Genomic DNA, 57,671 nt, shown 5'->3' with positions numbered 1-57,671 from the left:
GCTCGGGGTGGCAGGACTCGAATTCTTCGTGCCCGCTCAGCACCTCTCCCTCTTCCAACGCGTTCTGGACACACTGCCATAAGCATGCCTCCACACCTGCCGCTGTATGCGGAGTGAACCCAGTGTTCCCCCGGCCCATATGGGCCGGGGGAACACTGGGTTCACTCGCGGGTGACCAGAAACCCCAATCCTGGGGGGCTCTGGCTTCTGGCAGGGCGGGTTCATCGTCTTGTCTCACGGCATGTCACCGATGAGGAAGTGCGCTGCCAGCTCCAGCTGGGTGCACTTCGATGGAGCCGTCGGCGTTGCACAGCGCCCGTCGGCCCGGTAGGTCCGTTCGACCGCGACGACGTCTCGTTCATCGAACTCTCCGCTGACGACGAGGACACTGTTGGCTAACTCGGCCTTGAAGTTGCTGCTGCCCGCCGAGTAGGGGATCTCAACCTCGTTGGGCGACAGCGAGGTTCACGGAACGGCCGCGGGACGTCCGGCGCCTTGGAAGACTTTTCGGCATGCGTCAGACGACTACCCAAGCCAGCGTGCAGCCGTACCCGGCGGGCACCTTGTGGACCTTCCGCTCTCTGAAGTCCAGGCACGAACAGACCGAGGAACTAGCCCTGTCGTGGCTTCCCGGGAGGAGCAGTCATCTCACCGACAGCCACCTCCCGGAGGAGACGCCGGCGACTGCCCTGTGGCAGAAGTGGCTGAAGGAGGCCAACCACTACCACGAGCAGTGGCCGGACCTGTTTCGGCCTGGCGAGGTGCACCTAGCCTGGAAAGTGATCACGGCGCCGCCCGCGACCCACGGGATCATCGAGGGGGCGCCGTACACTCGCGACGAGCGCAGGATGCGGGCCGAAACCCACACGGACGATCTGCGGGAGACCTTCCTAACCTGGTACACGCACCCGGTGCATGCCGAAAGCGGGGAGCGCCTGAACTGGCTCCGGCTGCCCGTGGCGGACCGGGGATGGAACGACGACCGGGCAGACCCGGGCGGTTTCGTCCAGGAGGCGACCGGGTGGAAGCCGTCACCGCTGCAGCTGGCCATGGACGTCGTGCAGGTGGCGCGGGGCTCCGGGCTGTGGACGGTCGACCTGGCCCTGATGAGCGGGGAACTGGACCCGGGTGAGCAGTACGACGTCGTCGGGAAGCTGACCACGGACATCGGATCAGTCGACGACGAAGAGTTCGAAGCCCTGTACGCCAAGCTCGACGCTCATCACCAGAGCGAAGTTGACGAGTCCATCGACGATTTCGCCGACAACGCCGTGGGCGACCCGAGCTGGAGGGGGTGACCAGACGGTAGGTCGCGAGCTGACCTGCGCTGAGGAAGTTTGTCTTCGCCACGCGGGTCGGCTGGCGGCGATGGCGATGCGGAGCCCGCGTACTCCGGCGGTGAGCGGCTGCTGGTCGACGAAGGCGCAGTTGGTGGGCTGGTCGAGGACTTCGCCGGGGCAGGCCCGACGGGCGTCGAGGACAGCGCGCCCGCCGTCGCCCACGCCAGCTGAGGAACCGTCACGCGCCGCCGTACGGGTGCTGCGCACACCGGTCGCCATATGAAGACGTCGCATGTTCCACGCGCTGGGCGGACAGCGCCTGCCCAGCCTCGACACCGTACCTACTGTTGTGAGCACGTGCAGGTGCGCCCGCGCCGAGCCCGACTTCGGGGTTCGTGACTCCGACGGGTCGCTGACCGTCATGGAGGCCAAGAGCGAGGCAATCGACCCCGAAACCCGGGACAAATGGAAGGCCCTCGTGGGAGCAGGCATGGCACCCTCAGTCACTGGTGCATGTCCTGTCCCAACCCGGCGCCGGCAAGACCTCCAGCTCCAGCTCAATGACGAGGAGGTGCTGGCTGCCGAAGTCATCGCCTACTCGGCGAGTTCCCCGTGCAGGTCGCGCTCGTTTCAGCTGGTGCCGACACTGCCGAGCAGCGCGACGAGGCCCGGCAACCGCCACAGGTTGCCGGGCCTCCGTGCACTCGTCAGTCAACGAGGTAGTGGGCTTCGATGTAGGCGACAGTAGAGTCGTACGGCTCCCCCACCGGCTTCAACGTGTACCGGCGGAAGACCGAGGCGGTGGCGCGGCGGACGCCGCGGTTGCGGGCGTCGGCGTTGTCCCATGACTGGGCGAGGGTGCGGGTGACCACCTGGTCGATCTCCTCGGCCAGGTTTCTCTCCGTGATGGTGAGGCCGGGTGGTGCGTGGTCGTGGATGATCCGGGACAGGACGCCCACGTGGTCGTCGTCCAGCACGACGACGGCTTCGGCGGGGTGCTTCTGGGCGTCCACGATGGCGCGGGCGACCCGGAGTGCTTCGGACAGGAACTCGAGGGCGTCCTGGGCGTTCTGGATGATCTGGTCCCGCAGTTGCTTGATCCGCTCGGCGAGGGCGGTGTACTTCGCGGACCCCGGTTCGACGCCCTTGTCGAGGGCGGCCTTGATGTGGTCCAGGATCTCGGCCGCGGACGGCGGTGTCTTATTCTGGTCGTCGTCCTTGTCGGGCTTGGGGTGGACGAGGGCCAGCAGCTCCTTGAGTATGGCGATGCCCTGGGCGTCCAGAACGAGGGGCTCCTCCTGGGAGGCGACCACGGAGAAGGAGTGGACGTGGGCGTTGATGATCTCCAAGACCATCGGCCCCAGCTCGTTGAGGCGTTCCTTGCGCTCCTCGTCGGAGGACTTCTTGAACAGGGTCGTGTACACGGACCCGAACAGGGCGAAGCCGTCGCGGTACTTGGCGATCCGCTTATCGGTGTTGATCAGCGAGTACAGGCGGGCCAGCAGCCGGTAGTCCCTGCTGAACACCTCGGCGGCGCCGGGGTGGGCGTCCAGGAAGACGTTGATGGCGCGCACGGACTCGTATCCGTGGACCGTGAGGTCCAAGCCGTCCACGTCCGCGAGGAGGTCTTCGATGCGGGCGAAGGCGGTGCGGAACTCGGCGACCAGCTCGGTCACGTCGTTGACGAACCCGCCCCCCTTGCCGGCCCCCTTTGACGTGGTGGGGTCGACGACGGCCCGCTGGACCTCCTCGGCCAGGCCGATGTAGTCCACAACCACGCCGGAGGTCTTCACGAACCCGGTCGGGGAGATCCAGGTGCGGTTCGGGCGGGTGATCGTCTGGAACAGGGTGTGGGCCTTCAGCGGCTTATCCAGGTAGAGGACGCCCTCGTTGGGGGCGTCGAACCCGGTCATCAGCTTCGCGGTCACCACCAGGAAGCACAGCGGGTCGTCCGGGCTGAGGAACCGCCGCTTCTGCTCCTCCTCCTGGACTTCCGAGAGCCGGTACGGCCGCATGGCCGGGTCTTCGTCCTTGGAGTCCGAGACTGAGATGTTCACCTCGGCGGTGATCCGCTCGTGTCTGCCGACCTCGGCCAGCACCTGGGGGGCCTCGAAGCCGGCCAGCAGCTCGTTGATCTTGTCCGTGTACGCCACGGCCAGCTCACGGTTGTAGGCGACGACCTGGGCCTTGAGGCCATTGCGGTAGGCGCCAGCCAGGTAGTGGTCCACGATGTGCTGGCACACCGCATGAATACGGTCGGGGTTGGCGAACACGCTGGTGAGGCGCCCGAACTTACGGGACAGAACCTCACGGTCGGGGTCGTCGAGATCGAAGTCGTCGGCGAACTGGTCGAACTCGGCCTGCAACGCCTGGTCATCTATCTCGAAGGCAACCGGGTGCGGGTCCAGCATCACCGGGACGGTCGCCTCGTCCAGCAGGGACCGAGACACCGAGTACCGGTGCAGCACCCTATCCGGGTCACTCTCCTCACCGAAGAGGGCGAAGGTGTCGGTGGCCAGGTTACGCACGGGGGTGCCGGTCATGCCGAAGAACTTCGCATGCGGTAACGCCGCGCGCATCTGCCCGGCCAACGACTGCGTCCGGGCGGACTGGGTGCGGTGCGCCTCGTCGACCAGCACGATGATGTTGCCCCGCATCGACAGGTCCTTGCCGGCGTCGGCGAACTTGTGGACGGTCGTGGAGATGACGCCGCGCACGTCGTCGGCCAGCAGGGAGCGCAGCTCGGCGCTGGTGGCGGGTTGGTGGAAGTAGGTGTCACCCATCGCGGAGGTGAACACCCCGGAGGTCTGCCGGACGAGCTGGGTCCGGTCGGAGAGCAGGATTATCGTGGGCGAGTCGGTGCGGGTGTCGGCCAGCAGCAGCGAGGCGGCGAACACCATCAGCAGCGTCTTCCCCGACCCCTGGTGGTGCCAGATCAGGCCCTTCGACCCGCCCGCCAGCACCCGCTGGTGGATCAGGTGCGCGGCCTCCATCTGCGGATAGCGGGGCAGGTACTTCTTGTCCACCCCGCCCCCGGAGGTGTCGAACAGGACGAAGTTGGCGAGCACGTCCAGGACCGTGGCCGGGTTCAGCAGCAGCTCGACGGAGCGCTGCACGTCGGCCTGCCCGGACAGGTTCTCGTCATCCGCGGTGGACCTGAACGGCTGCCACAGGTTCGTGGGCGCGCCGGCGGCACCGAACCGCAGCTTCAGCCCGTCGGAGGCGACGGCGAAGACATTGGGGGTGAAGAACCACGGGTACTCGGTGACGTACACATCGTTGATCTCGCGGGCGGCATCGGCCCACCCGGACTTCGCGGTCGGCGACTTCACCTCCACCACGACCAGCGGCAGGCCGTTGACCCAGTACACCAGGTCGAATCGGCGGGAGGTCTTGCCGGGAACGGTGATGGTCACCTCGTCCGACACCACCAGCGTGTTGGCGGCCGGGTGCTCGAGGTCGATGACCTTCAGGGCGTGCCACACGCCGTCAGCGTCCCGGAACTCCTTACGGCCCCGCAGCAGGCGCAGTACCTGCTCGTTGGCCCGCACCAGCCCACCCTCGACGGCGTTGACCGCGGCGACGATCTCCTCGGCCACCGCGTCAACGTCGAACCGATCGATCACGTCCGGGTTGAGTCGGACGAGGGCGTCTCGCAAATGGCCGGCAAGCACCGTCTGCGTCGTCTCACGCGGCAGCGCCCTGCCCGCCGTAAAGCCCCAGCCCATCGGGAGGGACCACCGGATCATCAGGTTCTGGAACTCACGCTCCCGAATGCCCCTTGCCACGACTCAGACCCCCAGCTCAGCCGACTAAATCTCGATGGTGCGATCCAGCAGCCCGGACAACAGCCGTGCTCGGACTTCACGAAGATGGGCGGCTTCCGCACGGATCGCCTCCAACGCAGACGCCGTTGCGTCAAGTTCCACAGCCATCTCGCGTTGGCGGGCGAGTGACGGTAGACGCACGGCCATGCCCTTTGCCCGCTTGGCACTGATGTGCTTGATGTTGGTGCCACCCGCGACGTCAAGGAAGGCCCTGGACTCGTAGGCCCACATGCACCAGTGGAAGACGAATTCAGGGATGCAGATCCCTTCCCGCGCCCGGAGACGGAGCAGGGTCATCTGGGTGCAAACGGGCCCTGGCAGTTCATCTCGCCACATAGCGGGCATCCCGACCGCGTTCGCGCTTGCGCTGCCCTCGGACACCACGACGTCGCCGTACTGAAGGCCAAATTTCTTGCGCTCCGCCGGGTCGTAGTTCATCTCGAGCACGTCGGATAGGTCGAGCATTCCGTAGCCGACGTTCGCGGAACGGAGGTAGGGCGTCATGTATGGGCCGGTCGCCCGGTCGGGTGTCCGGCGCACGCCGGTGGAAAAGTCGAAGGCGTGCTCGGCCCTCACGGCTTCAACCGAGTCGTCGGTGATGAGGACAGCTCGTCGGAGACGCAAAACCGCTGCCAGCGCCTCCGCCTCTGTATCGAGTGCGGTGATCTGGTCGTCTACCGCTCCGATGACCTCGACGATCCGCTCTTGCACGGGTGCGGGCGGCAGGGTGACGGTGGCAGCGTAGAACTCTTTCAGACGGACGTTCAGCAGGCCGTGGGCACGCGCACCCTCCCGGAGCATGCCAGCGAGCGAGCCGAAGAACTGGTCCGAGTTGAGGGCAAGTTCCAGGTACTCGGGAAGCGCAGCCCCGTCCTTAGCCTCGAACACGAAGTACAGCGGGGAGACGATGCCCGGCTCGTTGCTGAGGTTGCGAGCCACCGTGCCGTAGGCGGCCGACTTCGACGTGCTCTTGTTGTAGACGAACTGCCCCGGCTCGACAACGTAGTAGCCCGAGGTGTCCTTGCTGGCGACCTTCTTCGTGAAGAACGATTCCTGCGCGATCAGTCCGTGCTCGGCGGAGACGGTCAGAACGTTCTCGTTGGTCCCGTTCACGTTCTTGGTCGTGACGCGCGTGACAACTTCCGACAGCGAGACCTGCCGCCAGTCACTCATCGAAGCCCTCGATCCCGGCGGCAGCGAGAACGGCGAGCATGCGCTGCTCGGTCTTCTGGCGCTCACCTCGGGCGATGTTGTAGGCGTCGATGAGGGTGCTGAGGTCTTCCTGCTCGGCGGCGGCCTGCTTGATGTACCTGCCGATGTTGAGGTCGTACCCGTTCGCCACGATCTCCGTGGTGGGGACGAAACGTGCCGCCAGTCCGCCTTCTCCGTCGGGGTCCACCGGGTTGCCGTCGGCGTCGAATTTTGAGTGGTAGGCGGTCACGACGTCGGCGATGTCGGCGTCGGTGAGGATGTTGCGATTCTTGGCCTTAGCGAACCGCTTGGAGGCGTCGATGAACAGCACTCCCTCCTGCCGTTCCAAGGTCTTGGTGCCAGGGGCACGGAAAACCAGGATCGCCGTGGGAATGCTGGTGCTGTAGAAGAGGTTGGCCGGCAGGCCGACGACGGCTTCGAGCAGGTTGTCGTCCAGGACGCGCCGGCGGATGGCTGCTTCCTGGCCGCCGCGGAAGAGAACGCCGTGGGGCAGGACGACGCCGGCGCGGCCCTTCTTCGGGTCCATCGACGCGATCATGTGCTGGACGAACGCCCAATCCGCCGACGACTGCGGGGCGACCCCGCCGAGGGCTCGCGGGTCGTTGGTCCAGGGCTTCCACTTCAGGCTGTAGGGCGGGTTGGCGAGGATCACGTCGAAGGTCGCGACGGACCCGTCCGGCTTCTTGAAGCGCGGGTCCTTCAGGGTGTCGCCGACCTCGACCTGGAACTGGGTGAGGTTGTGCATGAAGAGGTTCATGCGGGCCACACCGGCGGTGTCCGGTACGGCTTCCTGCCCGTACAGCTTGAGGGTGTAGCCGCGGCCGCCGTGGGCCTTCAGGAGGTTCGCGGAGGCGATGAGCATGCCGCCCGACCCGCAGGTCGGGTCGTACACCGACTCGTGCCCCTTGGGGTCGAGGATCTCGACGAGCAGCTCGACGACCTCGCGCGGGGTGAAGAACTGGCCGGCGCGGGTACCCGACCCGTCAGAGAACCGCTTCAACAGGTACTCGTACGCCCCGCCGAGCACGTCATGGGACATGTTGCCCTCGTGCATCTTCGGAGTGCGGTCCATCGCCTGCATGACCGCCGCCAACACCTCCCCCGACAGCACCTCCTCGGAGGTCCAGGTCATGGACCCGAACAGGCGGGAGAACTTGTCGGGGTTGGCCGTCTCGATGGCCTGCAGGGAGGCGCGGACCCGCTGGCCGAGGCCGGGCTGGGTGATGGTGACCAGAATGGACGACCAGGAGGCCCGACGCTCGGCAACGGTACCGGAGTAGATCAACGGGATCTCGAACGACTGGTAGTCGCGGTACTCGATCTCGCGGGCTTCCTCAGCGGAGAGACTGTCCGGGTCGTTCTCGTCCAGGAACTCCTGATGGTGGTGCTCCCAGGTGTCCGACAAGTACTTCCAGAACATCAGCGGGAAGACGACCGAGGAGTACTGCGCTTCGGGCATCGCCACGCGCAGCTCGTCGGCGGCGTCCCACAGCCGGTTCTCGATCTCCTGCTGGGTCACTGCCATCAGTCGGGGATGTCCTTGCTCGTCAAAGGTTGCGGCCCGAAGGCCGTGGCGTCTCGGCTGGTCACCCTATTTCGAGCGTGCCCGACATGCACATGCCGAGCGTGTCCTGCGGGGTGAACCCACACGGAGCGTCGTATTCCTATGCGGGCGACTCACCAACAATATCCCTCTCCAAGACTACGAAGTACGGCAAACGGGCCAACCAAGCGACGAGGCCAGCAGTGGCCGGACACCCCGTTCCGAGCGCTTCGAGCACCGAGCCAGGCACCATATCAATCTGAACTTGGCTAACTCGGACATCTCATATCCAGGGCACGACTTGCTCTGACCAGCTTTGAGCGCGGATCCACGAACTCATCGCGCACCTGCCCGCGCGAGTGGGGTCACCAGATGCGGCCAAGAGCAAGCTTGAAGGCCAACGTTGGGACCTTGTGGTGCCCCGAATGGGAGCCAGCACGCGGACAGTGACGAAGGGCTGTCCCGCAACTCGGACTCCGGCCTCGCCGGTGTCCATATCGGCCGTTACAGGCTTTCGTTCTTGGTGGGCAAAGCGGCCCAAACGGAGGCTAGTCGACCACCGCCACGGACGCCCGGGGTGGCCGGCCGGATTGCGGGACAGCCCTGAGTCACGGAGGACAGCGGCCCGCAAGAGACCTGGGGAGCTTCGATCGGTCGAGAGCCCATCGCCTCAATCTTGCGTCGGGCTGCTGGCTTCCGGAAACGTCCACTGCTCGGCATCGAAGACGGCCAGTAGACGGGAGGGCTGGACGTGCAGGCCGCGGGCAAGGTTGATCAAGGTTGTCAAGCTTGGGTTGCGCTGACCGTGCTCGATGTAGACCACCCCTCGGAAGCTTAGGCCGCTATGGGCCGCTAGCTCCTCCAATGTCATGCCGCGAGCCTCGCGCATGCGCCGGAGATGCATTCCGAACGCATGAAGCACAGGGTCGGGCGGAGGGGCAGACACGGCACCGACTTGAACACTCGCGCCTCTTTGACCACCATGAACAGCTGTGCATAATTTCTCCTGGAATGCGCAGAGCCCGCTCAGTGGGCAACTGTCCGTGCAGCCTGTCCGGCCGAGTCGAACGGCTTGGAGGTGACGACTCGTGCCCGCTCAGCGCAGGTATCCACCCGACGTCATGGAACGCGCCGTGCGCATGGTGCTCGACATTCGCGCTCAGGATCCGGGCCGCGCCGGCGTGGTCGGTGCTGTCGGCGACCTCATGAAAATTCACCCTGAGGTACTGCGACATTGGGTCAAGAAGGCTGAGGCGATCCGCCCCGAGCCCACAGCCGAAGTCCCAGGGGACGATCAGCTGCGCAACCTGGAGCGCGAAGTCCGGGACCTACGCCGTGCCAATGCAGTTCTTAGGGCCGCCGCGCTGATGTTCGCTTCAGAGCTCGAGCTTGCCCAACCCCGCTGAGTGGTGCCAGTCGCTCGTACTGGGCCCGGCTGCCCTACCGCCGGGCCGAGGTGATATACGGTACGAGGCCAGGCCGGGTCGAGGACCACCTCGCCCAATCCGACGAAAGCCCGGCAGAAGAGACGCACCAAGGTCCGCTGTGTGCCCTTGGTAGAGCGAATCATCCGAATGTGCAGCGCGAGCCCCATCGTGTCCGGCAGGGACTCCGAGGCTCCCTGCCGGAGAATCCCGGGCCATGGATGCGCCGGTTGCACGATGAGGCCCCCTGTGCCTGGCCTCCATCTCGCCCTCATCGACGCTGGCCGCATTGCCCGCACTGCGGTACCCACTCACGGTCACGACGGAGCGGAACGAGCCTTCTCCGCGTACGTGGAGAGAATCAACCCCCGGTCAGCTTTGCCCTCTGCAACTCAGAGGAAACGGCCTGTTCTTCGCAGCTGGACCTGGACTGTTTGGGCTTCAACGAAACATCGGAGTGGGGTGGGGCTGGCTCGGCAGGGCCCTGATCCTCGATTCTTGTTCCATGGCCTGCTGACGAAGTTGACGAATTTCCATCTGCGCCTGATGAAGTGCTCGCACGAGGATCTCGTTGGCGGCCTTGAGCTCCTTGATCCTTTTAACATCATCGGCATGTTGTTCCTTGAGTTTCACCACCTGGACACGAAGTCGTTTTTCGCTGTCGGGCGCTTCTCCACGAGCGCGGATACGTTCGTAGAACTCGTTCTTCAGATCGAGGTGTCGTTGGGTCAGGGCATTGCGGGGAACACCAGCTTCCAGCGCCAGGGCGACGATGGTCAGGGCTCCGTTGGAATGGATGGGTGAGCCACTGAGGATGCGGTCCATGGCTGCACGGATGCGGTCGCGTTCGTCGTTGGCGGGGGTCATGTGGATGTCTCCAGCAGGGTGATGCGGCCGCGCTGGTGGTTCTCAGCAAGGTCTCGGAGTCGCTGTGCTCGGGCTTGTAGCCGTTGAGCCAGCGGGGCGGGAACAAGCTCGACGGACTGTTTCTCCAGAACCTCGGCCTGGGCAATGAGTTGGTCGGCGTGATGGTCGGTCCGGACAACGTTCACGCAGGTCGGCTGGCAGCGGTCCAGGCTGGGAGCGTCACGCCGGTCAGTACGCCGGTGACAGAGGGCCTTCTCCCGGTTGTAGACACACATCAGGTAGGAGTGCGGGTTGTCGTGGACGGCAAGGGAGGGGTTCTTCAGGACCGCGCGTGCGGCGCGGTCGGTGAAGACGGTGCCGGCGAAGGCTGGGGCCTGGCTGGCGGCGTGGATAGCGCGTCGGGCGGCAGGGCCGGAGATGCCGACGCCGTTAGTGAGGTCGGCGTTGAGGGTGGTGAGGGTGTCCGCGGTGGCGCGGGCGGTCTCGATGTCTAGGAGTTGGTGGATACCGTCGCGGCTGCGAGATGCATATCCGGCCGAGACGGCGGTGCGCAGGTGGCCATACTGAATCGCGAGGGCGACCAGGCCGCCGGGTCGGCGGGCGATGTGCCAGGCCAGGGTTCTTCTGAAGCGCTCCGTTCCGATCGCCCCGTTCGGGTCCGCGGGAACAACTTCATGGGGGCGCTCGAGGGTTTGGGCCAGCTCGGATACCCAGACGGCGAAGTCCTCAACCCGGCTGCGCCAGGAGCTGAGCGTCACTGCGCCGACGAAGCTGCGTCTGTTGATGAAGTCGTGGGTGGCGCCATCGAAGAGCAGGGCGCCGTCAGGGACGATGCGTTCAAGAACGCGGATGGCGCTGACTGCCGGGGCGACGGCGACCCAGGGGACGTCGCGGAGCTCACCCTCGGATCGGTAGTTGCCGTTCTCGTCGGTAGCCGTCTTGTAGACGTGTCCGTAGATGAGGTGACGCCCGGATTCGGGATCCGGGCAGCATCCAGTTCTCAGACCGAGAACCTCTTGAGGGCGCATTCCTGTCAAGTACGACAGGACAATGAAAGCCGCGGTTCCCAGATGCCGCATCAGCGCTGTGGCCTCGGTGAAGTCCAACGACAATTTCCATGGCTTTCCCGCGACGAGGCCGGTGACGGGTATGTCCAGCGGACATCCGCCGGCGTTGTTGAGCATGTACTCCTTCAGCCCCAGCCCTCGGCTGCCAACGACGTTGTTAGTCTGGCCGTAGGGAGCGCCGTTGAGACCAGCGATGTAGGTGAGGGCGAATCGTCTGCCGCCACGGTAGTTGTGAGAGGGGATGGGCTGGCCCTGCTCGACCAGGTCGTTGAAGTAGGCCTTGAGGGCAGCCCGTGATGCGGGGGTCGCCTCGGCCTGGGCGACTTGCGCGGTCAGCCGCCGTTTCTCGGCCCAGGCCGCAAGGATATCGTCGGCGAAGTCCTCGACCACCCGCAGGGCCCAGATGAGCAGGGGGCCCATGGTGGCGGGTGCAAGCGGCTCCGTGGCGTTCTCCCCGCCGGACGATGTCGCCGCCGGGAGGTAGTCGTCGCGGCCCTCCCGGTTCCAGGGAGGTTCGGCAATTCCGCGGGGGAGCGCACTGCCTTCGTCGAACGCCCAGAGTCGGGTCAGCGCGGTCAGACGGCTTCCCACTGTCGAGCGGCTGACTTTCTTTTTTCGGCTGAGGTGAAGTCCGTAGTCGTGGAAGACCTCTTCGGTGCAGGCGTCCAGGCTAGTGATGCCCCGCTTGTCGAGCCAGTGGGCGAAGGCCCGCCAGATCAGGACGGCTTGGTAGATCGAGGGCCCGCTCTGCCGGGTCCGCCAAGAAGGTACCTTGCCGGTCAGGAACGTGTCGGGCAGCGCCCGGTTGACCATGTGCCAGGCGACGAGCCGGAACTCCTCCCGAGTGGTGTCCGGGAACTTCGACCAGTGGATCGTCTCGCGGGGAGCACTGGGGTTGTCGATCAGTGGCGCCATGGGCCAGGTGGGGGCGCTGTAGGGGTTGACTGTGCCTTGGTAGCTGGCCACCACCAGCAAGGGTTCGATCGAAGGGCTTTCTGGGCCCGGGATGATCAGGGGCAGTTCGGTGTACGCGCTCGTCACAGGTCGTAGTGTCCGTTCAGGAGATGGTCGATCGCCTCGCGGTCTTCAGAGGTGACCTCGGCGAGCTTCGCCGTCCAAAGGGCCACTCCTAGACGGCTCTTGAGGTCTTCCAACCGGGCGTGGGCATCGGACCAGTCCGTTTCCCAGTGGCCGGGCTCCAAGGCCGTGCGCAGACTCTCCAGCGCATGGTGCAGATAAGCGAGGCGGGCGTGATGGCCAGGGTGGACCCGAGCGTTCGGGCAGGCGGTGCAGAGCAGGAAAGACGCCCCGCAGCCCGAGCCTGGTGGAGTGAACGGGCTGTTGTCGTAGTCCGTGCAGCCAGCTGTCGCGGTCTGCTGTTCGCTGTCCTCAGGGCCATCGCTGAGCTGGGCCCGGAACACCGTGCGGCGGGCAGCGTCCAGTGCCGCGGTCGCGCCGTCTGCAATCACCGGGACAGCTGCCTCCTGGGCCTGCGGTTCGTTCATGACGTAGACGCGGTCGTGGGTGTCCTGGGTGTTCTGTCCCGGCTCGCGCCGGTGCAGGACGTTGACCGTCTTACGGGTGCGCCGCAGCGGTGACCCCGCCAATCCGACCTCGATGGCCCAGTGAGTGCCGGCGGACCTCGCCAGCCCGAGGACGAATGGCCCCACCCGGGGCGATTCTGGGTCAGCGCGTCCACTGTTGGCGTATGTCTCGTGCCATATCAGCAGGCGGTCCAGGTCGGATCCGGAGGCGGCGATGAACGCGCGGGCGTGAGCGGTCGCTTCCAGGGCCTCGGTAATCAGCCGACCCGGGGAATCGGCGCCGAAGTCCGTGAGGTTGCGTGTCTCGAAGTGCCGACCGCCGCCACGACGGCGCTTTTCCAGCTCCAGGCGATAGACGGGAAACCCGCCGTTCTGCCCGGAATCCGGAGTCGCCCGGGGTACTGGCATCTCGGAGACCGTAGTGGCGTTCAACCCCTGCTCGGTCACCAGCAGCACCGCCAGCGAGGTGCTCTCGATCCGGCTCAGATAGAGCCGCTGCCAGGTCACCTCCGGCCGCGCGCCGCCCATCGCCAGCCGGTAACGGTTGACCATCACCATCTTGCCTCTGGCCTGCTGGTATCGGGGAACGTGCCCGGTCCGCGCGAGGCAGTCCAACCCCTCCCCGATCAGCCAGTCCCGACTGCCGGGCTCGAAGGCCCCCTTCCGCCAGGCATCCAGGTGCCGGGTGTTCTCCCGGATCCGCAACAGCGCGGCCCGGAACATCCGCCGTGCCGTGACACGGATCTCAGCGAACTCCTCGGGCTGGTATGCCCTCTCCTGGGCCTTTACCTTCAGTACCCGCTTGGCCATCACCTCCCGGACCGGCTCAGGGAGCCGCTCGTCACGCAACAGGAAGTTCGCCAGCACCTTGACCTGCCGGTATCCGGTGTCGGTGGCCGGCCTGCTGAGCCGCCAGGACGACCACAACGCCGCGGTGAACTCGTCGACGTCTCCCGGCGGGCTCTCCTGCTCGGACAGGAACTTCGCGAAGGCCCGCAGCAGAACCCAGATGTTGAAGCCGGTGATAGCGGAGTCCCAGCCACCACCGGGGGCGCACCGCGCGGCGAACACAGCAGCAAAAGACCGCTGCAGGGCTGGGGCCACCGGCAGGGCCCCGAAGTCGTAATTGCGGATGACGCCCCGCTTGTCGCGGTGACACACTCGCAGGCCATCCTCTGCCAGAACCACCGGGCGGTGGTGAGGAACAGTGGGCAAAGACGCCTTGCGCCCGCGTCGGCTCATGGCCGCACAACTAGTTTCTCGTCCAGATCCTGGATGCCTTCGCTCTCCTGCGCGAGGCGCGACAGCAGCGCGGTCACCCGATGCTGTGTCACCGCGGCATCCCCCTGCTCATCCACTGGATCCGGATCAGCCAGCAGAGATCGAAGTTGCAGGTCAGATACGGGCGCGAGGTAAATCGCCCGGGTTGTCTCCAGCTCTGAATGACCCAACAGGTCCTGCACCATCCGCCATGGATCCCCGTAGAGGAGACGGAAATCCCGACGCTCCTCCGGCGTCAGGCCCATCCGCAGGTCAACGACGTGGTGCAGCACGACCAGCATGTAGAGGGCCATCGAGTGCCGGCACATATGCGGCGTGCAGAACGGCGGCTCCGCCACCACACCCGCCAGGACGTCCTGGCACCGCTTCGACGCGGTCCGGAAGACGTTCTCCCAGGACTGCGGACGGAACGGCAAACCCGACTCGTTCAACCACAGCCACAACGGTTCCGGCCCGGCCGGGCCCTCAGTGAATAGCGTCATTCGCTCTTCGACCGTGGCGTCGTTCAGCGCGGTCTCGCCAGTGACTCCGTCCTGGTTGACCCAGTGCAGCACCTGCTTGCGCAGCCCGGTTATTCGAGTCACCAGCTTCCGCTCGGGCAGGCTGTCGTACCGGCCCTTGGCCTGCGCCTGCCGCACCGCCGCTGCCCGCGTCGACTCCTGATACCCCTCGACCAGGCCTACCACCGGAGCCGCGGCGTAGTACGTCCTCGCCTTCTTCGACTTCGTCACCGCCTTCGCCAGCCGACCCGAGTAGTAGCGGCGGCCCTGCAAGGCCGAGCGCGGTATCTCGATCGTCAGCAGCGATCCGCCCTCCGTCAGCCGCATCCCAGAGGAGAACAGCAACTCGACGAAGGCCACATTGCGATCCTCCGTTCTCCCCACCCAGCCCAGCGCGGGCAGGCCTTCGGCGGTGTAACCCCGCAGGCCTACCTCCACCCACAGCCGGAAAGCCCGCGGGGTCAGCCAATGCACGTTGCTTGATCTGGTGTTCTTCGAGCGGGCTTCCGGCACCTCGACCAGCTGACCATGGCGATCAACTATCGTCCGCATCACAATCGGATTGACCGCCATCAGCTCACTGCGTACCGCCCACGCGTACAGCCGAGTGAACGCCGCGAGCCCACGATCCCACCGCGATCCCCCGACCTTCCGGGGATTACGCGGTGACCGCGTCCGCCAGTCCTCGAAGTCCCAAAGATCATCTGCGGTCGCTTCATTCCACGCTTTTCCGCGAGCCCACAGGAAATCGAAGAGAAGACAGTAGTCATCCGTGTAGTTCCGCTTGGTCTCCGGCGCGAGCCGTGCGAAAGACGAACGACACAGATACAAGCTCAACCATTCATCGATCCGGTAATCCGGGGAAAGCAGAATGGGATCTCCCGCATGGATCCCGACCCGCTCTTCCCGCTCAGCCAGGTCTCCGTACCCCGCCAGTACCGGCACCTGCTCAGGTACCGCAACCAGATGCCTCGGCACCCAGTACACCTGCCAACTCGCCACTACTCAGCCCTTGCTCGGTCCGCTTCAACATGTAGATCAAACAGGGAAGTCGGTGCACATCACCATCCGCCAGCCCGGCGGCGGCCAACCGGTGATGACCCGGGTCAGCGGTGGCGGCTGCACCACCACCAGCACCAGGAGCAGGGCGCAGGCACCGCACCACCAGGGATGCCGCAGCAACCGCCGGCCCACGAGCAGCACCACAGCGGTGACGGCACCGAGGGCCGCCGCTCCGGCCCAGCTGCCGGGCCAGTCCACGCCCGCACCGGGCATCGCCGCTCCGGTCCTGGCGACCTGCGCGATCCATTCCGCGGGCCAGCCCGCGCACCAGGCGAGTGCCTTCGCCACCGGCATCGCCACCGGTGCCGCGGCCAGCGCCAGGAAACCCAGCACCGTGGCCGGCGCGAGGGCGAACTCGGCGAGCAGATTGCACGGGATCGCCACCAGGCTGACCCGCGCGGCGAGCACCGCGACCACCGGCGCGCACACGGCCTGCGCGGCACCCGCTGTGGCCAGCGCCTCCGCGAGTCGCGGCGGCACCCCGCGCCGTCGCAGCGCCGCGCTCCAGCGTGGAGCGAGCGTGAGCAGCGCGCCGGTGGCCAGCACCGAGAGCAGGAAACCGTAACTGCGGGCCAGCCAAGGGTCGTACAGCACCAGGAGCAGCACGGCCGTCGCCAGTGCGGGAACGAGCGATCTGCGGCGGCCGGTGGCGAGTGCGAGCAGGGCGACGGAGCCGCAGGCGGCGGCCCGCAGCACGCTGGGGTCCGGCCGGCACACGACGACGAAGGCGAGGGAGAGCGTCGCGCCCAGCACCGCCGTGGTCCGCAGGGAGATGCCGAGACGGGGTGCGAGTCCGCGGCGCTCGACGCGCTGCGCGAGGCCGGGCGGGCCGAGGAGCAGGGCGAGGAGGATGGTGAAGTTGGCGCCGGAGACGGCCAGCGTGTGGGTGAGGTCGGTCTCCCGGAACGCCTCGTCGAGGTCCGGCGTGACCCTCGCCGTGTCGCCCACGACCAGGCCGGGCAGCAGCGCACGCGCGTCCGCCGGCAGGTGGTCGGTGGCCTCGCGGAGCCCGGCCCGCAGCCGTCCCGCCAGCCGCTGCGGTGCCGACGGCTCCCCCACCACCTCCGGACCGCCCCGGCCCCGTACCCGCAGCACCGCCGCGAACCGGTCGCCACCCGTCATCGCCGGTGCCGACCGCGCCTCGACGCGCAGGCGCGTGGAAGGGAGGAGAGCGAGCCAGGGCGAGCCCTCGTGGCCGACGGGCGGTGTCCGCCCGGCCGCACGCGCGTCGACGATCAGCAGCACGGGCGCCCGGGTCCGTTCCGCCGTGCCACCGGCCCCGCGCACCCACCGCAGGTCGGCCTCGATCAGCACCGACGTCGGGGCCATGTGGTTCCCGCTGACCCTGGGGCGGGTCAGCCGGGGGTCGGCGGTGATCTCCACCTCGGCGGTGACCGCGGCGTACTCCCGTGCCAGCGCGGGCACGGGGCCCCGCCGCAGGTCGGCGCCGTGCAGAGCCGCCGATCCACCGGCAGCGGCGACGCACAGCAGCACGGCGGCACCGGCGTGGGCGACGGCGCGGCCCCGCCACCCCGGCGGGCGGACGCACGCCACCGCCAGGAGCGCCGCGGCCGTCAGCAGGGCGGTGAGCACGGCGCCCACCGCCAGGCCGGACGGGGCATGCAGCATGGCCGCCGCGGTGCCCCAGGCGGCCAGCGCGGGCGGGACCAGCCGGAGATCCGTCGGGCCCTCCTGCCTCGGGTGGGCGGCACCCAGGCGCTTCCCGGAGGCGGCGTGGACACGGCGCCGGGTGACGGGACGGTCCGGGTGCGGTGGCGTCGCAGTGTCTGGAGCCGGTGACGTCGCGGTGTCCGGGGTCGATGGCGGTGGCGGTGGCGGCGTCACTGTGTTCGGTGGTGGCGGCACCGAGGTGTCCGGGGACGGCGGCAGCGCGGTGTCCGGGGTCTCGTTGCTCATGGCCGTACGAGGTTGCGCAGGTCCGCGAAGCGGCGGTCGCCGATGCCGTTGACCTCGCGCAGTTCGTCCACCGAGCGGAAACCGCCGTTCCTGACGCGGTGGTCGATGATGTGCTGGGCCAGCACGGGCCCGACGCCCGGCAGGGTGTCGAGCTGCTCCAGGGTGGCGGTGTTCAGGGACACCGGTACGGGCGGTCCGGCTGCCGTTCCCGCGCTGCCGCCGGCCGCCGTTCCGGCGGCGCCTCCCGGTCCCGCGGGCGGTGCCGGGCCGCCGACGACCACCTGTTCGCCGTCGACCAGGAAGCGGGCCCGGTTGAGGGTGTCGGTCCGGGTGCCGGGCCGCACTCCGCCCGCTGCGCGCAGCGCGTCCTCGACCCGTGAACCGGCCGGCAGACGATGGATGCCCGGATCGCGCACCTTGCCGCTGACATCGACCACGATGTCGGGTCCCACCGAGGCACCGGCGTCCACGGCCCCGCCGGCTGCACCCGCCCGGGACGCCCCTGCCCCGTCCTTCCCCGCCGGTTCCCCGTGGGACGCCGCCGCCCGCACCACGTCCGGTGCGCGCACCGACTGGGTCCGCCCCGACCAGAAGTGCTGCACGGCGAATCCCACGGCGACCACGAGCAGCACCGACAGCGCGACCACGCTCCGCCGTTCCAGTCCGCACCGCGTCTGCGCCCACAACGGAAGCCGCTCCCGCAGCGCGAGCGACCAGCGCTCCCGGCGGCCAGGCCCCGGGCCGCCGCCTGCCGCGGGCGCTCCCGGGCCCGCCGACTCCACCTCGCCGTCCGCGACGTCCCGACGCCGTGAGGTCCTCCGCGAACGGTTCGCGTCCGCCGACGCCTCCACCCGCGCCACGCGGCGCGCCCCGTGCACGGCCCAACTCGGCACCGGCCGCGCCCCACTGCCGTCGTCCCCACCCCTCGCGGCCCGGACGTCACCGCTGTCGTTGCCGCCGCCTCCGCCACCACCGGCAGCAGCACCGCGGCCACCAGCACGGGCGTCACCCCCACCGCTCCCGGCACCACCGCCACCGCCACCACCGCCGAACAACACCTCCGCCCGCTGCCGGAGTTCGTCCGCCGATGCCGGGCGGTCCCGGGGTCGCAGGGCCTGGCGGGGCCGCCTCCGCAGCCGGGTGGTGGTGGGACGGCGGTGGCGGGCGCGGCCGTCGGAGCCGGGGCCACGGCCCGGTCCACTGGTCGGTGTCACTGTGTGTGAGCCTGATCGAAGTGCCATGCGAGGAGCATCCGCCACCTCGCCCCACCCGCGATGATCTTGCTCAATTCCCGGGGACTACCGCCCGGTTGTGGAAAACTCCGTCACCCGTACGAGTGCAAACGCCCAGCCGCCACCGCCCGCACCCGCCTCACCGACGTGCCCGCCCACGTCCCCGCCCCGCACCCGCCTCACCGACGTGCGCCCGCATCCCCACCCGGCACCCGCCTCACCGACGTGCCCGCCCGCATCCCCGCCCCGCACCCGCCGCACGAACGTGCGCCCTCTCACCGGCCGTGCACGACTCGCACCGACCCGCGCCGCAGACTCACCGGCTCGAGACCACGACCCCCAGCAACCCCGGCCCCGTGTGCGCGCCGATCACCGCACCGACCTCGCTGACATGCAGGTCCGCCAGGCCCGGCAGCCGGGCCCGCAGCCGCTCCGCGAGGGCGGCGGCGCGGTCCGGGGCGGCGAGGTGGTGGACGGCGACGTCGACCGGCCCGCCGCCGGCCTGCTCGGCCGCGATCTCCTCCAGCCGGGCGATCGCCTTCGACGCCGTACGGACCTTCTCCAGCGGTTCGATGCGGCCGCCCGCCAGCTGGAGCAGCGGTTTCACCGCGAGGGCCGAGCCCAGCAGGGCCTGCGCGGCGCCGATGCGTCCGCCGCGGCGCAGGTAGTCGAGGGTGTCGACGTAGAAGTAGGCAGAGGTGCCCGCCGCGCGTTTCTCCGCGGCGGTGACCGCCTCGTCCACCGTGCCGCCCGTCTCCGCGGTCTGCGCCGCGGCGAGCGCGCAGAAGCCGAGCGCCATCGCGATCATGCCGGTGTCCACCACCCGCACCGGCACCGGAGCCTCGCGGGCGGCGACGACCGCCGCGTCATGGGTGCCGGAGAGTTCGGCGGAGAGGTGGAGGGAGACGATGCCGGTCGCACCGGACTCGGCGACCTTGCGGTAGGTCTCGGCGAAGACCTCCGGGCCGGGCCGTGAGGTCGTCACCGGGCGCCGCTTCTGCAAAGCCTGGGCGAGCGAGCGGGTGGAGATCTCGGTGCCCTCTTCGAGGGCGCGGTCGCCGAGAACCACGGTCAGGGGTACCGCCGTGATGCGATGCCGCTCCATCGTCCGGGCCGGCAGGTAGGCCGTGGAATCGGTGACGATCGCGACATGGCGGGACATGAGCTGGAGGTTACCTGCCGTAGTGCCCGTACGGCAGCCCGGCCCCGCGGGCCGCGTCCGGCCGTGTCCGGATCAAGTGGTGTTCTCGGGGCGGGGCTTCTTCTGCCAGGGGTAGGTGGGCCGCGGCGCGGGCGGGCTGATGGCGGGCGGCGCGGGCTCCGGGCCCGGTTCGCGCGCGGAGGCCCGCTGCGAGCCCTCCGGCCAGGTCTGACCGGACGTCGCGGTGTCGGCGGCGGGCGCCTCGGGCCAGGGCGGCGGCGCGGGGTGCGGTTCCGTGGTGGTCCAGTGCCGCAGGGCACCGGCCTCCATGTCGATCTGCTCGCTCAGGGAGTCGAGGTCGTCGGAGGCGAAACGCCCGGCGCGGTCCCGGGCGGCCCAGCGCAGCGAGTCCGCGGAACTCGTCACGCGCTCGGTACGCTCGCGCAGCTCCGGCAGGCGCGCGGCCAGCGTGGCGCGGTCCGGCTCGGACTCCAGCCGCCTCAGCTCGCCGTCCAGTTCGTGGCCGTGTGCACTGAGCCGCTGGAAGAGGCCGAGGGACTCCTTGAGGGAGGCGTCCTCGGCGACGGCGGCCTCCAGGGCTTCCTGGGTGGCCCGCATCGAGGTGCGCAGCTTCAGCCGGAGCTGGGCGATCTCGCCGGCCGGGCCGGGCTGGGCGAAGGCCTTGGCCCTGAGAGTGTGGTCCTCCACCGTGCGGCGGGCCTGGGTGAGATGGCGGTCGGCGGTGCGCTTGGCGGCGCCGACGACCTTCACCGTGGCGTACACGCCGAGCACGACGAAGAGCACGAACAGCAGGGCGACCACTGCGAACACCGCTTCCACGAAGCTCCTCCTCCGGGCCTTCCCGCATGTCCCGGCGCACTCCGCGCCGCTCTTCAACGGTAAACGCAGCGGGCAGGTCCGGAGTTCCTGACGAACCCCGAACCTGCCCGTAGGGGACCACCCGGACCGCCTGGACCACTTGGACTTCCCCGGGGACCCGTCCGGCGGCCCCCGGGGCCCGTCCGGCGGATCATGCCGAACACCGGACGAGCCCCGGCGCTCACCTCACGCGGAGACGGCGTTCCCCGTCGTCCACCTCACCCGGAACGATGTTCACCGTCGTCCCGCTCACCCGGAACGAGGTTCACCGTCCGCCGCCTCATGCCGGACGGTGCTCACCGGCCTCACCTCACCCCGGACGGTGCTCACCGGCCGCCTCACCTCACGCCGGAACGATGTTCACCAGCTTCGGCGCCCGCACGATGACCTTGCGGATGCCCGCGCCGTCCAGCGCCGCGACGACCCGCTCGTCGGCCAGCGCGACCTTCTCCAACTCCTCCTGCGAGATGCCCGGGGAGACCTCCAGCCGCGCCTTGACCTTGCCCTTGATCTGCACGACGCAGGTCACGGTCTCGTCGACCACGTACGCCGGGTCGGCCACCGGGAAGTCCTGGTGGACGACGGAGTCCGTGTGGCCCAGCTTGCGCCACAGCTCCTCGGCGATGTGCGGGGCCAGCGGGGCGACCATCAGCACCAGGGCCTCCGCCACGGACCGCGGCAACGGGCCCTGCCGCTTGGTCAGGTGGTTGTTCAGCTCGGTGACCTTGGCGATGGCGGTGTTGAAGCGCATGCCCTCCAGGTCGCCGCGGACACCGTCGATCGCCTTGTGCAGCGCGCGCAGGGTCTCCTCGTCGATGTCGGCGGCCTCCGTGTCGACGACGGTCACCTCGCCGGTCGCCTCGTCGACGATGTTGCGCCACAGCCGCTGCAGCAGCCGGAACTGGCCGACCACCGCGCGGGTGTCCCACGGCCGGGACACGTCCAGCGGGCCCATGGCCATCTCGTACAGGCGCAGCGTGTCCGCGCCGTACTCGGCGCAGATCTCGTCCGGAGTGACAGCGTTCTTCAGGGACTTGCCCATCTTGCCCAGCAGCCGGGAGACCTTCTCGCCCTGGTAGTAGTAGCCGCCGTCGCGCTCCTCCACCTCGGCGGCCGGCACCGCGATGCCCCGGCTGTCGCGGTACACGTAGGCCTGGATCATGCCCTGGTTGAACAGCTTGTGGAACGGCTCCGCCGACGACACGTGCCCCAGGTCGTACAGCACCTTGGACCAGAAGCGCGCGTACAGCAGGTGCAGCACGGCGTGCTCGGCGCCGCCCACGTACAGGTCGACGCCGCCGTGCGGCATGCCCTCGCGCGGGCCCATCCAGTACTGCTCGACGGCCGGGTCGACCAGCTGCTCGCTGTTGTGCGGGTCCAGGTAGCGCAGCTCGTACCAGCAGGAACCGGCCCAGTTGGGCATGGTGTTGGTCTCGCGGCGGTACTTCTTCGGCCCGTCGCCCAGGTCCAGGGTGACGTTGACCCAGTCCTCGTTGCGCGACAGCGGCGTCTCCGGCTCGGTGTCGGCGTCGTCCGGGTCGAAGGTGCGCGGCGAGTAGTCCTCGACCTCGGGCAGCTCCAGCGGCAGCATCGACTCGGGCAGGGCGTGGGCGACGCCGTCCTCGTCGTAGACGATGGGGAAGGGCTCGCCCCAGTAGCGCTGGCGGCTGAACAGCCAGTCGCGCAGCCGGTAGTTGACGGTGCCCTCGCCGTGGCCGCTGCTCTCCAGCCACTCGGTGATGCGCGCCTTGGCCTCGGCGACGCCCAGGCCGTCCAGGGAGATGTCCGCGCCGGTGGAGTTCACGATCTTCGCGTCGTAGGAGGCGAAGGCGTCGTCCCACGTCGACGGGTCGGTGCCGCGTCCGTCGGTCGGCTCGACCACGCAGGCGATGGGCAGCTCGAAGGCGCGCGCGAAGGCGAAGTCACGCGTGTCGTGGCCGGGGACGGCCATGATCGCGCCGGTGCCGTAGCCCATCAGGACGTAGTCGGCGATGAAGACGGGCACCCGGGCGCCGTTGACCGGGTTGGTGGCGTACGCGCCGATGAAGACGCCGGTCTTGTCCTTGGCCTCGGCCTGCCGCTCCACGTCGGACTTCGAGGCGGCCTGCGCGCGGTAGGCGGCGACGGCCTCGGCCGGGGTGGCGTGGCCGCCGGTCCACACCTCGTGGGTGCCCTCGGGCCAGGCGGCCGGGGTGAACTTCTCCACCAGCGGGTGCTCGGGCGCCAGCACCATGTAGGTGGCGCCGAACAGGGTGTCCGGGCGGGTGGTGAAGACGGTGATGCGTTCGCCGTCGATCGGGAAGTCGACGCGGGCGCCCTCGGAGCGGCCGATCCAGTTGCGCTGCTGCAGCTTGATGGCCTCGGGCCAGTCCAGGGCGTCCAGGTCGTCCAGCAGGCGGTCGGCGTACGCCGTGATCCGCATGTTCCACTGGCGCAGCTTGGCCTTGAAGACCGGGAAGTTGCCGCGCTCGGAGCGACCCTCGGCGGTGACCTCCTCGTTGGCCAGCACGGTGCCCAGGCCCGGGCACCAGTTGACGGGCGCGTCGGAGGCGTAGGCCAGGCGGAACTCGCCCAGGACGTCGGCGCGCTCGGCCTCGCTCAGCTCGCTCCAGGCACGCGTGTGACCCGGCACGGGCCGCTCACCGGACTCGAACAGCGCGATCAGCTCGGAAATCGGGCGGGCCTTCCGCGCCTCCTCGTCGTACCAGGAGTTGAAGATCTGCAGGAAGATCCACTGGGTCCACTTGTAGTAGTCCGGGTCGATCGTGGCGAACGACCGGCGCTTGTCGTGGCCCAGGCCCAGCCGGCGCAGCTGGGACTTCATGTTCTCCATGTTGGCTTCGGTGGACACGCGCGGGTGCGTGCCGGTCTGCACGGCGTACTGCTCGGCGGGCAGGCCGAAGGCGTCGAAGCCCAGGGTGTGCAGGACGTTGTGCCCGGTCATGCGCTGGAAGCGGGCGAAAACGTCGGTGGCGATGTAGCCCAGCGGGTGGCCGACGTGCAGTCCCGCACCGGACGGGTACGGGAACATGTCCATGATGAACTTCTTGGGCCTGGCGACCGTCGCGGGATCGCCCGCCAGGTCACCGCTCGGGTTGGGCGCGGCGTACGTGCCGTCGGCGTCCCAGAAGTCCTGCCAGCGTGCCTCGATCTCGGCCGCCAGAGCGGCCGTGTAGCGGTGCGGCGCGGCCTCCGCGGCTGCGGGGTTCGTCTCGCTCATGATCCTCAATGCTCCATCGATCGTCTCTGCCTGCTGCTGCGGTTCGCCGGAAATGAAAAATCCCCTCGCACAGGAGGGGACGCCGCGCCGATTCCGACCGGCGTGTCACCGGCGGTCGGGACTGATCAGCGCGGCCCGCTAAGCAGAAGGCGTACGGCACGCATGGCGCTAGGGTACCGCAGCCCTCGATCCGGCCGCGACGCGCTTCCCGCCGCGCACCGTCCGCCCCGGTTACTTCGCGTAATAACCGCTAAGGGACATCGCAACGAGTGGATCGTCATTTGATAACAGCGCAATAACTGAAACCTCGTACTGATCGGTATGACGAGCCCTAGAGTTCGGCAGCGGGACCGCTTTACCGAACCTTTCGGAGTTGCCCCATGAACTCTCGTGCAGACAGCAGCCCACCCCCCGCACGGGGCCGGTCGGCTGCGGCCCGGTCGTGCCCGCCCGGCGTCGCGACGGCGGGAGGCAGGTCGTGAGGCCCGACGACAGCACGGCGGACGACTGGCTCGCCGAGTTCCTCGGCTTCGGTGTGGGCGTCCTGTCGCTGGTCTGCCTGAGCTGCTCGGTGATCTGGGGACTCGTCGCCCAGGACCGGATCCTGCTCGGTCCCCGCCAGCGGATCCTGGCGCAGGCGGTGCACCGCACGACCTCGGTCGCCTCGATCGTCTTCCTGGTGCTGCACATCGGCATCAAGGTGGCGCAGGACCACACCACCTGGATCGCCGCGGTGATCCCGTTCGGACTGCTGCTCACCGAGGACGAGGTGGTCACCGGCCGGGCCTTCCTCATCGGGCTCGGCACCCTCGCCGGCCTGCTGATGTTCTTCGTCGGCGTCACCGGCGTGCTGCGCAACCGCTTCGCCTCCCCGGCCCCGGTCGCCGCCCGCTGGCGGGCGATGCACATGCTGGCGTACCCGGCGTGGTGCGCCGCCCTGGTGCACGGCCTCTACGCGGGTCGAGCGGCCAAGCCGGTCTTCCTGGTGCTGTACGGGCTGTCCCTGCTCGGCGTCACGGCGGTGCTCGTCCTGCGCGCCTGCCCGCCCCGGATCAAGCGCAGGGTCGCCGACGGCATCACCGCGCTGTTCGACTCCGACGGGCAGCGCGACCGGGAGAAGCCGGCCAGGAGCAGGGCCCGGGCGGCCGAGTCGCTGCCCGGCCGGGAGGGCCGGCGCGGCACCGCGCGGGACGTGCCGCGGTACGAGACCGCCGGGCGGGCGCCCGCCCCGGAACCGGCGAACGGATTCGCCGCCGCCTACCGCGCGGTCTCCTCGTCCCGCCGCACGCCGCCGACCGGGCCGGCCGGCCGCACGGAGCTGCCGCCGGACCTCCGGCCCACCGAGACGGTCCCGCGCGTGGACGGCCCCGGGAGCACCTCCGGCAGCTGGCCGGTCCCGTCCCCGCCGCCGGTCGGCGAGGCCCCGCCGTCGGCGTACGACCCGCTCGACGACACCGGACACACCATCCCGGCGTACGGCGGTCCGGCCGGCTCCGGCTACGGCTCGAGTGATGTGTACGACACCGGTGAGACGAACACCCTCTCCGGCACGTACATCCCGAACGACACGTACAACAGCGGTCCCACCACTGAAACACCCTCCGGTGCGTCGCCGTCGTCGTCCTACGACTTCGACGCACCGGGTTCGGGCGAACCTTGGAACACGCCGTCCGGAGGCTACAAGTGAACGAGGCCCTGCCCGACGTACCCGAAGTCCGCGTGGTCGGCCTTCCCCAGCTCACGTCGGGTTTCGACCTTGTCGACCGGCTCGACCTGCCCATGCACCTCAAGGTGCACGGGCCGCTCGAGCCCCTGGGCGGCGAGCAGCTCGCGCAGCTCGCCGAGCGCATCAACCTCAGGGGCCGCGGCGGCGCCGGCTTCCCCTTCCACCGGAAGCTGCGCTCGGTCGCCGAGTCGGCGATCAAGCGCGGCGTCCGGCCGGTCGTCGTCGTCAACGGCAGCGAGGACGAACCGGCCTGCCGCAAGGACACGGTGCTGATCAACCGTGCCCCGCACCTCATCCTGGACGGCGCGCTGCTGTGCGCCGAGGCCATGGGGGCCCGCACGCTCGTGGTGGGGGTCACCCGTGAGTCCACGCAGCGTTCGATGGAGGCCGCGCTCGCCGAACGCGGCCTGACCAACGGCCGCCGGTCCGCGCTGCGGGCCCGGGTGCAGCGCAACCCGGTCCGCATGGTCACCGGCGCCGCGGCCTCCCTGATCCGTTCCATCGACGGCGGTCCGGCGATCCCGCCGGGCCGCAAGGTCAGCGCCTCCCGCAGCGGAGTCGGCGGCGCGCCCACACTGCTGTCGAACGCCGAGACGTTCGCCCAGCTCGCCATCGCCGCCCGCATCGGCCCGGACCGCTACGGCAACACCGGCCTGTACGACGAGCCGGGCACCGTGATGCTCACGGTGTCCGGGGCGGTGGCCCGCCCGATGGTGATCGAGGTGCCGACGGGCGTGCCGCTGCGCTACGTCCTCCAGCTCGCCGGGGCGCCGCCGGTGCCGCAGGGAGTGCTGACGGGTGGTTACCACGGCAAGTGGATCGACGCGGCGGCCGTCGGCGAGGCGATCGTCTCCCGCAACTCCCTGGACGCGGTGGGCGGTTCGCTCGGCGCGGGCGCCATCCTGCCGATCGGTCAGGACACCTGCCCGCTGGGCGAGTCGCTGCGGGTGGCGCAGTGGCTGGCCGAGGAGAGCGCGGGCCAGTGCGGCCCCTGCTACCTGGGGCTGCCGGCCGCGGCACGCGGCCTGGAGGACATCCTCAACGGCGGCGGGCCGGCCGCTCTGGAGGCGGTCAAGCAGGTCGCCGGGAACGTGAAGCGGCGCGGCGCCTGCTCGCATCCCGACGGCTCCGCGATGTTCCTGGAGTCGACCCTGAAGGCGTTCACGGACGACCTCGCCGCCCATGTCCTCGGCAACGGCTGCGGACGGCCGGTGGCGGGCGTCCTGCCGCTCTTCGAGGGCGGCAGGGCCCCTACGGGCATCCCGGGCGGCGGGGAGGAGAACGGGCCCAGCCGCCAGAAGATCTACGTCGACTGGACGCTGTGCCGGGGGCACGGCCTGTGCGCGGACATCCTCCCCGAGGTCTTCCAGCTCGGCGCGGACGGTTTCCCGACGGTGGCTCAGGCCCAGGTGCCGCGTTACGCCGAGGCGAAGGCGCTGCGCGCGGTGCGCCGCTGCCCGGCGCTGGCCCTGCGCATCGAGGAGGAGACCCCGCAGGCCAAGGCGCCCTCGCGGAACCTGCCGGTGCTGTCGCAGGGCCGCGGCCGGCGCGCCCTGGGCCGCTGAGTCGGTCCGCCCCCGCTGCCGGCGGGGGCGGACCGTCCGCCCAACGCGAGAGGGCGGACCATCCGTTCGGATGGTCCGCCCTCTTCTGCTGTGGAGCTAAGGAGAATTGAACTCCTGACCTCCTGCATGCCATGCAGGCGCTCTACCAACTGAGCTATAGCCCCGGGACGCCACTCGCGTGGCCGCCTGGTGTTTCGCCCCGCTCGGCGGGGCGAACAAGAAGAACTTTAGCCTGCGACCTGCCAGAAAGTGAAATCCGGGTCCGGTGGCGTCCCGGGGCGGGCCGGGTGGCGCTCAGTCGTCGTCGCCGAGGACCGGTTCGGGCAGGGTGCCGGCGTTGTGCTCGAGCAGCCGCCAGCCGCGGGCGCCCTCGCCGAGGACGGACCAGCAGCAGTTGGTGAGGCCGCCCAGGCTCTCCCAGTTGTGCGGCTGGAGGCCCAGCAGCCGTCCGATGGTGGTGCGGATGGTGCCGCCGTGGCTGACCACGACGAGCGTGCCGTCCTCGGGGAGCTTCTCGGCGTGCCGCAGCACCACGGGGGCGGCGCGGTCGGCGACCTCGGTCTCCAGTTCGCCGCCGCCGCGGCGGACCGGCTCACCGCGTTTCCACGCCCGGTACTCGTCGCCGTGCCTGGCGATGATCTCGTCGTGGGTGAGGCCCTGCCAGACACCGGCGTAGGTCTCCCGCAGGGCTTCGTCGAGGGTGACGTCCAGGCCGGTGAGCGCGGCGAGCTCGGCGGCGGTGGCCGCGGCCCGCTTCAGGTCGGAGGCGATGATCGCGTCCGGCCGCAGTCCGGCGAGGAGCCGGGCGGCGCGGCGGGCCTGGGCGACGCCGGTCTCGGTGAGTTCCACGTCGGTGGAGCCCTGGAAGCGGCGCTCCACGTTCCAGGAGGTCTGGCCGTGCCGCCACAGGATGACGCGGCGGCCCCGGCGCCCGGTCCCGCTCACCTCACCGGTGGCGCTCACCGCCACTCACCGCCCGGCTCCGCCGCCTCCTCGGCCTCCTGCAGCCGGGCGTGCTCGGCCGCCTTGCCACGGGTGGCCTTGGCGTCCTCGGGCAGCTCCAGCTCGGGGCAGTCCTTCCACAGCCGCTCCAGGGCGTAGAAGACGCGCTCCTCGCTGTGCTGGACGTGGACGACGATGTCGACGTAGTCGAGCAGCACCCAGCGGGCCTCGCGGTCGCCCTCGCGGCGGACCGGCTTGGCGCCGAGCTCCTTGCTGAGCCGCTCCTCGATCTCGTCGACGATCGACTTGACCTGGCGGTCGTTGGGCGCGGAGGCCAACAGGAAGGCGTCGGTGATGGACAGCACGTCACTGACGTCGTAGGCGACGACGTCGTGCGCGAGCTTGTCGGCGGCCGCCTGGGCGGCGGTGTGGACGAGCTCGATGGAACGGTCGGTTGCGGTCACTGCACGGCTTTCGGTCGGCGGGCACTTGCCCTCAAGGGTCTCACGGACCGCAGGGCGCACCCCACGTGTTGACCCGGGGTGCGCCCTGATGCGCCCTGCCTGACGGCGGAGGGGCGCCGTGACGGGCCGGTCCGGCCACGGCGCCGGTCCGCTACGAGCCGGGGTCGTAGTCCTGGCCGAGGACGACCGTCACCCGGGCGTTCGCGGCCACCTTGCCCTGGGTGACGGCGTCGGCGGGCAGCCCCAGCGTCTTGGCGACCTCCGTGGCGTTCTCCTTCTCCGCCGCGTCGGCGTAGACGACCTGCGACGACGCCGCGGGTGCGGTGGCGGTGCCGCCCTCCAGGAAGGTGAAGCCGCCGTTGAGGAGGATCACACGGGCCTTCTCCGTGTTGTCCTTCACACCGGTGGCGTTGCGCACGGAGACGCTGACCGCGGCGTCCTTGTCGGGGCTCTTGGCGGTGCCGCCGAGGACGTCCTCGACCACGCTGTCGCTCGCCTCGGCGGTGAGGGTGCCGTCCTCCTGCACCGGCAGCAGCGCCGTCCGGTGGTCGCCGCCCTTGGCGAGGTCGGAGAGCCGGGCGAGGAAGGCGCCCAGGTCCTTGTCGGTGAGGGGCGGCTCGATGATCTGCCCGAGGGTCTGCACGGTGGTGGTGGCGGCGTCCGGGTCGGAGGTCATCTTGCGCAGGACGCCGTGCATGACCTGGCCGAACCGCTCCAGCTGGGCGTTCTGGCCCTCGCCGGGGGCGCGGTGGGTGGCGTAGGCGACGGCCGCCTTGCCGCTGAGGGTCCGGCCCTCGCCCTTGCGGACCAGGGGCGTCTCGCCCTTCTTCTCGGCGTCCGGGTCGGGCACGTCGGCGTTGGCGTCGATCTCGATGTTGCCGACGAGGTCGACGAGGGTGAGCAGGAACGGGGTGTCGAGCCGCCAGGTGCCCTCGATGTCGGTGCCGAGGGCGGAGTCGAGCGCCGTCCTGGTGCCCTCGGAGCCGTCGTCCTCGACCGACTTGGCGAGCGTGGTGGTGGTGCCGTCGTCGGCGGTGAGGGCGAGGGAGTTGGGCAGCAGGACGGTGGTGCCCTGCTTGGTGGTGGTGTTGTCGACCAGCAGCGCGGTGGAGGTGCCGCCGTTCTTGGTGTCGTGCAGGTGGACGACGATCACGTCGCGTTTCTGGGCGCCCGCGGCCGTGGCGGTGCCCGTGCCGGAGCCGGAGTCGGACAGGCCGGGCAGTTTCCCGGCGTACCAGAGGTAGCCGACGCCACCGACGGCGACCAGGGCGAGGACGACGACCAGCGCGATGATCCGGCTGCGGGCGCGGCGGCGGGCCTCCTCGCGGCGCTCGGTGCGGTTCTCGGTGAACTTGAGCCAGTCGATGACGTCCTCGGAGTCGCCGTCGGGCTCCTCCACGAACGCGAACTGCTCGGTGCGGTACTCCGGCGCGGGCTCGGCGGCGACCGACTCGTCGTCGGCCGGGCCGGCCTGCTGCGGGATGTGCGCGGTCTGCTCGGCGACCCGGGGCTGCTGCCCGGTGCCGGCGCTCGCCTGCTGCCCGTATGGGTCGTACGGGGCGGCCGGATCGCCGGTCTGCTGGGTGCCGTAGGGGTCGTAGGAGCCGTAGGAGGGGGCGGGGCCCGGCTGCTGCGGGGCGGCGGTTCCGTAGGGGTCGTACGAGGGCTGCTGGTGCCCGGTCGTGCCGTACGGGTCGTAGCCGTAGCCCTGCTGCTGGTAACCGTCGTACTGCTGCTGGGGGTGGTGGGTCTGCTGGTCCGTGGCCTGGCGGTAGACGGGCCGGCCGTACTCGTCGTAGCCGACGAGCTCGTACGGTGCGGCCCCGTCCGTTCCGTAGCCCGCGTCGTATCGGTCGTTCACCGGTGCCCCTCTCGGCTCACTCGCCGCGGTACAGCTCGCGCTTGTCGATGTAGCGCACGACTCCGTCCGGCACCAGATACCAGACGGGTTCCCCCTTGGCGACCCTCGCCCGGCAGTCCGTCGAGGAGATCGCGAGGGCGGGAACCTCGACGAGTGAGACACCGCCCTCGGGCAGTCCGGCGTCGGTCAGGTGGTGGCCGGGCCGGGTCACCCCGATGAAGTGTGCCAGGGAGAAGAGTTCCTCGCTGTCGCGCCAGGTGAGGATCTGCGCGAGGGCGTCGGCGCCGGTGATGAAGAACAGGTCCGTGTCCGGGTTGAGGGCGCGCAGGTCGCGCAGGGTGTCCACGGTGTAGGTGGGGCCGCCGCGGTCGATGTCGATGCGGCTCACCGAGAACTGCGGGTTCTCGGCGGTCGCGATGACCGTCATCAGGTAGCGGTCCTCGGCCGCGGAGACCGCGCGGTGGCTCTTCTGCCACGGCTGGCCGGTGGGAACGAAGACGACCTCGTCGAGGTGGAACTGCGCGGCGACCTCGCTGGCCGCCACCAGGTGCCCGTGGTGGATCGGGTCGAAGGTGCCGCCCATGACGCCGAGACGGCGTTTGCCCTGCTTGGCCGGGCCGCTGCCGGGACCGGTAGGCATGTCCTGCTCTCCCATGCGTGCAGACCCTACCGGCCCGGCCTGCCGGGCCCGGTGGCCAGGGCGGCCCGCGACGGGCTCAGCGGTCGCGGTTGAAACGAGTGGTGATCCACAGCAGGAGAAGGAGGATCACCAGGGCGGCGCCGCCGGTGACGTAGGGGCTGAGGCTGTGGTGGTTGCCGCTGTGCTCTCCGCCCTCGGCGGCGAGGGTGACCAACTGGGCAGCGGTGCTGGGGAAGCTCATCTTCGGCAGGACCTATCGCGTGTGGGCGGGACATGGACGTCCGCTCATCGTATGCGGGCGCCTGCGCCCCGCTCACGCCGACTCCGCCGTTGCGGGCGCGGGCCGCCCCGGCGTGCGCTGCCGGGCAACCTCCGGCCGCCCTCAGTCGTCCTTCCGCCTGTAACCGCGCAACAGGAACCACGCGGTGAGCACACACCCCACCACCATCACGATCAGGATCACCCGGAGCAGAATCCCCGCACCTCCTCGGCGGTACCGCCGTCCGCACTGCCCGTCCACGGTAACTCCGCCTAGGCTGGGCCTCGCCGCGGAAGAGCAAAGGGCCGCACAAGGGGCGGCAAAGGTCACTCAGACGCACATGGGGGAAACATGTCCGACGGCCATCAGCACAACGGGCACGAGAGTGTGCCGAGCAGGCAGCGCAGGCGCTTCCCCGGCATCTCCTCGCGTGCGTACGAACATCCGGCCGACCGCTCCGCGCTGGTGGCGCTGCGCAAGCTGAGCGGCTTCGACACGGTCTTCAAGGCCCTGAGCGGTCTGCTGCCCGAGCGCAGCCTCCGGCTGCTGTTCCTGTCCGACTCGGTGCGGGTCTCGGACCGGCAGTTCGCGCACCTCAACGACATGCTGCGGGACGCCTGCTACATCCTGGACCTGGAGAAGGTCCCGCCGATGTACGTCAACCAGGACCCGAATCCGAACGCGATGTGCATCGGCCTGGACGAGCCGATCATCGTGGTGACGACGGGCCTGGTGGAGCTGCTCGACGAGGAGGAGATGCGGGCGGTCGTCGGGCACGAGGTCGGGCACGCGCTGTCCGGGCACTCGGTGTACCGGACGATCCTGCTGTTCCTGACGTCGCTGGCGGTCCGGGTCGCGTGGATCCCGCTCGGCAACTTCGCGATCATGGCGATCGTGACGGCGCTGCGCGAGTGGTTCCGCAAGTCGGAGCTGTCCGCGGACCGCGCGGGGCTGCTGGTCGGGCAGGACCTCCAGGCGTCCATGCGCGGCCTGATGAAGATCGCGGGCGGCAACCACCTGCACGAGATGAACGTGGACGCCTTCCTGGAGCAGGCCGAGGAGTACGAGGCCGGCGGCGATCTGCGCGACTCGGTGCTGAAGATCCTCAACGTGCTGCCCCGCTCGCACCCGTTCACCACCGTGCGGGCCGCCGAGCTGAAGAAGTGGGCGGCCTCCCGGGACTACCAGCGGCTGATGGACGGCCACTACCCGCGCCGGGACGAGGACAAGGACGCCTCCGTGCGGGAGTCGTGGCGGGACTCGGCGAGCAGCTACGCCGACGAGGTGCGCACCTCCAAGGACCCGCTGATGAAGCTGGTCAGTGACATCGCGGGCGGCGCCGGTGACCTGGGCGACCGGGTGCGCCGCGGCTTCGGCGGGTTCACCTCGTCGGCGCCGAAGCCCCCGCGCGGACCGCAGCAGCCGGGCACGTCGTCGGGCTCCTCGTCCGACACGGCATCCGGTACGTCGTCCGGTACGTCGTCCGGGGCGCAGGACGCCCGGGACGAGGAACCGCCGCGCGACGGGGCGTGAGACGCCGGGACCGGTCCGTGCGACGCGGGTGCCGCGCGCTCACACCGCCGGCTGTGCGCCCTCGGCGAGGGAGCCGCACAGCGCCGGGGCGCTGCCCGTGGCGTAGGGGTCGGTGCCGGCGGGGCCGCTCTCCTCGGCGGTCTGGCCGGCGAGCAGCGGGCGCAGCCGGTCGGTCGCGTCCTCGGCGCAGGACAGCGGGCCGGCCTGGACGTAGGCGACGACGAGTTCCGCCTGGTGCAGCCGCAGGTCGTCGCGGTCGAAGCGGAAGTGCAGTTCCCGCCGGACGGTGAACAGCGACGCCTCGGCGTCCCGGTCGGCGCCGGCCGGCCGCAGCGCGTACACGAAGGTGTGGTCGGTGGTGACCTCTAGGGTGGAGGAGTCGGTCTCGGCGGCCTGCATGGTGCCCTGGACCCGGATCCCTCGGTCGGCCAGCTCCACCCGGGAGGGGTCGAAGCGGACCAGCCATCCGCTGGGGGCGTGCCGGCCGTCTGCGGTGGGCCGGTCGAAGCTCTGGTCGAACTGGTCGAGCTGGTCGGAGTCGAGCAGCACCCGCACCGGCCGGGTCCGGTCGCCGGTGAGGACGCCGGGGTCGAGGGAGGACCGTACGAGGTAGTCCTTCGCGGTGATCAGCGCGGACACCACCTGGCCGTCGGAGAAGTGCTCGGTGCGCCGGGAGGCCGGCAGCGGCACCCCCTCGGCACCGGTGCGGAACTGCGCCGCCGGACTGCGCGCGTACAACTGCTCGACGTCGGAGGTGCCGGGCACCTCGCCTCGCGGGGCGAGCGGGACGACGGTCATCCGCAGCGGCTCGACCGCGTGCCGGGCGGCGGGGCCCTGATACGGGTTGCGCACGCCCATGTAGAGGGCGGTGCCGAAGGCGACGGCGATCAGCAGGACCAGGACCAGCGCCTGCCGGGACAGACCCCGGCGCAGCGGCGGACGGCGGCGCACGGCGGGTGCGTGGTCGGCGATGCGTTCCTGGGCGGAGTACTCCTGGAGCCGGGCAGCGCGGACGAAGGACTCGTCGAAGACGACGGACCTGTACTCGTCCTCGCCACCTCCGGGGGCTCCCTCGGGCGTCCCCTCGGGTGGGTCCGAAGGCCCTCCCATATCTTCAGGGTAGGTCCGGGGAGGGTCCCGTAAACGCCCTCGGCACCCCGATTTCTGACAGGTACCCACCAAGCGGGTGGGCGGTCTCAGGGGCTGCTGTGCGGGATCACCGGGACGGCCGGACGGGAGTAGTCGGCCGATGCGGAGGGCGTCGCCGCGCCGCCCTGTTCCAGGCCGGTGGAGGCGGGCGTCGGGACTGGGTCCTCGCGCTGCGATGAGGCGCCCCGGTAGACGGCCGAGAAGGCGAGCGCGACCATCCCGACGCCCATCACCAGGGCGAGCAGCCAGGCCACGGGCCGGTGCCAGCGCACCTGCCTGCCGTACGGTCCCGGGGAGCCGTGGTCGGCGTCCGGGGCGTCGTCCGGGTCGTGTCCGGGATCGCCCCGGTAGCCGCCGTACCCGTCGTCGTAGCGCTCGCCGCGCGTACGGCCCCGGCGGGCCTCGGCCTCGGAGGCCTCGGCCCTGGCCTGCGCGGCGGCCAGGAGTCGTGCGACCGCGGTCGGCTCGTGCACCGCGGCCGCGCGTACGAAGTCCTCGTCGAAGACCACGGAGGCGAACTCTTCGTCCGACACCCCGCGGTCGTGGTCGTCGTCGGGCTCCCAGCCGTCAGGGAACGGCGAACCCCCCACGTCCTCCGGCACGGATACAGAGTAGACCTGGGGGGTCAATTTGGGCAGACCGTATGGAAATTCAACCGCCTGCCGAGACGCGCCGCCCGCCGTCCGGCCGCCGCGCCCGGGTCAGCGCCGTACGTGACCGTCGCCGGTGACGATGTACTTCGTGCTGGTCAGCTCGGGCAGTCCCATCGGCCCGCGGGCGTGCAGCTTCTGCGTGGAGATGCCGATCTCGGCACCGAAGCCGAACTGGCCGCCGTCGGTGAAACGGGTGGAGGCGTTCACCGCGACCGTGGTCGAGTCCACCAACCGGGTGAAGCGGCGCGCGGCCTGCTGCGAGGTGGTGACGATGGCCTCGGTGTGACCGGAGCTCCACAGCCGGATGTGCTCCACGGCCCGGTCGAGGGAGTCGACGACGGCGGCGGCGATGTCCAGGGAGAGGTACTCGGTCTCCCAGTCCTCGGTGGTGGCCTCCACCACGGTGGCCCGCGAGTCCTTGGCGTACGCCATCACCCGCTCGTCGGCGTGCACGGTGACCCCGGCGTCGGCGAGGGCGTCCAGGGCGCGCGGCAGGAACTCGGCGGCGATGTCCTGGTGCACCAGCAGGGTCTCGGCGGCGTTGCACACGCCGACCCGCTGGGCCTTGGAGTTGACCAGGATCTCCACGGCCGTGTCGAGGTCGGCGGCCGCGTCGACGTAGACGTGGCAGTTGCCGGTGCCGGTCTCGATGACCGGGACGATCGACTCCTGCACGACCGTGTTGATCAGGGAGGCGCCGCCGCGCGGGATGAGCACGTCGACCAGGCCCCGGGCGCGCATCAGCTCCCGCACGCTCTCGCGGCTCTCGCCGGGCACCAGCTGCACGGCGTCGGCGGGCAGCCCGGCCCCGCCCACGGCGTCGCGCAGCACCCGCACCAGCGCGGTGTTGGACCGGTAGGCGGAGGAGGAGCCGCGCAGCAGCACCGCGTTGCCGGACTTCAGGCACAGGGCGGCGGCGTCGACCGTCACGTTGGGCCGGCCCTCGTAGATGATGCCGACGACGCCGAGCGGCACCCGGACCTGGCGCAGGTCGATGCCGTTGGGCAGCGTGGAGCCGCGCACGACCTCGCCGACCGGGTCGGGCAGCGCGGCCACGTCGCGCACGTCGGCGGCGATCGCGCGCACCCGCTCCGGAGTGAGGGTGAGCCGGTCGATCATGCCCTCGGCGGTGCCGGCCTCGCGCGCCTTCGCCACGTCCTCGGCGTTGGCCTCGACGATCTCGCTCGCGCGGACCTCCAGGGCGTCCGCGATGGCGAGCAGCGCGTCGTCCTTGGCGGCGCGCGGCAGCGGCGCGAGGTCGGCGGCGGCCCCCTTGGCCCGGTAGGCGGCCTGGCTGACCGGGGACATCGAGTCGTAAGGCGAGAGCGTGGTCATGAGGGAAGGGTAGTGCGGGCGGGCGGACGCGTCGGCAGGCGTCCCACACCCCGAGACATGGCTTTTGCCCGGAAGGCACGAAAGTTTTGCCCCGGAGTGCCCCTAGAACGGATGCACTCCGACCGGCGCCGCCAGGACCGGCCCGTACCCGGCGGCGACCCGCTGGTGGTAGGTGGGCCGGTCGATGACCTCCAGGCCGACGATCTCCCACGGCGGCAGGCCCGCGGTCCGGCGGTGCTCGCCCCACAGGCGCAGCGCCACGGCGGCCGCGTCGTGCAGGTCGCGGGCCTCCTCCCAGTAGCGGATCTCCGCGTGGTCGTCGGCGTAACGGCTGGTCAGCAGGAAGGGGTGGTCGTGGGCCAGTTGCTCCAGGGCCCGCCGGACCTCCGCGGCCGGGGCCCGCCGGCCGGAGACGCTGAGGGTGACGTGCCACAGCCGCGGCAGGTCACCGCCCGAGCCGCCCGGGAACCGGTCACCGGCCGCGACGCCGGTCAGGGCCCGTTCGCCGCCGGCCGCGCGGTCGCCACCACGAGACGCCGTCGTCCCTGGGCGCACTCGTCTCACGACGGCCTCCTTCGCACGCGGACCGGCCCGGGGGTCGGGCGGAATGTGTCCCTGGGACAAAGTTGAGCAGGCCGTCGGGGATCGCGGGGCGCTTTTACGGAACGTCCACCACCGAGGACGGACGTTCGGGCGGATTACGGATGCAGGACCACCAGATCGTCCCTGTGTACGACCTCTCGTTCGTACTCGGGCCCGAGATCCCGGGCGAGTTCGTGGGTGGAGCGGCCGATCAGGAGCGGGATCTCCCGGGCGTCGAAGTTGACCAGCCCGCGGGCCACCGCCCGGCCCTCGCGGTCCCTGAGCTCGACCGGGTCGCCCGCGCTGAACTCGCCCTCGACACCGGCGATCCCCGCGGGCAGCAGCGACTTGCGGCCCTGCACGACCGCGCGCACCGCGCCGTCGTCCAGGGTGAGCGAGCCCTGCGGGGTGGAGGCGTGCTGCAGCCACAGCAGCCGGTCGGCGGAGCGGCGGCCGGTGGGATGGAAGTACGTGCCGGTGTCGCCGCCGGCGAGGGCGTCGGCGGCGTGCACCGCGCTGGTCAGCACCACCGGAATGCCCGCGGCGGCGGCGATCCGGGCGGCCTCGACCTTGGTGACCATCCCGCCGGTGCCCACGCCCGCCTTGCCGGCGCTGCCGATCTCGACGTGGGCGAGGTCGGCGGGGCCCCTGACCTCGGCGATGCGCGAGGTGCCGGGGCGGACGGGGTCACCGTCGTAGACGCCGTCCACGTCGGACAGCAGCACCAGCAGGTCGGCGCGGACCAGATGGGCGACGAGGGCGGCGAGCCGGTCGTTGTCGCCGAAGCGGATCTCGTCGGTGGCGACGGTGTCGTTCTCGTTGACGATCGGGAAGGCGCCCATCGCCAGCAGCTTGTCGAGGGTCCGCGAGGCGTTGCGGTGGTGCGCCCGGCGGCTCATGTCGTCGCTGGTCAGCAGCACCTGGCCGACCCGCACGCCGTAGCGGGCGAACGACGCGGTGTACCGCGCGACCAGCAGTCCCTGGCCGACGCTGGCCGCCGCCTGCTGCCGGGCGAGGTCCTTGGGCCGGCGGCGCAGGCCGAGCGGGGCGAGCCCGGCGGCGATCGCGCCGGAGGAGACCAACACGATCTCCCGCTCTCCCCCGCTGCGCACCTTGGCCAGCACGTCGACGAGCGCGTCCACCCGGTCCGCGTCCAGCCCGCCCGCCGCCGTCGTCAGCGACGAGGAGCCGACCTTGACGACGATCCTGCGTGCCTCGCCCACGGCCTGCCTCGCGCCTGCCACCTTGCCGCCCCGTCCCCTCGCACCGCCACGTCGAACTGAGTCGCTCAGCAGGCAATCTACGGGAAAGGGGACGTGCGGCGTGCCATCGGTCCACGCTGCGGACGGCACCGCGGACGGGGTCCGTCGCGGGCCGGGCCGCCACCGCCGCCGATACGCGCGTGTCGTCCGGAGGCCACCGGGCGTTAACCCGGACGGACGACCCGGTCCGACCCGACGCTCCTGGAGTGACCGCAGTGCCCCTACCCCTGCCCCGCCCGCAGAGCCTCCCGAGGGGGCTGACGACCGCCGTCCTCGGCGCCGTCCTCGGCGCCGCCTTCGTCGCACAGGCGGTGGCGGCGCTCGTGCCGCACGTACTGCTGCTCCTGGTCGCGACCACCGCCTCGCTGGCCGTGGAGGGTGTGCTGTACCGCTGGCAGCGGGGTGCGCTGACCCTGTTCGCCAAGGCCCACGCCGATGTCGCGGTGCGCCATGTGCTGCGGGACCTGCTGCTGGTGGTGGGCCTGCTGCGGCTCGGGGAGCAGGACCGGGAGACGCAGTACGCCCCGCTCGCCGCCGGTCTGCTCGCCTTCTACGCGGCGCACTGCGCGGTGCAGGCGGTGTCCGTGCTGGTGCGCCGCACCCGCACGCTGCCCGTGGTCACCCGGAACATCGACGCCTCGGCCCTGCGACTGTCCCCCGCCCCGCCCGTGCTGCTGCGCCGCCCCGGACCGCGGCTGCTGGTGTTCGGCCTGCCCGCGACGGCCGGGCTGACGGCGACGGCGGTGACCGGCGACGCCCGGTGCGCGGCGGCCGGCGTCGCGCTGTCCCTGGGCTGCACGCTGGCCGGCCTGGCCGCCCTGCTGCTGCGGCTGCTGCCCGGCCGGCGTCCGGCGGGCGAGCAGGAGGTGCTCGACTGGTTCGACGCGTGGCTGGCGGAGTACCGGCCGACGGTCGGGCTGTACTTCTCCGGCGGGGCGTCCTCCGCCTACCAGGCCGGCATGTGGCTGGAGCCGCTGGCCGCGCTGGACGCACGGCCGGTGATCATCCTGCGCGAGCGGTTCATGGTGGCGAGGATCGCGACGACCGACATTCCCGTGGTGTGCCTGCCGAAGGTGTCCACGCTGATGCGGCTGGAGCACTCCACGCTCCAGGTGCTGCTCCACCCCTCCAACTCCGGCAAGACCTCGCAGGTGCTGCGCATCCCCACGATCAAGCACGCCTTCGTCAACCACGGCGAGAGCGACAAGCTGTCGTCCTGCAACCCGTACGCGAAGGCCTACGACCAGGTGTGGGTGGCCGGTCCCGCGGCCCGCGAACGGTACGCGCTGGCCGAGGTCGGGGTCGAGGACAAGGACGTGGTGGAGATCGGGCGCCCGCAACTGGACGCCGTACGGCCGTACGCGGGCCCGCCGGCCGGACCGTACGTCACGGTGCTGTACGCGCCGACATGGGAGGGCTGGGACGGCAATCCGGGCAACACGTCGCTGATCGCGGCCGGCGAGAACCTCGTACGGGCGCTGCTCGCGGACCCCGGGGTGCGTCTGCTGTACAAGCCGCACCCGCTGACCGGCTCGGTCGATCCGCGGGCCGGCGCCGCCGACCGGCGCATCCGGGACCTGATCCGGTCGGCCGACCGGGCGCGCTCCGGCCCGCGTCCCGCGCCGTCGGCCGAACCGGCGCGGTCGGCAGCGGAGCTGGACCGGCTCACCGCCGCCGAGTGCCGGCCGGGCGCCGACCAGGCCGAGCGGATGCTGGTGCAGTCCGCCCCCGAGCCCGGCCGGGCGCAGGCGGTGGCCCGCCTGACGGCGGCCTGGGAGGAGGCGTACTGGGCGGCGCTGCCGCCGTGGGAGCACCGCGTCGTCACGGACGCCCGGCCCTCGCTGTACGCCTGCTTCAACGTCGCCGACCTGCTGATCAGCGACGTGTCGAGCGTGATCAGCGACTTCCTGGCGAGCGGGAAGCCGTACGCGGTGACCAACACCAGCGGGCTGCCGGAGCGGGCGTTCCGCGCGGCGTTCCCGACGGTGGCCGCGGCGACGGTCCTGACCCCGGACGCGGCGGGCGTGCCGGCCCTGCTGGAGTCGGTCCGCCACCCGGAGAAGGACGACCTGTCCGAGGCCCGCGCGCAGCTGAAGCTCCGGCTCCTCGGCCCGGCCGACCCCCCGTCCCAGGAGCGCTTCGCGGCGGCGGTGCGGGCGCTGTGCGCGGCGTCCCGGGAGCACCGCGCGCGTATGGCGGGCCGGCACTCGGCGGAGGTGCCGGGGCAGCGCCGGGTGGCGGCGGCCGCGGCGGGCCCCGCCCGGAGCGAGGCGCCGCGAGGCGTCAGCCACGCACGAGGGCGAGGATGACGCCGGCCGCGACCACGCACCCGAGGACGGCGACGGTGCCGGCGGCCACGCGGCGGCCGGTCATCGCCGGCTGCCCGGGCGGCCCGGGCCTGTGCAGCGGGAACGGCTCGCACCACAGGTGGACGAAGAAGCCGCTCCCCGCCAGCAGGCAGGCGGCGTACCAGTGGCCCGCCGCGGCCCGGCGGTGCCGGCGCAGCCCGGCGAGGGCCAGCACGGTCAGGCAGCACAGCGCCACGGACCAGCGCAGCCACGCCTCGGGGACGAAACGCCAGTAGAGCACCGGCACGAAGGCCGACAGCCCGCCGAGTCCGGCCAGCGGGTCGTCCTCGACGAAGGTGACCTTCTTGCCCTCGGCCCGGAGCGTGCGCCCGACGGACTCCTCGAAGGCGGCGACGCCGCCGGGGCTCAGCGGCAGCGAGGCGAACCGGTGCACGATCTCCTTGTCGCCGAGGAAACCGGAGGACCACCGCGCACGCACTTCCAGCAGGTCGGTCTGCCGGACGTGCACCACGAGCGCGCCGCCCGGGTCGGCGTCACGGGACAGTTCCGTGACGCCGGCGCGGGCGGGCAGCACGTGCGAGAGCGCACTGGCCGTTCCGGCCGTGAGCACGAGGAGCGCGAGCAGCCTGAGCAGGACGCCGACCGCGGCCGGCGGCCGCAAGGCCGTCCTGCCCGGCCGGGAGACCGCGGCCTCACCCATCCTCGTCTCCCGCACTCGCTCGTCGTGGTCACTTCGTCCTGCTCCGCCGTCACGCTACTCGCGCACCGTGACCGTCCAGTAGTACGTCTGGTGGACGCTCGCCATCTGGTTGCCCTGGCCTATGTCGGGCAGGAGGTGGGTCAGGGACGCCGTACCGGTGTTGTTGAAGGCCGCGAAGCCCACGGTGAACTGCCGGTTCTTCTTGTCCACGTTCAGCACCTGGTAGACCTCGTTGAACGAGCCGAGGAAGGCGTCGGGTGTGCCCTTGCCCTGTCGGCCGTCCGTGAGCATGCCGAGGATGTCCTTGGGGAACTCCGCCAGCTTGCCCATCCCCTGACCGTCGACGTAGGCGGCGTCACCGCCGAGCTTGCCGGCCGCGATGTCGTAGTCCGCGTCGACGATCCGCTCGCGGATCTGCTGCAGCAGCCGGGTGTTGTGGGGCCCGGTGGCGAGCTGCTGGGTGACCTTGCTGCCGATGCCGAAGGCCAGCACGTTCCCCCGGCCCGACAGCCATTCGTTCAGCACGTCCTGCCACACGACGTCGGATGTGTAGCCCTGCTTGTCCAGGCAGCCGGCCGCCGCTCCCGAGCTGACGTCGGCCCCGGGAATGCAGGGGTCGATGTTGCCGCCGAGGATCTTGACGTAGGTGCGCAGCTCGATCGCGAGCCTCTTGTTGATGTTCTGCTTCTGCCATGTGTTCACGAGCGAGTCGAGCGCGTTCAGGCAGCTCTGGTCGCAGCCGTGCTGGACGTTGGTGCCGAGGTCGCCGCGCGCTCCCGGAGTGCCGCCGCCGTCCGGGGCCGGCTGGTTGGGCTTGAGGACCGGCCGGCTGCCGCACCGGCAGGCGCGGCCGTCGGCCAGGCCGGTCGGGTCGCTGAAGTTGACCGGGTTGTTCGCCGTGTAGCTGTAGGCGTTCATCTGCTGCGGCACGTACGGCTGGTTGAGCTCGTCCGGGCTGATGAACCGGCCGAGTTCGGCGTCGTACATCCGGGCGCCGAGGATCGACAGTCCCGTGGCGTCGTCCTCGGGCGCGCCGAGGAAGCCGCGGTCCGTCGCCGCCGGCAGCGCGCCGCCGGTGCCGCGCTCCTTGCCGAACGGGCTGTACCGGCGCCGGGTGACGATCCCGCCCATCGTGACGAGGAGCGAGGTGGACGCCTGGGTGTCGCCGAGGAGCCACGTCAGCTTGCCTCCGGCGGAACCGTCGGCCTCCCGCAGGGCGACCGCGGTGCCCGCGGCCGAGTACTGGCGTGTCGCGCGGACCGTGCCGCCGGTGGCGTGGAGCTCCTGACCGTCGAGGTAGAAGACGCTCTCCGCGGCAGAGGTGCGCAGCAGGACGTTGCCTTCGGTGTCGTACACGTAGCGCGACACCTCGTCGCCCGTCGCCTTGTGCTGGGTGACCCGGCTGACGCGCTTCTGGGCGTTCCATTCGAGCGTCGACGTCACTCCGTCCACCGTGCGCGAGGTCATGCGTCCGGCGTCGTCGTAGGCGAAGGTGTCGGCACCGGCCCGGGTGACGGCGTGCGGGCGGGGCTGGTTCGGCGTGTAGCCGTTACCGTCCGCGCCGTAGCCCGGGTAGGTGTAGTCCTTGGTGGTGGTCCCGGAGCCGGTCCGGTCCGTGACGGACCTCAGGTTGCCGAGTTCGTCGTAGGTGTAGCCGGTGTCGTACGGGTCGGGGCCGCCGGCCAGGTCCGGTGTCGCCGCACCGGTGCAGCCGTCCTGCGCGCCCGTGGTCCATGCTCGTGTGAGCCGGTTCAGCTCGTCGTAGGTGAAGCACTCGCTCTGCTGGGTCACGCCGTCCCGGACGCCGGTGATCTGGCCGCCGAGGTCCCGTGTGAACGAGTCGTCCTGCGCCACCTTGGTGGTGCCGCCCGCGGTCACCGTCGTTTTGATGTTCGCCAGGGCGCCGCTGCCGTTGGCGTCGTCGAAGGAGTAGGCGCGGTTCACCACCGCGTCCGAGCCGCCCGCGCCGAAGGTGCGCGCGTTCAGCCGGCCGAGGCGGTCGAACCCTATGGACGACTGGTAGGTGGCCAGCGGGCTGGACACCTTCTGCGGCTGCCCCTGAGCGGTGTAGGCGGTGGTCACGGTCTCGGCGGGCAGTCCGCCGGCCGCCGGGTAGGTGACCGAGGTGACGTGGTCGGCGAGGTCGTAGCCGTAGCCGAACGCGTAGCTGCCGGTGAGGCCGGAGCCGTCGTCCGGGACCGTGTACTTCTTGCCCGTCATACGTCCGCGGCCGTCGTAGCCCGTGATGGCGACGGTGTAGGCCTTGCCGTCGGCGTACGTCGTGGCCGAGGCGAGCTGGCCCGCGCCTCCGGGCGCGCTGTCGTACGTCAGCCGTGACAGCGTCGTCGTGCCCTCGGTGACGGCGGTGAGCCGCTGGAGCGCGTCGTACTGGTAGGTGACCGTCGCGCCGTTGGCGTTGGTCGTCGTGACCGTCTGCCCGTTGTCGTCGTAGGCGGACGTCGACGGGCCGGCGTCCGGGTCGTCGGTCGCGGTGCGCTCACCGAGCCAGTTGTACGTGTACGTGGTGGTGTTGCCCTTCGCGTCGGTGATCTTCTGCAGATGACCGCTGCGGGTGTACGCGTACGAGGTGTCGGAGGGGCCGGTCGGGCCGTGCTCCACGACCTTGGTGATCTGTCCGAAGACGTCGGTGTACGTGTCCGTGCGCTCGCCGGTCGCGGGGACGACGGTGGTGTGGTCGCCGAAGTAGTACGTCCGGACGCGGCCGCCCGGCTGTGCCACGCCGTTCACCAGGGTCTGCAGCTCCTTCTCCCGGCCCGCCCAGTCGATGATCGGGTCGCTGTAGGAGGGCAGGTCGGCCACCGTGGGGAGCACCATGCCGGAGCCGGCCGCACCGGAGTTGTAGAAGGCGGCGGAGGTGCCGGTGACGTTGCCCGAGGTGTCGTAGCGGGTGGACACCACGGTCCGCCCGGTTCCCTCCGGCGCGGTCGCCTGGGTTTCGCGGGTGCGGCCCTGGCCGTCGAGGTACTCGTAGGAGGTCACGTACGTGGAGCCGGACTGGAGGGTCGCGGTGGTGATCCTCGGCGGGCCGCTGACCGTGTCGGGGACACCGTCGGCGTTGGTCGTCGTGGGAAGGGTGTAGGTGAACTCGACCGACGGGTTGCCGTCGGGATAATTGGCCGCCTCGGTCGGCTTGAACACGGTGCTGAAGCGGCCGACCGAGTCGTGGACGATCCTGGTGGAGCGGCCGTTGGGGTTGACGACCCGGTACGGCGTGCCCCACAGCCGCGACGACCAGGTCGTCGTGGACATCGCGGTGCCCGGGCCGGTGCCGTCGGGGTCGGGGGTGGTGACCTTCACGCCGTCGACGGGCCAGGACGTGGCCGGCGAGTAGGTGGTCGTGGTGCGGTTGCCCTTGCCGTCGACGGCCGCGGTGACGCGTCCTGCGCCGTCGTACTCGTACTTCGTGGAACGGAACTGCGCGGCGTCGGTGTGGACGCGCTTCTCGGTGGGATTGCCGTCGGACAGCTTCGCGTCGTTGTCCGTGACGGACGTGGCGCCGTCGTACAGCGTGACCGTGTACGCGTCCTGGTTGGCCGCGGCCCGGTCGGCGCAGTCGGCCGCGTAGTGGCGCTGCTCGTCCTCCAGGACCATCCACCGCTTGACGTCGGAGTCGGGGAACGCGGCCGTGCTGTAGGTGCGGCCGTAGGTGGTGCAGCGGTTGTCGCCGTGGTCCTCCAGGCCCCAGTCGTTGGTGCGCAGCGGCAGACCGTACGTGGTGCTGGTGGACGAGGTGCTGTCGTACTCGTCCTTGACCGTGCGCACCCGCCAGCCGGTGGAGGTGCGCTGGTGCGTGGAGGTCTTGCTCTCGCGGACGAAGCGTGCGTCGGGCAGGCCGTCGTACTGGGCGGTGTTGTGCACCCAGTACTCCTTCAGGACGCGTTCGTGGGAGCTGCCGGCGCCGTCCCGCTTGCTGGTCTCCAGGGTCTTGCCGGCGAGCCAGGCCGAGTCCGTCCACTCGGTTCCGAAGCCGTCCTTGACCTTGACGCTGCGGGTGAGGGAGGGGTCGGTCTTGGAGGTGCGGTCACCGTCCAGGCCCCGGTAGAGCCAGTGGTAGGTGGAGGCCGCGTTGTCCTTGGTGCCGGTGAACACCTCGACCTGCTGGTAGCCGCGCCAGTCGGACCAGGTCTCGTCCTCGTCCTTGGAGAGCGGGTCGTTGGTGAAGCGCCAGCCGGCGCCGCCGTTGTACTCGTAGCGGGTGGTCATGTCGGGGTCGCCGTCGCTGTCGGGCCCCTGGCCGACTCCGGGATCGACCGAGACCTCGGTGACCACGTACTTCTTGAACCAGCCGGTCCTGTTCTCCGTCTCGCCCTCGGGCGTCCACTTCTGCCAGAAGCAGGGCTGGGTGTTGGACGACTGGCTCGGCAGGCTGTTGATGTCGCAGGCGTCGGGCTGGCCGTACGTCACGCTGGTCACGCCGCCGAGGTCGCCGTAGACCTTGGTGACGCGGCGGAAGTTGAGCAGGCTCGAACCGACCTGGTTGTCCTTCCACTCCCCGTTGAAATTGATCACCGGGAGGCGCAGGTCGGGGCCGTCGCCGTAGCCCTTGCGCTGGATGTAGTCGAGCCAGAGGGTCTTGCCGACCGTGCCGTCCGGGTTCGGCAGCCCGTACTTCATCTGGTACTGCATCGCCGGGTCCCACGCGGCGGCGTCGTTGTCGCGGACGTACGTCTTGACGTCCCACAGCATGTCGGTGGTGAAGAACGTCGGGTAGTACGTCTTGCCGGCGCAGTAGCTGTCACCGGAGGTGCCGTCGCACATCAGGTCGGTGGGCACGTCCGGGTAGGAGTCCGGGGTGGTGGAGATGGGCGGGCAGGCCGCCGGCTCCGTGGTCAGCGGGTCCTTCTCGGTCATCCGCTCCACGCACCGGCCCACGTGGGTCAGCTCGACCTTCGCGGGCAACTGGGCGCCGGTGATCTGCGAGGCCCAGCCGTACTCGATGCGGGTCAGGTAGCTGCCGGCGTCGTACTTGCGGGCCTTGTCGGTATTGGCGACCGAGCGGTAGTGGTTGGTCTGCCGGTCGTAGAAGTAGGCGTTCTCGACCTCGTTGGGGTCGACGACGCGGTCGAGGTTCCAGCGCCACGCCTGGGCGCACGGCTCCGGGAACTGCGCGTGGCACGGTTCGCCCGTGTCGTTGCCGACGACCGGGATGGTGAGGACGGAGTCGGTGGCGCCGTCGGTGCGTTCGCTGCGGCCCCAGCCGAAGTAGTAGCGCATGCCGTCCTGGCTGGAGATCACCCAGTACTCGTCGTCGCTGCCGTGGCCGCCCCACAGGTGCTGCACGCGCCAGCCCGGGTCGTCCTGCACGTGGTAGGAGCCGGTTCCGTTGCCGTCCTGGATGAGCTGGGAGGTGATGCCGTTGAGGTTGATGACGTAGACGGCGCCGTCGGGCTCCGTGCCCGAGTTCGGCGAGTCCCAGCACATGTCGCCGATCGTGGGCAGACCGTCCTGGGTGCAGTTCTTGTAGCGGCGCTCGATGTAGCCGGTCTGGAGGTCCCAGCCCATTCCGGCCCACGACGCCTGGTTGTTGGTCGCCGACGTACGGCCGTCCACGGACTGCGAGTTGTAGGTCAGGGCCAGCGAGGGAGTCGAGCCGGTCGGGGCCTTGGGCAGCTTGAACGGCATCTCGTACGTGAACGCGCCGGAACCGATCGACACGTCCCAGGAGCCCGCCGGATTCAGCGTCGTGGCCCGGTAGTCGCCCTCGTCCGACGACGACCCGGTGGTGACGGCCAGGACGGTGGGCTCGGATGCGGTGGTGGCCGCGTAGGTGCCGAGCAGGGGGCCGCTCTTCTCCGTGGCCACCGCGTCCGGGTCGGCGTCGGCGAAGACGGTGGCCGAGAGGGTTCCGCTCCGCTCGTCGTTGTCGACGTCGACGAACCGCCTGCGGTCCGGCGAACACCCCTTCTTCCGCGGCGTGGTGAGCGCGCACGCCGGCAGTTGCACCAGGCGCAGCCGCGAGGCGAAGTCACCGCCGTGCGCGTACCGGAAGCCCGAGTAGTCGACGGTCACCCGCACCGGTCCCGGCGCCGCACTGCCGTCCGTGCGCGTCACCTTCAGGCCCAGGCCGACGCCGCCGACGGGCTTCACGGCCGCGCGGTCCAGCACCTCGACGTCCACCCGGGCGGGCCGCGGGCCGGAGCGTACGGCCGGGCCGCCCGTCTTCGGCAGGGCGCCGGATCCCTGCGTCTCCTTCGGCGAGGTGGCGAACTCGCCCTGAGGCGGTGTGCCCGCCTTCACGACCTGCGCGGCGGTCGCGGCCTGGACGGCGACCACCGCGGAGTCGGCGGCCCCGCTCTTCCGGTCGGTGTCGACGACCGCTCCGGACGGTGCCACGGCGAGGGGGTCGCCCGCTGGGGCCTCGGTCAGGTCGACCCGGGCACGGACCGGCTCGGGCCACACCGTGCGGGGCGCCTTGGTCATGGTCGGCTCACCCTGCTGCTTCGGCACGCCCTGGCCGGGCCGTACCGGTACGTCGACCGTCCGGTCCGTCGGCTCGGCCCGGGCCACGGAGGCGGCCACGGCGGACGCCGGTACCGACATCAGTCCCGCCAGCAACGCGCTGGACGCGACCAGGACGGCGACCCGTCCGAGAGCAACCCGTCCGGGACCAGACCATCTGACGGCACGCACCGGCCACCCCACCCCATGGAGAAACAGAAAGGAACCTCAAGAGAACAGTGAGGCGACCGGAGAGTAACCGAGCGATCAGGAGATTCCAACGCTGATCATTAGATTCTTTCGGACATTACGCACTCTTTCCTGGCAAAAAACATTGAAGGGTGAGTGACCGAAGAAGCCCGACTAGGTGGGACTACCACCACTGGATGGCCGGTGTTTTAATAACCGGCCGACGGCCGACCGCCACCCCGTCGACCAGAATGCCCTTTTTCAGCAGGCTGTGTGCACGGTGGCATCACTCATCCTTTTCGAGGGGTTACATGCTCGACCGCAGACAGGTACTGAAGCTGGCGGGCGCCGCCGTCGGGGTCGCGTCGGTCCCCGCGATCGCCGTGGCCGCACAGCAGGTCGGCAGCCCGACCGGCCCGTCGGGGTCCGAGGCCGTACCGGGGGCCGTTCCCGGCAGCCGGCGATTCGACCTCACCGCGCCCTCCGAAATGCTGCTGCGCGAGGTCAGGCTGAACGAGACCCGCGTGCTCCAGTCATTCGGGTTCGACAATGCGCGCCGGCACGTCTTCTTCGTGCAATTGGTGGACGGTGGCCGACGACTTCCCGGCGAGACCCGCACGTACAGCGGCGACGAACGCTCGGCGAACGGCGACCTTTGTGTCACCCGTATGGATCTTTCGGGTAACATTCTGGGAACCATGTATCTGCGTGGTTTCGGGCACGGCGTACAAATCGGCGTCGAATCCACGGACGCGGGCAGTTTTCTGTGGACGGAAACGGCGTCCGTGGCCAGTCAGGATTCCACCGGGAACTACACCGGCTGGGGCAGCCGCCTCGCCCGCTTCGCATTCGCCAACGGCAGCGTCCTCACGCCCGACTCGCCGGCGCTCACCCAGCACCGGCTCGAGGACGGCGTCGACCGCACCACGGTGACGGTCGATCCCACGCACCAGCGGCTCGCGGTCCGGTGCCGCGTGAACGGCACCTTCCGGTACCGGCTGTACGACCTCGCGGCCTTCACGTCGGGCGGCAGGACGACCCTCGCCGACGTGCCGCAGCCGGCCGATCTGCAGCCGGGCCACCCGGACACGTTCCAGGGTTTCGCCTCGTTCGGAAGCCACCTGTACCTCCTGGCCGGCACGCAGTACGGCAAGGACGGGTCGGTCGAGGGCACCGGCAACACGTTCATCACCTGCGTCGACTGGAACAGCGGCGCAGTGGTCGAGCAGGAGCTGACGAAGGCCGGTTACAGCCTTCCCTACCGGGAGCCGGAGGGCATGGCGATCCAGATCCCGGATCCGGCCGCACCGCAGGCGGCGCGCCTGTGCTCCGGTTTCGCCTCCGTCACGTCCGACACGGACGCCCGCAAGCGCGCCAGCATCTACTACAAGGAGACGCTGGTCTGAGACCCGAGGCCGAGGGCCCGCCCGGTCCACCGGGCGGGCCCTCGGCCGTCGCAGCTGCCGGTCCGCGTCACCCGCGGCGGTGCCGCCACCCCTGCCAGGCGGACTCGATCATCTCGTCCAGGCCGTGGCGGGCCGACCACCCCAGCACCTCGCGGATGCGGTCCGCCGAGGCCACGACCCGGGCCGGGTCGCCGGCACGCCGGGCGGTCACCTCGGGGGCCACGGTCTCGTTGCCGGTGACCTTGAGGATGCGGTCGACCATCTCACGGACCGAACTGCCCTCGCCGCGGCCGATGTTCAGGGTGAGGGCGGTGCCCTGCGGCGCCTCGACGAGGTACCGGGCCGCCGCCAGGTGGGCGGAGGCGATGTCCTGCACGTGGATGTAGTCGCGCACGCACGTGCCGTCGGGCGTCGCGTAGTCGTCGCCGAAGATCCTCGGCGCCTCGCCGGCCTCCAGCCGCTCGAAAACCATGGGGACGAGGTTGAAGACACCGGCGTCGGACAGCTCGGGGGACGCCGCTCCGGCGACGTTGAAGTAGCGCAGGGAGGCGCCGCGGATGCCGTGGGCGGCGGCCGCCGCCTTGATCAGCCACTCGCCGATGAGCTTGGTCTCGCCGTACGGGCTCATCGGCGCGCACGGGGTGTCCTCCGTGACAAGAGCCACATCCGGCATGCCGTAGACGGCGGCGGAGGACGAGAAGACGAGCTTGTCCACGCCGGTCGCGGTCATCGCCTCCAGGAGCGTCTGCAGACCGGTGACGTTCTCCCGGTAGTAGTGCAGCGGCCGCTCCACGGACTCGCCGACCTGCTTCTTGGCCGCGATGTGCACCACACCTGTCACAGCATGGTCACGAATTGCCTGCTCCAGCAGGTCGCGGTCGACGACGCTGCCCACCACGAGCGGCACTCCTTCCGGCACCCGGTCCGCGCTGCCGGTGGACAGGTCGTCGTAGACGACCACGGACTCACCCCCGCCGAGCAGGGCACGCACCACATGCGCGCCGATGTATCCGGCTCCACCCGTGACCAGCCAGCTCATCCTCATGCCTCCAAGGTCCGTCGTCACTGCATGCAGAGTGTTCCGCGGGCCCCGGAAAATCGAATCCGACACATGCCGCAAAGGGTGGAAAAGGGATGGATTCGCCGCTGCCGGAGGTGCGTTGCGGCCGCACGGAGAGGGACAGGAAGCTCTGGAAATCGGGCGATTCCACCGTTGGCCGACCCCTGCCGGTCCCGCTACCGTGCCCACGGAAACTTCGCATGAATCCTTTACGCTGATGCGGCGACGCCTCCAGGTCCAACGATGCCCGGAGCGCGGCCCGGCCCGGGGCCCGTGCGCACGTGGTCAGTTCTCGGAACAGGTTGTAAGGATGCCCAGACTCTCTCTCGTTGTCCCCGTGTACAAGGTGCAGGGGTATCTGTCCGAGTGCCTCGACTCCATACTCGGGCAGGACTGCACGGACTTCGAGGTCATCGCCGTCGACGACTGCTCACCCGACGGCTCGGGCCTCATTCTCGACCAGTACGCGGAAAAGGACGCCCGCATTCATGTGATTCACCTCACCGAGAACGTGGGTCTGGGGCGCGCGCGCAACGCGGGACTGGAGCGGGCCGAGGGCGACTACGTCCTGTTCCTCGACAGTGACGACACGTTGTCCGCCGGGGCGCTCGCGGCGATATCCGAGCGCCTCGACGCCACCGGCGACCCGGACGTACTGATCTACGACTACGTGCGCACCTACTGGGACGGCCAGGTCCGCCCCAACCAGCGCGCCGACCTGCTCAGGAGCGAGGGCCCGGACGTCTTCCGCCTCGCCGACCGCCCGCAGCTGCTCAACCTGCTGCAGATCGTCTGGAACAAGGCCTACCGCCGCGACTTCATCACCCGCACCGGCCTCACCTTCCCCCCGGGCTACTACGAGGACGCCCCGTGGACGTTCTGCTCGATGATCAGCGCCGAGCGCATGGCCGTGCTGGACCGGGTCTGCGTGCACTACCGGCAGCGCCGTGAGGGCGGCAACATCCTCAAGACGGTCAGCCGCAAGCACTTCGACGTCTTCGACCAGTACCGCCGGGTCTTCGACTTCCTCGCCGACCACGAGGAACTGGAGCAGTGGCGCGAGCCGCTGTTCCGCAAGATGGTCGACCACTACCTGACCGTGCTGGAACGCCCCGGACGGCTGCCGCAGTCGGCCCGCGCCGAGTTCTTCCACCGGGCCGCGGCCGACTACCGCGCGCACCTGCCCCAGGGTTTCCGGCGTCCGGCCGGCGGCCGCGGCCACAAGTACGCGATGCTGGAGCGTGACACGTACGCCGCCCTGGCGGGCGCCACCGCGGCCGTGAAGTTCCGGCGGCGGGTCAACAACCGGGCGCGGGCCGCGATCAACCGGTCCAAGCGCAGCGCGATAGGCGTCTACTACCAGTCGCAGCTGCGGCTGCCCCTCGACGACAACCTCGCGCTGTTCTCCGCCTACTGGAGCCGCAGCGTCTCCTGCAACCCGGCGGCCATCGACGCCGAACTCGCCCGCCTCGCACCGCACATGCGGCGGGTGTGGGCCGTCCGCCCGGACGCCGTGGACCAGGTGCCCGAGGGCGTGGAGTACGTCCGGGTCGGTTCGCGCGAGTACTGGGCGGCCGTGGCGCGCGCCAAGTACCTCGTCAACAACGTGAACTTCGCGGACGCGGTGGTGAAGCGGGAGGGCCAGATCCATCTGCAGACGCACCACGGCACGCCGCTGAAGACGATGGGCCTGGACCAGCAGAAGTACCCGGCGTCCACCCACATGGACTTCGCCAAGCTGCTGGAACGCTGCGACCGCTGGGACTTCAGCCTCAGCTCCAACCGCTTCTCGACCGCCGTGTGGGAGCGCGTGTACCCCTGCTCGTACACCTCCCTGGAGACCGGCTACCCGCGCAACGACGTCCTGGTGAACGCCACCGCCGAGGACGTCCGGCGGGCCCGCGCGGCGCTCGGACTCGCCGACGGCACCAAGGCGTTCCTGTACATGCCCACGCACCGCGAGTACCAGCCCGGGTTCACCCCGGCCCTCGACCTCGCGCGCCTCGCGGACGAACTGGGCCCCGACGTCACGCTGATGGTGCGCGGCCACTACTTCTACGGCAGTTCCCCGCACACCGCCGAACTGCGCAGGAGCGGACGGATCGTCGACGTGTCGGGCCACCACCCGGTGGAGGAGCTGTACCTGGCCGCGGACGCGCTCGTCACGGACTACTCGTCGGCGATGTTCGACTACGCGGTCCTCGACCGCCCGATCATCGTCTACGCCCCCGACTGGGACATCTACTCCGCGGTCCGCGGCACCTACTTCAACCTGCTGGAGGAGCCGCCCGGTGTGGTGGCCACCTCGCAGGCCGAGCTGATCCGCCTGCTCGAATCGCGGGAGTACGCCGGAGCGGACGCCGCCGAGCGCCGCGCCGCCTTCCGGCTGCGGTTCTGCGAGTTCGACGACGGGCGCGCAGCCGAAAGGGTGGTGCGGCGCGTCTTCCTCGGTGAGGACAGCACGCTGCCGTTCGTCCCGTTCACCGAACGATCCCACGCACCGACCCCCGACCAGGCGCTCGAACTGGTCGAGCGGGCCTGACCCCAGGAAGGAGAGCACCAAGCCATGGCCCCTCGGCTCAGTGTCATCGTCCCCATCTACAACGTCGAGCGCTACCTGCCCGCGTGTCTTGACTCCCTCGCCGCGCAGACCTTCCGGGACCTGGAGGTCCTGATGGTCGACGACGGCTCCCCCGACGACTCCGCGTCCATCGCGGCCGCGTACGAGAGCCGCGACGAGCGCTTCAAGCTCATCCGCAAGGAGAACGCCGGGCTCGGCGCGGCCCGCAACACGGGCATCGCGCACATGTCGGCCGACGCGGAGTTCCTCACCTTCGTCGACAGTGACGACGTCATCCCGCCGGACGCCTACCGGCAGATGATCGCCAGCCTGGACGAGTCCGGCTCGGACTTCGCCACCGGCAACGTCTTCCACCTCAAGGGCGAGAAGTCGTGGCAGGTGCCCCTGCTGAAGATGCTGGCCGGCGAGGCCCGCAGGCGCACCCACATATCCAGGAACCCGAAGCTCATAGCCGACCGCATCGCCTGCAACAAGGTCTTCCGGCGGACGTTCTGGGAGCGCGAGGGCTTCGTCTTCCCCGAGGGCATCCTGCACGAGGACATCCCCGTCGTCCTGCCCGCGCACTACCGCGCCGAGGCCGTCGACATCATCGGCGAACCGACGTACTTCTGGCGGCTGCGCGAGGGCGAGTCCGCGCCGTCGATCACCCAGCGCCGCAAGGAGCCGCAGGCCATCCGCGACCGCGTCACCGCGGTCAGCATGGTCAGCGACTACCTCTCCCAGCAGACGGGCCCGGAGTTCGCCGAGTACAAGCGCCAGTACGACGACCGGGTGCTCCGCGACGACCTGCGGCTGTTCCTGCGGGTGCTGCCGGACGCGACCGCCGAGTTCCACGAGGCGTTCCTGGAAGCCGCCAACCGCTACCTGGACATGGTCGACCCGAAGATCGTCATGGCGCTGCCGACGGACCTGCGGGTGCAGTGGCTGCTGGTCCGCAAGCACGCCATGCCGGAGCTGATCGCCCTGCTGGCCTCCCAGCGCCGCAAGGAGCCCATCGAGGTCTCCGGCACCTTCCGCAAGTACGCCAGCTTCCGCACGCTCGAGGAGAGCGGCCTGGAGCTGCCGAAGTCGGCGCTGCGCATCGACGGCGACCTGGGCCTGCGCGCCCCGCTGCGCTCGGTGACCTGGCAGGACGGCAAGCTGCTGCTGTCCGGCGACGCCTACATCGACAAGATCGACGTGTCGGCGAAGCGGAGCAGCGTCAAGATCGTCCAGCTCAAGCGCCACGGCTCCCGCCGACGCGTCTTCCTGCCCGCCAAGAACATCTACCGGCCCGAGTGCACCACCGACTCCGGCCAGCAGCGCTACAACTACGACTGGGCGGGCTGGGAGCTGGCCCTCGATCCGGCGAAGCTGCGCAAGGGCGGGACCTGGCAGGAGGGTCTCTGGCACGTCGGCATCAACGTCTACGCCTCCGGGCTGGTCCGGCGCAGCGGCATCTGGACCCGCGGCGGCTCGGCCGCCAACTTCCCGCCCTACCAGTGGCTCGACGACGACTTCCGGCTGCTGCCGACCGTCGAGCGCAGCGCGCTGAAGCTGCGCGTGGAGAAGGTACGCGCCCTGATCACCGGACGCCGGCTGGACGGCGACGCGGTGGAGGTCAGCGGTGACATCCGGGTCCCGCTGAAGGCCGGTGAGACGGTCACCTTCCGGCTGAGCCACACCAAGAGCGGCGAGGTGCGCACCTACCCCGTGGAGGTGGCGCAGGAGGGCGCCGGCGCGACGTTCCGCACCCGGGTGCCGCTGGAGGACGTGGCCCTGCTGAGCACCAGCACGGTCGACGACAAGGCCCAGCCGGACCGCCGCCGGTGGTCCACGGTCCTGGTGGCCACCGCCGCGGACGGCACGGAGCGCCAGTTCAGCAGCGTGGTCCAGGAAGGGTTGGAGGACCTCTCCTTCGACCTGCCGGCCTCCTTCGGCGAGGCGGGCGCGCACCGCGAGATCGCCCTGACGTCCGGCCACAACGGCTATCTGAAGATCACCGGTCGCACGCGCCGTGCCGTGATCCGGGGCGTCGCCCAGGAGGACGGCAAGATCGTGGTGCGCGGCCGGTGCAGCCGCGAACTCGTCGGTGCGGACCTCGTGCTGAAGGCGACCAACCGCTACGACGAGCGCACCGCGGCCGTCGACTGGGCGGAGGACGGCACGTTCTCCGTGGCGTTCGACCCGTCGGTGATGGGCGGTTCCGGTCAGGTGCCGCTGAAGGCGGGCCGCTGGAACCTGCTGCTGCGCTCGGCGAACCCGGACGTGCCCGACGCGCAGTTCGTCATCGACCGGCTGGCGCTGCGGCAGTTCCCGCTGCACACCGAACTGGGCGGCCGCCGCTACTGGTTCGAGAACCGCTGGAGCGACTACCCGCAGCTGAACTGCCGTTCGGAGCTCAGCGACCTGGAGCGCGGCCCGTACCGCCAGCTCCAGCTGCGCCGCGAGGTGTACCAGCCGGGCCGTCAGCAGCCGCTGCGCGACCAGGTGTTCTTCCTCAGCTACAACGGCAAGCAGTACTCGGACAGCCCTCGGGCGATGCACGAGGAACTGCTGCGCCGGGGCAGCGACCTGAAGTTCCTGTGGGCCGTGCGCGACGGCCAGGTGGTGCTGCCGCCCACCGCGGACAAGGTGCGCATGTGGGGCCGCGAGTGGTTCGAGGCGCTGGCCACCTCCCGCTACATCGTCACCAACGGGCACCTGCCCGAGTGGGTGGAGCGCCGGCCCGGTCAGGTCATCGTGCAGACCTGGCACGGCACGATGCTGAAGAAGATCGGCCACGACATCGAGACGCTGTACTTCGACCGCGAGTACCAGAACCGTCTGGCGCTGGAGGCGAAGAACTGGAGTCTGCTGGTCTCCTCCAACCGCTTCTCCACGCCGATCCTCAAGCGGGCCTTCTCCTACGACGGGGAGATCCTGGAGGCCGGTTACCCGCGCAACGACTACCTCTACTCGCCGGACCGCGACAAGATCGCGGAGAAGGTGCGGAAGACGCTCGGCATCCCGAGCGGCAAGAAGGTCGTGCTGTACGCCCCGACGTGGCGGGACGACCAGTCGCACAGCGCCGGGCAGTACCTGTTCGACCTGCGGATCGACCTGGACGACGCCCGTCGCCGGCTGGGCGAGGACCATGTGCTGCTGATCCGGCGCCACTCCAACGTGGTGGACGCCGTGCCGGGCGCCGGCAACGGTTTCGTGTGGGACGCCTCGGAGTACCCGGACATCGCGGACCTGTACCTGGCGGCGGACATGATGATCACGGACTACTCGTCGGTGATGTTCGACTACGCCCACCTCAAGCGCCCGATGCTGTTCTTCACGTACGACCTGGAGCACTACCGGGACACGCTGCGCGGGTTCTACTTCGACTTCGAGAAGGACTCGCCCGGCCCGCTGATCTCCACGTCCGAGGAGCTGGTGACGGCGATCCGGAACATCGACGAGGTGTCGGCCGAGTACGAGGAGCGCTTCGCGCGGTTCCACCACCTGTTCTGCGACCTGGACGACGGTGAGGCCTCCAAGCGCGTCGTCGACCGTATGCTGGAGCAGGCCAAGGAGATCTGAGCGCGGATCTGAAGCGTGCGTGCCCGGGGGCGAACGGCCCCCGGGCACGCGGCGTTTCCGGCACCGGAACCGGGCCCGGGCCGCATCCGGCCTAGGCGGTGTCTCCCGGTCGTCCTCCTCCGCCACGCAGCGCACCGGCCAGCGCGCGGATCCGGCGCTTGAGGCGCCTGCGCGTGCGCACCCGTCGTACGGGCGGCGGCGGCCCGGCGGTGTCCTTCGGCTCCTGGGCGGGCTCGGGCCGGGGCACCAGACCGCACAGGGCGGTGAGTTCCTCGACGAGCCCCTGGGAGATCAGCAGGCACCGCAGCCTCGACAGCGTCGGCAGTTCGGCGATCAGCTCCCGCGGCATGAACGCCTCCAGCAGCTCCCCGGCGAGCCTCACGTGCACCTGCCGGGTCTCCTCCGGCAGTTCGGTGAACGCGGCCTGGAAACGGCCGAGGATCTCCAGGGTGAGCCAGCGGTAGAGCAGGTCGTTGCGCCGGCGGCCCGGCGGGACGTGGGCCACCACCGTGTTCAGCACGTCGCGCACGTTGGCGTAGAACGACTCGGGGTCGGGGGCCTGCCGGGTCAGGTGCGGGAAGTCCTCACGGTGGACCAGGTGGTAGCAGTCGTAGTCGGCCACGACGGAGATCGACCGGGCGTGCAGACAGGCCGGGACGACGAACATCTGCTCCTCGGCCAGCCGCAGCCCCTCGGCGAAGCGCAGCCCGCGCTCCGTGGCCAGGGAGCGCCGGAACAGCTTCTGCGCGGTGAGGCTCCACACGGCGCGGCAGGTGAAGATGTCGCCGCCCTCGACGTTCCGGCGGAACGGTGTGACCGGCGCCTTGCGGCCCACTCCGCGGATGCGTCCGAGGACCACGTCGGAGTCGTTGCGCCGGGCGGCGGCGACCATCCGTTCCAGTGCCTCGGTGCCGAGGTAGTCGTCGGGGTCGGCGAAGAACAGGAACTCGCCGGCGGCCATGTCGATGCCCCGGTTGCGGGGCCCGCCCGGCGCCCCGGAGTTGTCCTGGTGCACCACCCGGATCCGCCCGGGGTGGCGTGCCGCCCAGGCGTCCAGCAGTGCTCCGCTGCCGTCCGTGGAGCCGTCGTCCACGGCGATGATCTCGACGTTCTCGAAGCCGATGGACTGATCGGCGACGGACTGCAGGCATTCCGCGAGACAGTCCGCGGCGTTGTACACCGGGATGATCACCGAGACGGTGACCTCCCGTGCGGGCTCGATGCCCATGCGCTTCCCCCCCCCCAGGTAGCGTCCTGAACTCGAAAAGGCCCTTCATGCGATGCATTCCGGGCCTTGCCAGTTCTGCCACCGTAACTCCCGGTTGCGCCGGGGGAAACATCAGTCGTCCGTCGGTCACCGCAAGAACCTGTAACGGCCGACGCGCCGCCATGTCCGGCCGTGGGCACGGAACATGACGACGCGTCAGCAGGTTGTACGGGGCGGCGGGGCA

35 protein-coding genes, 1 tRNA gene and 1 pseudogene are annotated in these 57,671 nt (G+C 70.3%); 9 read left to right on the top strand and 28 right to left on the bottom strand.

Annotation, left to right across the window (positions count from 1 at the left end):
- Positions 1-512: 512 nt before the first annotated feature.
- Complete coding sequence (locus tag FGW31_RS23225) at positions 513-1,298, top strand: hypothetical protein (RefSeq protein ID WP_142195411.1); 786 nt, start codon at positions 513-515, stop codon at positions 1,296-1,298.
- A 689-nt stretch (positions 1,299-1,987) separates the two neighbouring features.
- Here the strand turns inward: FGW31_RS23225 and FGW31_RS23220 are convergent.
- The 4 genes from FGW31_RS23220 to FGW31_RS23205 all read right to left on the bottom strand — a co-directional run bounded on the left by FGW31_RS23220 (position 1,988) and on the right by FGW31_RS23205 (position 8,766).
- Positions 1,988-5,029 carry a type I restriction endonuclease subunit R gene (locus tag FGW31_RS23220; protein ID WP_220450376.1) on the bottom strand — a complete coding sequence of 1,014 codons (3,042 nt, stop codon included), beginning with the start codon at positions 5,027-5,029 and terminating at the stop codon, positions 1,988-1,990.
- A gap of 63 nt (positions 5,030-5,092) precedes the next feature.
- Positions 5,093-6,280: a restriction endonuclease subunit S domain-containing protein gene (locus FGW31_RS23215; RefSeq protein ID WP_182674563.1), complete on the bottom strand. Its 1,188-nt coding sequence runs from the start codon at positions 6,278-6,280 to the stop codon at positions 5,093-5,095.
- Complete coding sequence (locus tag FGW31_RS23210) at positions 6,273-7,844, bottom strand: type I restriction-modification system subunit M (RefSeq protein ID WP_142195409.1); 1,572 nt, start codon at positions 7,842-7,844, stop codon at positions 6,273-6,275. Before FGW31_RS23210 ends, FGW31_RS23215 begins: the two co-directional genes overlap by 8 nt.
- A 688-nt stretch (positions 7,845-8,532) precedes the next feature.
- Positions 8,533-8,766 carry a helix-turn-helix domain-containing protein gene (locus FGW31_RS23205; RefSeq protein ID WP_142195408.1) on the bottom strand — a complete coding sequence of 78 codons (234 nt, stop codon included), beginning with the start codon at positions 8,764-8,766 and terminating at the stop codon, positions 8,533-8,535.
- A 184-nt stretch (positions 8,767-8,950) separates the two neighbouring features.
- Here FGW31_RS23205 and FGW31_RS23200 point away from each other — a divergent pair, with 184 nt between their 5' ends.
- Entirely contained in the window at positions 8,951-9,268 is a 318-nt protein-coding gene (locus tag FGW31_RS23200; protein WP_267905353.1) for a transposase, read from the top strand.
- A gap of 459 nt (positions 9,269-9,727) precedes the next feature.
- On the opposite strand, the gene FGW31_RS23195 is transcribed toward FGW31_RS23200, so the two are convergent.
- From FGW31_RS23195 to leuS, 9 genes and pseudogenes are all read right to left on the bottom strand, one after another.
- Entirely contained in the window at positions 9,728-10,153 is a 426-nt protein-coding gene (locus tag FGW31_RS23195) for a hypothetical protein (RefSeq protein ID WP_182674562.1), read from the bottom strand.
- Complete coding sequence (locus tag FGW31_RS23190) at positions 10,150-12,261, bottom strand: integrase (RefSeq protein WP_220450375.1); 2,112 nt, start codon at positions 12,259-12,261, stop codon at positions 10,150-10,152. Before FGW31_RS23190 ends, FGW31_RS23195 begins: the two co-directional genes overlap by 4 nt.
- On the bottom strand, positions 12,258-13,952 hold the full coding sequence (locus tag FGW31_RS23185; protein WP_142195406.1) for a hypothetical protein: 1,695 nt from the start codon (positions 13,950-13,952) through the stop codon (positions 12,258-12,260). Before FGW31_RS23185 ends, FGW31_RS23190 begins: the two co-directional genes overlap by 4 nt.
- A 50-nt stretch (positions 13,953-14,002) precedes the next feature.
- Positions 14,003-15,523, bottom strand: coding sequence for a site-specific integrase (locus FGW31_RS23180; protein WP_233452561.1), 1,521 nt, complete (start codon positions 15,521-15,523; stop codon positions 14,003-14,005).
- A 78-nt stretch (positions 15,524-15,601) separates the two neighbouring features.
- Positions 15,602-17,524 (bottom strand): annotated as a pseudogene (locus FGW31_RS23175) (ComEC/Rec2 family competence protein); the annotation flags it as partial.
- Entirely contained in the window at positions 17,521-18,765 is a 1,245-nt protein-coding gene (locus tag FGW31_RS23170) for a helix-hairpin-helix domain-containing protein (protein ID WP_233452560.1), read from the bottom strand. The pseudogene FGW31_RS23175 and the gene FGW31_RS23170, both read right to left, overlap by 4 nt.
- 307 nt (positions 18,766-19,072) lie before the next feature.
- Positions 19,073-19,918: a DegV family protein gene (locus FGW31_RS23165; protein ID WP_142195404.1), complete on the bottom strand. Its 846-nt coding sequence runs from the start codon at positions 19,916-19,918 to the stop codon at positions 19,073-19,075.
- Positions 19,919-19,990: 72 nt separating this feature from the next.
- The gene (locus tag FGW31_RS23160) at positions 19,991-20,737 is read right to left on the bottom strand and encodes a hypothetical protein (RefSeq protein WP_142195403.1); all 747 of its coding nucleotides are present in this window, start codon (positions 20,735-20,737) and stop codon (positions 19,991-19,993) included.
- Between the two features lie 382 nt (positions 20,738-21,119).
- Complete coding sequence (leuS, locus tag FGW31_RS23155; protein ID WP_142195402.1) at positions 21,120-23,996, bottom strand: leucine--tRNA ligase; 2,877 nt, start codon at positions 23,994-23,996, stop codon at positions 21,120-21,122.
- Between the two features lie 478 nt (positions 23,997-24,474).
- On the opposite strand from leuS, the gene FGW31_RS23145 reads away from it, so the two are divergent.
- Positions 24,475-25,683: a ferric reductase-like transmembrane domain-containing protein gene (locus FGW31_RS23145; protein WP_142195400.1), complete on the top strand. Its 1,209-nt coding sequence runs from the start codon at positions 24,475-24,477 to the stop codon at positions 25,681-25,683.
- Positions 25,680-27,287: an NADH-quinone oxidoreductase subunit NuoF family protein gene (locus FGW31_RS23140; RefSeq protein WP_161176592.1), complete on the top strand. Its 1,608-nt coding sequence runs from the start codon at positions 25,680-25,682 to the stop codon at positions 27,285-27,287. Before FGW31_RS23145 ends, FGW31_RS23140 begins: the two co-directional genes overlap by 4 nt.
- 91 nt (positions 27,288-27,378) lie before the next feature.
- Here the strand turns inward: FGW31_RS23140 and FGW31_RS23135 are convergent.
- The 6 genes from FGW31_RS23135 to FGW31_RS35090 form a co-directional block, all read right to left on the bottom strand.
- Positions 27,379-27,451: transfer RNA gene (locus FGW31_RS23135), tRNA-Ala, on the bottom strand.
- A 130-nt stretch (positions 27,452-27,581) separates the two neighbouring features.
- Complete coding sequence (locus FGW31_RS23130) at positions 27,582-28,256, bottom strand: histidine phosphatase family protein (protein WP_182674560.1); 675 nt, start codon at positions 28,254-28,256, stop codon at positions 27,582-27,584.
- Entirely contained in the window at positions 28,247-28,693 is a 447-nt protein-coding gene (gene rsfS, locus FGW31_RS23125) for a ribosome silencing factor (protein WP_142195398.1), read from the bottom strand. The genes FGW31_RS23130 and rsfS overlap by 10 nt, the downstream gene beginning before the upstream one ends.
- 151 nt (positions 28,694-28,844) lie before the next feature.
- A complete protein-coding gene (locus FGW31_RS23120) occupies positions 28,845-30,554 on the bottom strand; it encodes an LCP family protein (protein ID WP_142195397.1) in 1,710 nt (569 codons plus the stop codon).
- A 16-nt stretch (positions 30,555-30,570) separates the two neighbouring features.
- Positions 30,571-31,209, bottom strand: coding sequence for a nicotinate-nucleotide adenylyltransferase (nadD, locus tag FGW31_RS23115; RefSeq protein WP_142195396.1), 639 nt, complete (start codon positions 31,207-31,209; stop codon positions 30,571-30,573).
- 61 nt (positions 31,210-31,270) lie between these two features.
- Positions 31,271-31,435 carry a hypothetical protein gene (locus FGW31_RS35090; protein WP_167530096.1) on the bottom strand — a complete coding sequence of 55 codons (165 nt, stop codon included), beginning with the start codon at positions 31,433-31,435 and terminating at the stop codon, positions 31,271-31,273.
- A 369-nt stretch (positions 31,436-31,804) separates the two neighbouring features.
- Between FGW31_RS35090 and FGW31_RS23110 the strand changes: the two genes are divergently transcribed.
- Positions 31,805-32,986: a M48 family metallopeptidase gene (locus FGW31_RS23110; RefSeq protein ID WP_142195395.1), complete on the top strand. Its 1,182-nt coding sequence runs from the start codon at positions 31,805-31,807 to the stop codon at positions 32,984-32,986.
- Between the two features lie 39 nt (positions 32,987-33,025).
- Here the strand turns inward: FGW31_RS23110 and FGW31_RS23105 are convergent, their stop codons facing one another.
- From FGW31_RS23105 to proB, 5 genes are all read right to left on the bottom strand, one after another.
- Positions 33,026-34,096 (bottom strand): SCO2583 family membrane protein, encoded by a 1,071-nt coding sequence (locus tag FGW31_RS23105; protein WP_142195394.1) that lies wholly within the window; start codon positions 34,094-34,096, stop codon positions 33,026-33,028.
- Positions 34,097-34,182: 86 nt separating this feature from the next.
- Complete coding sequence (locus tag FGW31_RS23100; RefSeq protein ID WP_444545122.1) at positions 34,183-34,737, bottom strand: SCO2584 family spore wall biosynthesis protein; 555 nt, start codon at positions 34,735-34,737, stop codon at positions 34,183-34,185.
- A 99-nt stretch (positions 34,738-34,836) separates the two neighbouring features.
- Positions 34,837-36,123 (bottom strand): glutamate-5-semialdehyde dehydrogenase, encoded by a 1,287-nt coding sequence (locus tag FGW31_RS23095; RefSeq protein ID WP_142195392.1) that lies wholly within the window; start codon positions 36,121-36,123, stop codon positions 34,837-34,839.
- A 102-nt stretch (positions 36,124-36,225) separates the two neighbouring features.
- On the bottom strand, positions 36,226-36,687 hold the full coding sequence (locus FGW31_RS23090) for a hypothetical protein (RefSeq protein ID WP_142195391.1): 462 nt from the start codon (positions 36,685-36,687) through the stop codon (positions 36,226-36,228).
- A gap of 134 nt (positions 36,688-36,821) precedes the next feature.
- Positions 36,822-37,949: a glutamate 5-kinase gene (proB, locus tag FGW31_RS23085; protein ID WP_142195390.1), complete on the bottom strand. Its 1,128-nt coding sequence runs from the start codon at positions 37,947-37,949 to the stop codon at positions 36,822-36,824.
- 233 nt (positions 37,950-38,182) lie between these two features.
- On the opposite strand from proB, the gene FGW31_RS23080 reads away from it, so the two are divergent.
- Complete coding sequence (locus FGW31_RS23080) at positions 38,183-40,276, top strand: hypothetical protein (protein WP_182674633.1); 2,094 nt, start codon at positions 38,183-38,185, stop codon at positions 40,274-40,276.
- Here the strand turns inward: FGW31_RS23080 and FGW31_RS35085 are convergent.
- Together FGW31_RS35085 and FGW31_RS23070 are read right to left on the bottom strand one after the other, a co-directional pair.
- On the bottom strand, positions 40,251-40,976 hold the full coding sequence (locus tag FGW31_RS35085) for a hypothetical protein (protein ID WP_182674559.1): 726 nt from the start codon (positions 40,974-40,976) through the stop codon (positions 40,251-40,253). The genes FGW31_RS23080 and FGW31_RS35085 overlap by 26 nt on opposite strands.
- 54 nt (positions 40,977-41,030) lie before the next feature.
- Complete coding sequence (locus tag FGW31_RS23070; RefSeq protein ID WP_142195388.1) at positions 41,031-47,537, bottom strand: RHS repeat-associated core domain-containing protein; 6,507 nt, start codon at positions 47,535-47,537, stop codon at positions 41,031-41,033.
- A gap of 284 nt (positions 47,538-47,821) precedes the next feature.
- Between FGW31_RS23070 and FGW31_RS23065 the strand changes: the two genes are divergently transcribed.
- Positions 47,822-49,030 carry a phage baseplate protein gene (locus FGW31_RS23065; protein ID WP_233452559.1) on the top strand — a complete coding sequence of 403 codons (1,209 nt, stop codon included), beginning with the start codon at positions 47,822-47,824 and terminating at the stop codon, positions 49,028-49,030.
- A gap of 67 nt (positions 49,031-49,097) precedes the next feature.
- Here FGW31_RS23065 and galE read toward each other — a convergent pair whose 3' ends face one another.
- Entirely contained in the window at positions 49,098-50,069 is a 972-nt protein-coding gene (gene galE / locus FGW31_RS23060) for a UDP-glucose 4-epimerase GalE (protein WP_142195387.1), read from the bottom strand.
- A gap of 331 nt (positions 50,070-50,400) precedes the next feature.
- Here galE and FGW31_RS23055 point away from each other — a divergent pair, with 331 nt between their 5' ends.
- Both FGW31_RS23055 and FGW31_RS23050 read left to right on the top strand, forming a co-directional pair.
- On the top strand, positions 50,401-52,632 hold the full coding sequence (locus FGW31_RS23055) for a bifunctional glycosyltransferase/CDP-glycerol:glycerophosphate glycerophosphotransferase (protein ID WP_142195386.1): 2,232 nt from the start codon (positions 50,401-50,403) through the stop codon (positions 52,630-52,632).
- A 24-nt stretch (positions 52,633-52,656) separates the two neighbouring features.
- Entirely contained in the window at positions 52,657-56,220 is a 3,564-nt protein-coding gene (locus FGW31_RS23050; protein ID WP_142195385.1) for a bifunctional glycosyltransferase/CDP-glycerol:glycerophosphate glycerophosphotransferase, read from the top strand.
- Positions 56,221-56,311: 91 nt separating this feature from the next.
- Here the strand turns inward: FGW31_RS23050 and FGW31_RS23045 are convergent, their stop codons facing one another.
- Positions 56,312-57,448: a glycosyltransferase family 2 protein gene (locus tag FGW31_RS23045; protein WP_142195384.1), complete on the bottom strand. Its 1,137-nt coding sequence runs from the start codon at positions 57,446-57,448 to the stop codon at positions 56,312-56,314.
- Positions 57,449-57,671 lie beyond the last annotated feature (223 nt).

Origin of the sequence: Streptomyces calvus (genome assembly GCF_006782915.1) — a bacterium.
Classification (GTDB): Bacteria; Actinomycetota; Actinomycetes; order Streptomycetales; family Streptomycetaceae; genus Streptomyces; species Streptomyces calvus.
This window is presented reverse-complemented; position numbering and strand designations above follow the sequence as displayed.

Excerpts from the sequence above, each read along its gene's own strand:
- FGW31_RS23215 (WP_182674563.1), bottom strand. The coding sequence starts at position 6,280 with ATGAGTGACTGGCGGCAGGTCTCGCTGTCGGAAGTTGTCACGCGCGTC.
- FGW31_RS23210 (WP_142195409.1), bottom strand. The coding sequence starts at position 7,844 with ATGGCAGTGACCCAGCAGGAGATCGAGAACCGGCTGTGGGACGCCGCC.
- FGW31_RS23170 (WP_233452560.1), bottom strand. The coding sequence starts at position 18,765 with ATGGCACTTCGATCAGGCTCACACACAGTGACACCGACCAGTGGACCG.
- FGW31_RS23065 (WP_233452559.1), top strand. The coding sequence starts at position 47,822 with ATGGCCGGTGTTTTAATAACCGGCCGACGGCCGACCGCCACCCCGTCG.
- FGW31_RS23220 (WP_220450376.1), bottom strand. The coding sequence starts at position 5,029 with ATGATCCGGTGGTCCCTCCCGATGGGCTGGGGCTTTACGGCGGGCAGG.
- FGW31_RS23195 (WP_182674562.1), bottom strand. The coding sequence starts at position 10,153 with ATGACCCCCGCCAACGACGAACGCGACCGCATCCGTGCAGCCATGGAC.
- FGW31_RS23095 (WP_142195392.1), bottom strand. The coding sequence starts at position 36,123 with ATGACCACGCTCTCGCCTTACGACTCGATGTCCCCGGTCAGCCAGGCC.
- FGW31_RS23205 (WP_142195408.1), bottom strand. The coding sequence starts at position 8,766 with ATGCATCTCCGGCGCATGCGCGAGGCTCGCGGCATGACATTGGAGGAG.
- FGW31_RS23225 (WP_142195411.1), top strand. The coding sequence starts at position 513 with ATGCGTCAGACGACTACCCAAGCCAGCGTGCAGCCGTACCCGGCGGGC.
- FGW31_RS23165 (WP_142195404.1), bottom strand. The coding sequence starts at position 19,918 with ATGTCCCGCCATGTCGCGATCGTCACCGATTCCACGGCCTACCTGCCG.
- FGW31_RS23070 (WP_142195388.1), bottom strand. The coding sequence starts at position 47,537 with ATGTCGGTACCGGCGTCCGCCGTGGCCGCCTCCGTGGCCCGGGCCGAG.
- galE (WP_142195387.1), bottom strand. The coding sequence starts at position 50,069 with ATGAGCTGGCTGGTCACGGGTGGAGCCGGATACATCGGCGCGCATGTG.
- FGW31_RS23110 (WP_142195395.1), top strand. The coding sequence starts at position 31,805 with ATGTCCGACGGCCATCAGCACAACGGGCACGAGAGTGTGCCGAGCAGG.
- FGW31_RS35090 (WP_167530096.1), bottom strand. The coding sequence starts at position 31,435 with ATGAGCTTCCCCAGCACCGCTGCCCAGTTGGTCACCCTCGCCGCCGAG.
- nadD (WP_142195396.1), bottom strand. The coding sequence starts at position 31,209 with ATGGGAGAGCAGGACATGCCTACCGGTCCCGGCAGCGGCCCGGCCAAG.
- FGW31_RS23050 (WP_142195385.1), top strand. The coding sequence starts at position 52,657 with ATGGCCCCTCGGCTCAGTGTCATCGTCCCCATCTACAACGTCGAGCGC.
- FGW31_RS23105 (WP_142195394.1), bottom strand. The coding sequence starts at position 34,096 with ATGGGAGGGCCTTCGGACCCACCCGAGGGGACGCCCGAGGGAGCCCCC.
- leuS (WP_142195402.1), bottom strand. The coding sequence starts at position 23,996 with ATGAGCGAGACGAACCCCGCAGCCGCGGAGGCCGCGCCGCACCGCTAC.
- FGW31_RS23055 (WP_142195386.1), top strand. The coding sequence starts at position 50,401 with ATGCCCAGACTCTCTCTCGTTGTCCCCGTGTACAAGGTGCAGGGGTAT.
- FGW31_RS23045 (WP_142195384.1), bottom strand. The coding sequence starts at position 57,448 with ATGGGCATCGAGCCCGCACGGGAGGTCACCGTCTCGGTGATCATCCCG.
- FGW31_RS35085 (WP_182674559.1), bottom strand. The coding sequence starts at position 40,976 with ATGGGTGAGGCCGCGGTCTCCCGGCCGGGCAGGACGGCCTTGCGGCCG.